This window comes from Kitasatospora sp. NPDC093102 (assembly GCF_040683915.1).
GTDB lineage: Bacteria > Actinomycetota > Actinomycetes > Streptomycetales > Streptomycetaceae > Kitasatospora.
The window spans coordinates 1-57671 of sequence record NZ_JBFBFA010000006.1 but is presented as its reverse complement, the minus strand read 5'-3'; the positions used below and the strand labels follow the sequence as shown (position 1 = coordinate 57671).

General features: G+C 74.6%; 46 protein-coding genes, 1 pseudogene and 1 riboswitch (1 of these 48 running past the window's edge). Of the genes and pseudogenes, 19 read left to right on the top strand and 28 right to left on the bottom strand.

What is annotated here, in order from left to right; genetic code table 11:
- The 4 genes from AB0O11_RS10945 to AB0O11_RS10930 all read right to left on the bottom strand — a co-directional run.
- A protein-coding gene (locus AB0O11_RS10945) for a hypothetical protein (protein ID WP_363384082.1) crosses the window boundary here: on the bottom strand, positions 1–5075 show its 5' portion. 25 nt of this gene lie to the left of the window's left edge; only the first 5075 of its 5100 coding nucleotides appear in the window; its start codon is at positions 5073–5075; the stop codon falls past the left edge of the window.
- Positions 5072–5920, bottom strand: coding sequence for a DUF4132 domain-containing protein (locus tag AB0O11_RS10940; RefSeq protein WP_363384692.1), 849 nt, complete (start codon positions 5918–5920; stop codon positions 5072–5074). Before AB0O11_RS10940 ends, AB0O11_RS10945 begins: the two co-directional genes overlap by 4 nt.
- Before the next feature lie 201 nt (positions 5921–6121).
- Positions 6122–6904, bottom strand: coding sequence for an ABC transporter ATP-binding protein (locus AB0O11_RS10935; protein ID WP_363384080.1), 783 nt, complete (start codon positions 6902–6904; stop codon positions 6122–6124).
- 26 nt (positions 6905–6930) lie between these two features.
- On the bottom strand, positions 6931–7950 hold the full coding sequence (locus AB0O11_RS10930; protein ID WP_363384077.1) for an ABC transporter substrate-binding protein: 1020 nt from the start codon (positions 7948–7950) through the stop codon (positions 6931–6933).
- A gap of 106 nt (positions 7951–8056) precedes the next feature.
- On the opposite strand from AB0O11_RS10930, the gene fhuB reads away from it, so the two are divergent.
- The 4 genes from fhuB to AB0O11_RS10910 all read left to right on the top strand — a co-directional run bounded on the left by fhuB (position 8057) and on the right by AB0O11_RS10910 (position 12624).
- Positions 8057–10225 (top strand): Fe(3+)-hydroxamate ABC transporter permease FhuB, encoded by a 2169-nt coding sequence (fhuB, locus tag AB0O11_RS10925; RefSeq protein WP_363384075.1) that lies wholly within the window; start codon positions 8057–8059, stop codon positions 10223–10225.
- Positions 10222–11403 (top strand): enterochelin esterase, encoded by a 1182-nt coding sequence (gene fes / locus AB0O11_RS10920; protein WP_363384073.1) that lies wholly within the window; start codon positions 10222–10224, stop codon positions 11401–11403. The genes fhuB and fes overlap by 4 nt, the downstream gene beginning before the upstream one ends.
- A 51-nt stretch (positions 11404–11454) precedes the next feature.
- Positions 11455–11652 (top strand): DUF397 domain-containing protein, encoded by a 198-nt coding sequence (locus tag AB0O11_RS10915; protein WP_363384072.1) that lies wholly within the window; start codon positions 11455–11457, stop codon positions 11650–11652.
- 29 nt (positions 11653–11681) lie between these two features.
- Positions 11682–11749, top strand: a riboswitch (guanidine-III (ykkC-III) riboswitch).
- An 11-nt stretch (positions 11750–11760) separates the two neighbouring features.
- Entirely contained in the window at positions 11761–12624 is an 864-nt protein-coding gene (locus AB0O11_RS10910; RefSeq protein ID WP_363384071.1) for an MBL fold metallo-hydrolase, read from the top strand.
- Positions 12625–12646: 22 nt separating this feature from the next.
- On the opposite strand, the gene AB0O11_RS10905 is transcribed toward AB0O11_RS10910, so the two are convergent.
- Positions 12647–12841 (bottom strand): hypothetical protein, encoded by a 195-nt coding sequence (locus AB0O11_RS10905; protein ID WP_363384070.1) that lies wholly within the window; start codon positions 12839–12841, stop codon positions 12647–12649.
- Positions 12842–12958: 117 nt separating this feature from the next.
- Here AB0O11_RS10905 and AB0O11_RS10900 point away from each other — a divergent pair, with 117 nt between their 5' ends.
- Both AB0O11_RS10900 and AB0O11_RS10895 read left to right on the top strand, forming a co-directional pair.
- Complete coding sequence (locus AB0O11_RS10900; RefSeq protein ID WP_363384068.1) at positions 12959–13882, top strand: NAD(P)-dependent oxidoreductase; 924 nt, start codon at positions 12959–12961, stop codon at positions 13880–13882.
- Positions 13872–14429 carry a hypothetical protein gene (locus AB0O11_RS10895; RefSeq protein ID WP_363384066.1) on the top strand — a complete coding sequence of 186 codons (558 nt, stop codon included), beginning with the start codon at positions 13872–13874 and terminating at the stop codon, positions 14427–14429. The genes AB0O11_RS10900 and AB0O11_RS10895 overlap by 11 nt, the downstream gene beginning before the upstream one ends.
- 4 nt (positions 14430–14433) lie before the next feature.
- Here the strand turns inward: AB0O11_RS10895 and AB0O11_RS10890 are convergent, their stop codons facing one another.
- The 3 genes from AB0O11_RS10890 to AB0O11_RS10880 are packed head-to-tail and all read right to left on the bottom strand — an operon-like array spanning position 14434 to position 23268.
- A complete protein-coding gene (locus tag AB0O11_RS10890) occupies positions 14434–15828 on the bottom strand; it encodes a DHA2 family efflux MFS transporter permease subunit (RefSeq protein ID WP_363384065.1) in 1395 nt (464 codons plus the stop codon).
- Complete coding sequence (locus tag AB0O11_RS10885; RefSeq protein WP_363384064.1) at positions 15825–16010, bottom strand: MbtH family protein; 186 nt, start codon at positions 16008–16010, stop codon at positions 15825–15827. Before AB0O11_RS10885 ends, AB0O11_RS10890 begins: the two co-directional genes overlap by 4 nt.
- A complete protein-coding gene (locus AB0O11_RS10880) occupies positions 16003–23268 on the bottom strand; it encodes an amino acid adenylation domain-containing protein (protein WP_363384063.1) in 7266 nt (2421 codons plus the stop codon). Before AB0O11_RS10880 ends, AB0O11_RS10885 begins: the two co-directional genes overlap by 8 nt.
- 167 nt (positions 23269–23435) lie before the next feature.
- Here AB0O11_RS10880 and AB0O11_RS10875 point away from each other — a divergent pair, with 167 nt between their 5' ends.
- Entirely contained in the window at positions 23436–24611 is a 1176-nt protein-coding gene (locus AB0O11_RS10875) for an amidohydrolase (protein ID WP_363384689.1), read from the top strand.
- A 129-nt stretch (positions 24612–24740) separates the two neighbouring features.
- Here AB0O11_RS10875 and AB0O11_RS10870 read toward each other — a convergent pair whose 3' ends face one another.
- From AB0O11_RS10870 to AB0O11_RS10840, 7 genes are all read right to left on the bottom strand, one after another.
- Entirely contained in the window at positions 24741–25520 is a 780-nt protein-coding gene (locus AB0O11_RS10870) for an AMP-binding protein (protein WP_363384061.1), read from the bottom strand.
- Positions 25521–25621: 101 nt separating this feature from the next.
- Positions 25622–25855, bottom strand: a complete 234-nt coding sequence (locus tag AB0O11_RS10865; RefSeq protein WP_363384060.1) for a phosphopantetheine-binding protein — start codon at positions 25853–25855, stop codon at positions 25622–25624.
- On the bottom strand, positions 25852–26562 hold the full coding sequence (locus AB0O11_RS10860) for an isochorismatase family protein (protein ID WP_363384058.1): 711 nt from the start codon (positions 26560–26562) through the stop codon (positions 25852–25854). The genes AB0O11_RS10865 and AB0O11_RS10860 overlap by 4 nt, the downstream gene beginning before the upstream one ends.
- 50 nt (positions 26563–26612) lie before the next feature.
- Positions 26613–28268: a (2,3-dihydroxybenzoyl)adenylate synthase gene (locus tag AB0O11_RS10855; RefSeq protein WP_363384057.1), complete on the bottom strand. Its 1656-nt coding sequence runs from the start codon at positions 28266–28268 to the stop codon at positions 26613–26615.
- A gap of 20 nt (positions 28269–28288) precedes the next feature.
- Positions 28289–29440 carry an isochorismate synthase DhbC gene (gene dhbC / locus AB0O11_RS10850; RefSeq protein ID WP_363384686.1) on the bottom strand — a complete coding sequence of 384 codons (1152 nt, stop codon included), beginning with the start codon at positions 29438–29440 and terminating at the stop codon, positions 28289–28291.
- A 168-nt stretch (positions 29441–29608) separates the two neighbouring features.
- A complete protein-coding gene (locus AB0O11_RS10845; RefSeq protein ID WP_363384056.1) occupies positions 29609–30391 on the bottom strand; it encodes a 2,3-dihydro-2,3-dihydroxybenzoate dehydrogenase in 783 nt (260 codons plus the stop codon).
- Positions 30392–30919: 528 nt separating this feature from the next.
- Entirely contained in the window at positions 30920–32179 is a 1260-nt protein-coding gene (locus AB0O11_RS10840; RefSeq protein WP_363384055.1) for a CapA family protein, read from the bottom strand.
- A gap of 274 nt (positions 32180–32453) precedes the next feature.
- Here AB0O11_RS10840 and AB0O11_RS10835 point away from each other — a divergent pair, with 274 nt between their 5' ends.
- The 4 genes from AB0O11_RS10835 to AB0O11_RS10820 all read left to right on the top strand — a co-directional run bounded on the left by AB0O11_RS10835 (position 32454) and on the right by AB0O11_RS10820 (position 36386).
- Entirely contained in the window at positions 32454–33254 is an 801-nt protein-coding gene (locus AB0O11_RS10835) for a universal stress protein (protein WP_363384054.1), read from the top strand.
- A 101-nt stretch (positions 33255–33355) separates the two neighbouring features.
- Positions 33356–34633, top strand: coding sequence for a M48 family metalloprotease (locus AB0O11_RS10830; protein WP_363384053.1), 1278 nt, complete (start codon positions 33356–33358; stop codon positions 34631–34633).
- Positions 34634–34663: 30 nt separating this feature from the next.
- A complete protein-coding gene (locus AB0O11_RS10825) occupies positions 34664–35086 on the top strand; it encodes a MarR family transcriptional regulator (RefSeq protein WP_049651037.1) in 423 nt (140 codons plus the stop codon).
- Positions 35087–35249: 163 nt separating this feature from the next.
- The gene (locus AB0O11_RS10820; protein ID WP_363384051.1) at positions 35250–36386 is read left to right on the top strand and encodes a PP2C family protein-serine/threonine phosphatase; all 1137 of its coding nucleotides are present in this window, start codon (positions 35250–35252) and stop codon (positions 36384–36386) included.
- 614 nt (positions 36387–37000) lie between these two features.
- On the opposite strand, the gene AB0O11_RS10815 is transcribed toward AB0O11_RS10820, so the two are convergent.
- Positions 37001–37777: a GNAT family N-acetyltransferase gene (locus AB0O11_RS10815; RefSeq protein ID WP_363384049.1), complete on the bottom strand. Its 777-nt coding sequence runs from the start codon at positions 37775–37777 to the stop codon at positions 37001–37003.
- A gap of 196 nt (positions 37778–37973) precedes the next feature.
- Positions 37974–38327, bottom strand: a pseudogene (locus AB0O11_RS10810) (MerR family transcriptional regulator); the annotation flags it as partial.
- 82 nt (positions 38328–38409) lie between these two features.
- Between AB0O11_RS10810 and AB0O11_RS10805 the strand changes: the two are divergent.
- Positions 38410–39303: an NAD(P)-binding domain-containing protein gene (locus AB0O11_RS10805; RefSeq protein ID WP_363384048.1), complete on the top strand. Its 894-nt coding sequence runs from the start codon at positions 38410–38412 to the stop codon at positions 39301–39303.
- Between the two features lie 17 nt (positions 39304–39320).
- On the opposite strand, the gene AB0O11_RS10800 is transcribed toward AB0O11_RS10805, so the two are convergent.
- Positions 39321–40103 (bottom strand): SDR family NAD(P)-dependent oxidoreductase, encoded by a 783-nt coding sequence (locus tag AB0O11_RS10800; RefSeq protein WP_363384046.1) that lies wholly within the window; start codon positions 40101–40103, stop codon positions 39321–39323.
- Positions 40104–40414: 311 nt separating this feature from the next.
- On the opposite strand from AB0O11_RS10800, the gene AB0O11_RS10795 reads away from it, so the two are divergent.
- From AB0O11_RS10795 to AB0O11_RS10785, 3 genes are read left to right on the top strand one after another with little or no spacing between them, the layout of a single operon-like run.
- On the top strand, positions 40415–40729 hold the full coding sequence (locus tag AB0O11_RS10795; protein WP_363384044.1) for a hypothetical protein: 315 nt from the start codon (positions 40415–40417) through the stop codon (positions 40727–40729).
- 2 nt (positions 40730–40731) lie between these two features.
- On the top strand, positions 40732–42867 hold the full coding sequence (locus tag AB0O11_RS10790; protein WP_363384042.1) for a DUF6571 family protein: 2136 nt from the start codon (positions 40732–40734) through the stop codon (positions 42865–42867).
- Positions 42867–43874 carry a hypothetical protein gene (locus AB0O11_RS10785; protein WP_363384040.1) on the top strand — a complete coding sequence of 336 codons (1008 nt, stop codon included), beginning with the start codon at positions 42867–42869 and terminating at the stop codon, positions 43872–43874. Before AB0O11_RS10790 ends, AB0O11_RS10785 begins: the two co-directional genes overlap by 1 nt.
- 212 nt (positions 43875–44086) lie before the next feature.
- Here the strand turns inward: AB0O11_RS10785 and AB0O11_RS10780 are convergent, their stop codons facing one another.
- The gene (locus tag AB0O11_RS10780) at positions 44087–45019 is read right to left on the bottom strand and encodes an NADP-dependent oxidoreductase (protein WP_363384039.1); all 933 of its coding nucleotides are present in this window, start codon (positions 45017–45019) and stop codon (positions 44087–44089) included.
- 149 nt (positions 45020–45168) lie between these two features.
- On the opposite strand from AB0O11_RS10780, the gene AB0O11_RS10775 reads away from it, so the two are divergent.
- The 3 genes from AB0O11_RS10775 (at position 45169) to AB0O11_RS10765 (ending at position 47354) form a co-directional block, all read left to right on the top strand.
- Complete coding sequence (locus AB0O11_RS10775) at positions 45169–46551, top strand: response regulator transcription factor (RefSeq protein ID WP_363384038.1); 1383 nt, start codon at positions 45169–45171, stop codon at positions 46549–46551.
- A 29-nt stretch (positions 46552–46580) separates the two neighbouring features.
- Entirely contained in the window at positions 46581–47012 is a 432-nt protein-coding gene (locus AB0O11_RS10770) for a protein phosphatase (protein ID WP_363384036.1), read from the top strand.
- A 126-nt stretch (positions 47013–47138) separates the two neighbouring features.
- On the top strand, positions 47139–47354 hold the full coding sequence (locus tag AB0O11_RS10765; RefSeq protein ID WP_363384034.1) for a hypothetical protein: 216 nt from the start codon (positions 47139–47141) through the stop codon (positions 47352–47354).
- A gap of 121 nt (positions 47355–47475) precedes the next feature.
- Here AB0O11_RS10765 and AB0O11_RS10760 read toward each other — a convergent pair whose 3' ends face one another.
- The 9 genes from AB0O11_RS10760 to AB0O11_RS10720 all read right to left on the bottom strand — a co-directional run bounded on the left by AB0O11_RS10760 (position 47476) and on the right by AB0O11_RS10720 (position 55291).
- Positions 47476–48426, bottom strand: coding sequence for an urease accessory protein UreD (locus AB0O11_RS10760; protein WP_363384683.1), 951 nt, complete (start codon positions 48424–48426; stop codon positions 47476–47478).
- A 38-nt stretch (positions 48427–48464) separates the two neighbouring features.
- Entirely contained in the window at positions 48465–49085 is a 621-nt protein-coding gene (gene ureG / locus AB0O11_RS10755; protein ID WP_363384032.1) for an urease accessory protein UreG, read from the bottom strand.
- Between the two features lie 39 nt (positions 49086–49124).
- Complete coding sequence (locus AB0O11_RS10750; protein ID WP_363384681.1) at positions 49125–49805, bottom strand: urease accessory UreF family protein; 681 nt, start codon at positions 49803–49805, stop codon at positions 49125–49127.
- Positions 49806–49882: 77 nt separating this feature from the next.
- Positions 49883–51607: an urease subunit alpha gene (ureC, locus tag AB0O11_RS10745; protein ID WP_363384030.1), complete on the bottom strand. Its 1725-nt coding sequence runs from the start codon at positions 51605–51607 to the stop codon at positions 49883–49885.
- Positions 51607–52044 carry an urease subunit beta gene (locus AB0O11_RS10740; protein ID WP_363384028.1) on the bottom strand — a complete coding sequence of 146 codons (438 nt, stop codon included), beginning with the start codon at positions 52042–52044 and terminating at the stop codon, positions 51607–51609. The genes ureC and AB0O11_RS10740 overlap by 1 nt, the downstream gene beginning before the upstream one ends.
- Positions 52045–52067: 23 nt before the next feature.
- Positions 52068–52940 (bottom strand): cobalamin biosynthesis protein CbiX, encoded by an 873-nt coding sequence (locus AB0O11_RS10735; RefSeq protein WP_363384026.1) that lies wholly within the window; start codon positions 52938–52940, stop codon positions 52068–52070.
- Positions 52941–52943: 3 nt separating this feature from the next.
- Positions 52944–53249: an urease subunit gamma gene (locus AB0O11_RS10730; protein ID WP_224284926.1), complete on the bottom strand. Its 306-nt coding sequence runs from the start codon at positions 53247–53249 to the stop codon at positions 52944–52946.
- Positions 53250–53330: 81 nt separating this feature from the next.
- The gene (locus AB0O11_RS10725) at positions 53331–54218 is read right to left on the bottom strand and encodes an urea transporter (protein WP_363384024.1); all 888 of its coding nucleotides are present in this window, start codon (positions 54216–54218) and stop codon (positions 53331–53333) included.
- Positions 54219–54550: 332 nt separating this feature from the next.
- Positions 54551–55291 carry an alpha/beta hydrolase gene (locus AB0O11_RS10720; protein ID WP_363384022.1) on the bottom strand — a complete coding sequence of 247 codons (741 nt, stop codon included), beginning with the start codon at positions 55289–55291 and terminating at the stop codon, positions 54551–54553.
- Positions 55292–55394: 103 nt separating this feature from the next.
- On the opposite strand from AB0O11_RS10720, the gene AB0O11_RS10715 reads away from it, so the two are divergent.
- Complete coding sequence (locus AB0O11_RS10715; RefSeq protein WP_363384020.1) at positions 55395–57512, top strand: HEAT repeat domain-containing protein; 2118 nt, start codon at positions 55395–55397, stop codon at positions 57510–57512.
- Positions 57513–57671 lie beyond the last annotated feature (159 nt).

Genomic DNA, 57671 nt, shown 5'->3' with positions numbered 1-57671 from the left:
CTGGTCTGGAGCTCTTCGTAGCCGGGGGTGTCGCCCTCGACGGTCCGCTGCCAGGCCCGGGCGAACAGCTCGGGGACGGGCAGCGGAACCACCGCGGGCCGGTGGGTGGGCAGTTCGTACAGGGCGGCCTTCCAGGTCTCGGCCGGCAGGGCGGGCGACTTGGCCTCCTGCCAGCCGCCGGGCAGGAAGAGGCTGCGGCCGGCCCGGGCGCGCTTGGCCTCCAGCACCAGGCCGGTGGCGACGAGTTCGGCGCGGGCCTTCTTCAGCCGGGCGGGCTTCCAACCCGTCCAGCGGGCGGCGTTGCGGTCGGTCGGGTCGGGCAGGGCGAGCAGCTGGAGGTAGAGCGCGGCCGAGTCCTCGCCCAGGCCGTGGGTGCGGGACACCTCGGCGACCAGCTCGGGGACGGACAGCTGCGGGTTCTGCAGCCAGGCGGGGCCGTCGCCGGTGGCCGGCACCTCAGCGGCGGAGGCGGCCAGCCGCTCCGGCTCGCCGCGCAGCACGGACTCGATGGCGCCCCGCTCGGTGGAGAACCAGTAGCTGCCGGAGAGCCCGTCAAGGAGTTCGAGCAGCGGGTCGTCCGGGCCGGTGAGGGCGGCCGGGCGCAGCCAGATCCGCTCGAAGTCCTCGTGGTACGGCGTCAGGACGAGCGCCGGGCCGCAGCGGACCAGGCCGTCCGGGTCGGCGCCGCCCTCGGCGGGCAGGCCGAAGTGGGTGCGCAGGACGGCGGCCAGCGAGGCGCCCTTGACGGTGCGGATCAGGTCGAGGTCGAGCAGCAGCTCCTGGTCGGTCAGGCGGTCGCGCAGCGCGGTGGCGGCGGTGGGCAGCAGCGGGCGCAGCGGGCTGTCGGCGGGCAGGTGGTAGGCGAGCCAGCGCAGCGCGCCGATGGTGGAGCTGAGCGCGCCGCTGTCGGGGACGGCGGAGGCGTCCTCGGGGACCAGCCGCGGGACGGCCCCGCCCTCGTCGGTGAGCCGGAAGCCGGTGCGGCGGGTCAGCCACGGGGTGTGGGCGGGGTTGAGCACCGCCTCGACGGTGTCGATGGACACGCCCTGGACGGTGGACAGCGCCTCCTCGGGGAGGGTGACGAGCCGTCCGAAGCGCCGGATCCACTCCTCGGCCCCGGCGGCGAGGTCGGGGCCGTCCGTCCACAGGGTCTTCGGGTCGGCGGGCAGCAGGGCTCCCCAGACGGCGGCGAGGCCGGTGTCGTCGTGGCCGCGCAGCCAGGCCCGGGCGGCCTTGAACTCGCCGGACTTGAGGCCGAACTCGGCGGGCATGGGGTCGCCGTTCCAGTGCAGCAGCCTGGCCGGCGGGCTGAGCAGCAGGGCGGAGCGGGCGGTGCCGATGCCGGTGAGCGCGCTGAAGGCTTCGGCCCTGGCCTGGTCCCACGGGACGGTGCCGCGCAGCGCGGCGACCCGCCAGAACTTGGCGACCCAGGCCGCGGAGACCAGTTCCTCGGTGCCGCGCTCCTCGACGGTGGTGAAGTGCGCGACGGGCCCGAACTCCCCGCTCGGGTCGTGGTCGACGGCGAGCCAGTGCACCGTGCCGTCGGTGAACTGCCGCTGGTGGCCGAGGATGACGACGGTGCGCTCGCCGTGCCGCAGCACCTCGCCCTGGCGGTGGGCGTCCGGTCGGCCGCTGGTGGCGTCGGCGCCCGCCGGGGCCTGCTCGGCGAGGACGATCTCGCGCAGGGTGGCGCCCCGGTCGGCCAGTGGACCCTTGGTCAGTTCACCGAGCAGCAGGACCAGCGAGGAGCGGTGGGCGGGCCGGGTGAACGGCGCGGCCACCGCGTAGGCCAGGGCGTGGACCTGGCCGAGCAGGTGCAGCCAGCCGTGGTGGGCGTCGCCGCCGCGCAGGGTGACGTTGGCGGGGGTGGTCCAGCCCTCGCCGTTCACAGCGGGCGGGGCGGCCAGCACGGCGCTGACGGTGCGCAGGTTGTTGAGCACCCAGCAGTTCCCGGACGAGCCCCAACCGCCGAAGCCGCCGATCTCGGGCAGCACGGCCTGGACGGCTTCGCGCAGTTCGTCGTCGCGGCCGTGGTCGGGCCGCCACTCGGTGTTCTTCGCCTTCTCGGGGCGCTCGGCCTCGGACTGCGGGACGAACCGGGCGACCTGGCCCAGCAGGTCGGCGGCGGCGCGGGCGAGCCCGGCGACGCCGGCCAGCAGCTGCGGGTGGGCGATGCCGGGCAGGACGGCGCCGACCGCCTGCACGGGCAGGGAGCGGAGGGCCTCGCCGTGCCGGGCGAGCGGGCGGCGCACGCCCTGGACGGTGAGCCAGCGCTGCTCGTCCTCCGGGCCCGGCTCGGTGTCGACCGGCCAGGCGGCGTCGATCAGCCGGGCGGCCTGCTCGGCGGCGACGGCGCGCAGCACCTCGGAGCCGGCCTCGTCGCGCGGGCGCAGGGCGTGCCAGTGCGGGTACGGCGGGATGAGCGGGGTGCCCGCGGCGGAGAGTTCGCCGGAGCGGCCGGGGCGCAGATCGACGGTGCGGTCGGCGCGGCCGGTGAGGTCGGGCAGGTTGAGCGAGAAGTGGTCGCTGGACGTGTGGCTGACCACCGGGGCGGCCGCGCCGGGCAGGGCGAGCCGGCCGACCGGTACGGTGCCCGCCCGGTGCCCGTCCAGTGGCAGCACGATGCGCTGCCCGTCGGCGGTGAAGGTGGTGACGGCCTTGCCGGGCTCGACCCGGGCCCAGCTGCCGAGCACGGTGCCGTCGGTGCCGAGCGGGGTCCGCTCCAGGCCGGGCTGGAGCGGCAGCAGCCAGGTGCTGCCCTGGACCAGTCGGCCGGCCTGGGCGGTGGCGGCGATCACCGGCGGTTCGGCGGTGCGGCCCAGGGTGCCGGTGGCCGGGTCGAGTTCACGCAGGACGGGGCTGCCGTCGGAGGCGTGGCGCAGCGTCCAGTACCCGGTGCCGTCGCCGAGGACGCGGTACTCGTGGGGCATCCGGGTGTCGCCGGCGTGCAGCGGCCGCTCGCCGGTGGTGCGGCCGCCGCCGGGCAGCTGGAGGGACGGCGCCTCGGGCTCGCGGTCGCCGTAGTAGTAGCCGGCGATGGTCTGGCCCTCCAGCTCGAACTGCTCGTCCGGGCGGCTGGACCAGTACGCGAGCTGCTTGCCCTCGTGGGACCGGACGACCAGCAGCTCGCCGTCGACCAGGCGCAGCCTGGTCCGGTCGCGCCGGTGCAGCGGTTCGGGCAGGCGCAGGGTGTGCTCCAGCACGATGCCCTCCGGGCCGACCACGATGGCCCGGTCGAGGCGGGCGAGGATCAGGTACGGCCAGGCGTCCTCGATGATCAGGCCGGTCAGGCCGGTGACGCCCAGGCTGGGAACGGGGTGTTGCGGGGCGTCGGCGGCGGGCGGGTCGGCGAGTTTGCCGAGCGCCTCCTCCAGGGCGGGCCAGCCGAGTTCGTCCAGGATGCCGGCGTTGAGGGCGTCGGTGAGCAGCGCGGTGACGTCGAGGGCGGCGATCCGCTCGGCGACGGCCGGTGAGACCGTCCGGATGGCAGTGCGGTACTGGCTGAGCGAACGGACCAGGTCGGCGGCGCCGGCCAGGCCGCGGGCGGCGGACAGCTCCTCGGCGCGGTCCTCGGCCCACTCCGCGAACAGCTCGTTCAGCAGTGGCAGGACGGGCGCCTGGCGCTTGACGGCCGTCTCCCAGGCGGACGGGGTGGCGCGGCGCAGCAGCGGCCGGAAGCGGTCGTCGGCGCCGACGGCGGCGAGGGCGGGGCTGTCGGCGCCGCACTGCGCGGCCCACTCGCGCAGGTCGAAGCCGAGCCCGTCCGGTGGGTCGGCCACCGGCACGCCCGCGCTCAGCAGCAGGTCCAGCAGGTCGATCCGGGTGTGGCTGGCGCGGATGCCGGTGAAGAGGTCGACCGGGACGGCGTCGGCCCGCAGCCGCTCGACCATCCGGCCGGCCAGGGCGAGGGTGGCCGGGCAGCTGGGCCGGGTACGCCAGCCGCGGCCGTGGTGGTGGCACCAGCGCTGGAGCCAGGCGGCGGCCGGTTCGACGCCCTCGGGGCGGGGGCCGGTGAGCAGTTGCTCGGCGCCGGTCTCGGCGAGGAGTGACAGCCAGGCGGCCTCGTGCGGGGCCGGGTCGGAGGAGGCCGGGTCGGGCAGCAGTTCCAGCAGTCGGGTGCGGACTGCCGCGTCGCCGCGGCCGAGCTCGACCAGAGCGCCGTGCCAGGACTTCCAGAACGCGGCGGGTGCGCGGTTGACCGCCGGGGAGTCCAGCAGTTCGGCGAGCAGCGCCCGTTCGTGCTCGGCGCGGTCCAGCCCGGCGGCCTTGATCAGGGCGCGGGCGTCCTCGGCGACCCCGGCGTACGGGGCCATGCCGGCCGCGGAGCGCTCGGTGCACAGCTGGCGGAAGCGCTGCCAGGCGGTCAGCGGGTCGAGCCGCTGGGCGAGCTCCTTGACGTACTGGCGCAGCGACTTGACGGTGAGCGCGCCGGCCAGGGCGAACTCCAGGAAGACGGAGCGCAGCCGCTCCTCGTCCACGGTCAGGCCGTGGGTGCGTTCGGCCTCGCGGGCCTTGCCGAACCAGGCGGCGGCGTAGGTCTGGTTGCCGTGGCCGAGGAAGATCCGGCCGACCTCCTCGCAGAAGGTCGGCAGGAAGTGCGGGACGGCCCGGCCGAGGCGGACGGCGAGCTCGTCGAAGCCGTCCTTGGCGGCGCCGGGCTTGGAGGTGGCCTGGCGGGCGAGCCGCTCCATCTCCTTGACCAGGGCGAGCGCGTGGTGGCCGTTGGCCGGGTCGTGGACCAGTGCCCAGGCGGGGAAGCCGAGCGCTTCCTGGCGGACCTGGCCGACCTCGGCGGGCGCGGGCTGCGGCGCCAGGCCGAGGAAGTCGAGGGCGAGGTCCTCGGCCTGGCCGAGCGCGCCGGGGACCAGCCGGACGATCCGGCGGCCGTCGAGCGCGGGGTGGGTGTAGGTGCGGGCGGTGAGCACGTCGGCGGCGCTGTCGGGGCGGCCGGCGCCGGGCAGGGTGCCGGACGGAAGCACGGCCCCGGCGTCGAGCAGCTCCTCGGGCGTCGCGGTGCGGTCGGCGCCGGTGCTGCCCGGGCCGGTGGTGGTCGTGGTCAGGCCGGTGGTGGTCATTCGGCTTCCTCCCCCTGGATCGTGCGGCCGGCGTACAGGGCGGCGGCCATCCGCATGCCCTCGGACCAGGCGACCGGTCCGATCTCGGTGAGCGGCAGGGCCCGGCCGTCGGGGCCGGCCCAGCTGAGCGCGCCGGTCTCGCACGCGTCGTACTCGTAGTAGTCGCCGACCCAGACCCGGGCCTCGACGGTGCGGCCGCCCTCGGTGACCGACTGGACGGCGGAGCCTCCGCGGACCCGGCAGCCGAGCCGGTTGCAGCGCCCGACCAGCTCGCGCAGCTCCCGGTAGCGGCCGCCGGCGTAGGTGGTGACCTCGGTGCCGGCCGGCGGCTCCGCGGGCCGGTGCCAGACCTCGCGGTAGAGCTGCTGGACGCGCTGGGAGACGCCGAGCTCGACGGCGAACTCGCGCAGCTCGTCGAGGTCCTGGAGCAGGACGGGGTGCGGTATCAGGACCGCGCCGTCGGTGAGGCGCACGGTGTCGCCGTCGAGGTCGACCAGGCCGAGGCCGCGCTCGGCGTCGGCGCCGCGCAGGAAGCCGGCGACGGAGCCGTCCGTGGCGGTGACCACGAGGTCCTTCAGGACGCCCTGCCAGGCCTCGTCCGGCCAGACGGCGGTGAGCACGGCGGCGGGCACCGGCAGCGAGCGGACCATCCAGCGCTCGACGTCCTCCAGGCAGCCGCGCTCGTGCGCGGCCAGCCACTCGGCGAGCTGCTTGAGCTGGGTGACCACCGGGTCGTCACCGAGCTTCGACGGTACGGACTTGAGGTCGCGGCCCGCCGCGTTGCGGCACACCACCCTGCCCTCCCCGTCGAGCGCGACGCGGTACCCTCCCGCGCCCGTTTCCACCCATGCCACGGCCGTACTCCTCCCACCTGGGAAAAACCTGTCGATCGCCTGCTGACCAGCGATGTGAGGAACGTAGCGAGGCCCACTGACAACGCGACGGGCGGGGTGAATTTGGGTCGTGACATGCAGAGTTCAAACCACTCGAACGAGTGATCGAAGAGGAGAAGAGAACGGGGCGGCCGCCGGAAGGCAGCCGCCCCGTCAGCCCAGCGGCGCCCGGGGAACGATGACCGGAGCGCCGTCGCCCGGCGCCGCGAGCACATGGCTGTCGATGTCGTACAGCGCGCGCACCAGCGGCGCGTCCACCACCTCGCGCGGCGGCCCGCAGGCCACCACCGCACCGCCCCGCAGCGCGACCAGCAGGTCCGCGTAGCGGGCGGCCGCCGCGAGGTCGTGCAGCACCATGACCACCGTCCTCCCGCCCGCCGCGACCCGGCGGACCAGCTCCAGCACCTCCACCGCGTGCCCGAGGTCGAGCGCGCTGGTCGGCTCGTCGAGCAGGACCACCGGGGTGTCCTGGGCGAGCACCATGGCCAGCCAGCAGCGCTGGCGCTGCCCCCCGGAGAGCCGGTCGAGGCGGCGGTCGGCGAGGTCCTCGACGCCGGTGGCGCGCAGGGCCTCGGCGGTCAGCCGCTCGTCCTCCGCCGACCACTGGCGGAACAGCCCCTGGTGCGGGTGGCGGCCGTAGCGGACGAGTCCGGTGACGGTGACGGCCTCCGGGGCCTGCGGGCTCTGCGGCAGCAGCGCGACCCGGTGGGCGGCCTGGCGCGGACGCAACCGCCACACGTCCTCGCCGCCGACCAGGACCCGTCCGGCGTCCGGCCGGTGCAGCCTCGCGACGGACCGCAGCAGGGTGGACTTTCCGCAGCCGTTCGGGCCGACCACCGCCACCACCCGCCCGGCCGGGACGGTGAGGTCGACGCCGCTGAGCACCGGTCGCCCCGGCCCGTAGCCGGCACCGAGCCCCTGGACCGTCAACTCCATGGCATTTCCCCCTGACCGGTGCGGGCTCAGCTGGCGCCGAGCGCCTTGACGATGTCGCCGATGACCACGTCGGCGGCGAGCGGGCCGCCCCGGGTGGACCAGACCGAGCCGTCCACCGTGACGGTGCGGTTGTTCTTCACCGCGCCCAGCTCCTGGTAGGCGGGCTTGGACTGGACCTCCTTGAGCGCGGCCTTGCCGTCGTCGGTGAGGGTGGACAGGAACAGCCAGTCGCCGTCGATCTCGTTGAGCTTCTCCAGGCTGAGCGCCGGGCTGTGCGCGTTGCCGTCCTTGTCCTGCGCGGCCGGGCGGGTCAGGCCCATGTCGAGGGCCACGCCACTGGCGAACTGCTTCTTCTCCATCCAGCTCGGGCCGGTGGGGTTCCAGCGCACGATGGAGACCGCGGCGCCCTTGTTCCCGGCGAGTTCGCCGCCTGCCTTGGCGGCCTTGGCCTCGTAGTCGCCGATCACCTTGTTGGCCTGGTCGAGCTTGTTGACGGCGTTGCCGATGCCCCGGAAGGCGAGCTTCCAGTCGTCGGCGGGCGCCATGGTGACCAGCGTGGCGGGGGTGATCTCGCGCAGCTGCCTGAGCACCTGCTCGTCCTGCATGTCGCCGGCCAGGATCAGGTCGGGCTTGGCGGCGATCACCTTGTCCATCACGGGCTGGAGCAGGTTCCCGACCACCGGGACGCCCTGCACCTTGTCCTTGAGGTACGCGGGCGGCTCGGCCAGCCCCTGGCCGTTGGTGATGCCGACCGGCTTGACGCCGAGGGCGAGCACCGCGTCCAGGTCCTCCTGGGTGAGGGTGAGGATCCGCTTGGGCTCGGCGGGGACCTCGACGGCCTTGCCGGTGGCGTCCTTGACGGTCCGCTTGCCGCCGCCGTCACCGCCGCCCGCCGGGCCCGCCGCCGGGGAGGCGGCCGCAGGCGAGCCCGAGGAGGAGCCGGAGGAGCCGCAGCCGGTGAGCAGGAGCGCGGCCGCCCCGGTGACGGCCAGCGCCTGGGCCGCACGGCGGCGGACGGGGCTGAGCGGGCGACGGGCGAACGGCATGGGTGCCTCCGGGCAACGGTGGTACGGGAGTTGAGCGACGTCCGGGCAGCTCGGCACGGCGGAGGTGCCTCTCGAGGCGGCTCGGTCATTAGGTTAGCCTTACCTTATGACATTGTCGCAAGCCGGCGTCCCCGAAGCGCCCCCCGCCGCCACGCCGGAGCCCCGACGACCCGGGGACCGCACGGAGGGCGCCCGCCCGGCCTGGCCGGCCGTCACGGCGGCGGCGGTGCTCCTGCTCGCCCTGGCCGCGCTCTCCCTGTCGGTCGGCGCCGGCGAGGTCGGACCCGGGCGGGTGCTGGACTACCTGCTGAACCGCGACGGAGCCCGCGCCGACGGCCGGCTCGCCCTGGTCGTCGGCGACCTGCGGCTGCCGCGCACCCTCACCGCCCTGCTGGTCGGCGCCGCGCTCGGCGTCGCCGGGGCGCAGCTGCAGTCCGTCACGCGCAATCCGCTGGCCGAGACCGGCCTGCTCGGCGTCAACGCCGGCGCCTCGCTGGGCGTCGTGCTCGGCATAGCCGTGCTCGGCGTGCAGACCTCCTTCGGTTACCTCGCCTTCGCCTTCGGCGGCGCGGTGCTCGCCAGCACCGTGGTGCTGCTGGTCGCGAGCAGCCGCGGCGGCGGCTCCCCGATGCGGCTGGTGCTCGCCGGCTCCGCCGTCGCCGCGATCTTCCGCGGGCTCACCGACGTGCTGATCGTCAACTCCCCCGAGGCGTACGAGCGGTACCGGGTGTGGGTGCTCGGCTCGCTGGCCGGGGTGGAGGGCTGGACGACCCTGCGCCAACTCGCCCCGATGCTCGGCGCCGGGTTCCTGCTCGCCGCGCTCACCACCCGGCCGCTGACCGCGCTCGCCCTCGGCGACGACCTCGCCCGCGGCCTGGGCCACCGGCCCGGCGCCACCCGGGCCGCCGTCGGCTTCGCGGTCACCCTGCTGACCGCCTCGGCGGTCGCGCTGGCCGGGCCGGTCGCCTTCCTCGGGCTGCTCTCCGGCTTCCTCGCCCGCACCGTCGCCGGCCCGCGGGTCGGCCGGCTCACCCTGCTCGCCGCGCTGTTCGGCGCCACCGTGCTGACCGGTGCGGACGTGCTCGCCCGGGTGGTGGCCCGGCCCTTCGAGGCGCCGGTGTCGGTGATCGTCGCGCTGGTCGGCGCCCCGGCCCTGATCGCGATCGTCCGCTCCCGGCACTCCGCCGCCCTGGCCATGGCCGATCCCGCCGAGTCCGCGCCGTCCGCACGGCGGGGCGAACCCGCACCGCCCAAACCGGACTTGGCACTGCGCTACGGCGCGTGGTCACTGCTGCTGCCGCGCCGGGCGCTGCTGGCCTCGCTCGGCCTGGCCACCGCGCTGCTGGCCGCCGTGGTGGTCTCGGCACACGCCGGGCAGAGCGAACTCGACCTCGCCCGCACCTTCCGGGCGGTGTTCGGCTACGGCGACCGGCTGGACGTGCTGCTGGTGCAGAAGTTCCGGCTCGGCCGGATCGTCGCCGGGCTCGCCGCCGGGGCCGCCCTCGGCCTGGCCGGCTGCCTCACCCAGACCCTCGCCCGCAACCGCCTGGCCACGCCCGAACTGCTCGGCGTCAACGACGGCGCGACCGCCGCCGTGCTGGTCTCCGCCGGCGTCGCGGGCACCTTCGGCGCCTGGTGGGCGGGACCGCTCGGCGCGCTGGTCGCCGTCCTGGTCGTCACCCTGGCTTCCGGCGGGCTCGGCGCGCGCGGCTATCGGGTGCTGGTGGTCGGACTCGCCATGTCGGCGCTCGCCTCTGCCGTCATCCAGGTCGCGATGGCCCGGCGCTCGCTCAACTCGGCCGGCTCGCTGTACATCTGGACCAACGGCAGCCTCAACGGGCGGGACCTCTCCGTCGCCACGCCCGTGCTGATCGGGCTGGCGGTGCTGGTGCCGCTCGCACTGGTGGCGGCCCGGCGGCTGGCGGTGCTGCGCTTCGACGACAGCGTCGCCTCCGCGCTGGGTGTCGACCCGGGCCGGGTCCGGCTCGCCTGCCTGCTGCTGGCCGTCGCGCTGGCCGGGCTGGCGGTCGGCGTCTGCGGGCCGGTCGGCTTCGTGGCGCTGGCCGCACCGGTGATCGCCGGGCGGCTGGCCGGACCCGCGCGGGTGCCGGTGCTCGGCTCGGCGCTGACCGGCGCCCTGCTCGTCGTGCTCGCGGACGCCCTGGGACGGGTGCTGTTCGCCGGGGTGGAGATCCCCGTCGGCATCGTCACCACCGTCCTCGGCGGCCCATTCCTGCTCTGGGTGCTGCTCGGCCGCAAGGGCAGCCCCGCGTGACCACTTCTGGAGACCTCACGGTGAAGACCCCGCTCGTCGTCGCCCCCGACCCCGACGACCCCGCCTACCGCCTGGTCACCTTCGCCCACCGGGACGACGGCTGCGACGGCGTGCTCGCGCTGCTGCACACCGTCACCGACAAGGACCGCCACGCCGGCGACCTGACGCCGCATCTGATGAAGCGTCAGGCCGATGGAACCTGGTCGATCACCTACCGGTTGCGCGCGGACCACCGCGCCTCGTACCAGCTGTACCCGTTCCGCGGCGAGGCCCCCGGCACCACTCGCCCCGACTGGCTGCGCGTCCTCGACCACGCCCGCCCCGACCCGTACGACACCGAGCCCCGGCTGCCCGCCCGCGACGGCCGTCACCCCTCCTCGGTGCTCAGCCTGCCCGCCGCGCCCGCGCAGCCGTACGTGCGGCGGCGCGACGGCGTGCCGCGCGGGCGGACACTCGCCCGTACGGTGGCCGGCCGGCGGGTGGACGTCCACCTCCCGGCCGGGCACCGCGCGGACGGCGGCCCGTACCCGGGCGCGGTACTGCTGGACGGCGAGATGTGGGGTGAGGTGCTGTCCGTCGGCAACAGCCTCGACAACCTGACGGCGGACGGCGCGATCCCGCCCACCGTCGCGCTGCTGGTGCACACCATGGGCCCACAGCGCCCGGACGACCTCAGCTGCAACCCGGCCTTCGTCGACCTCCTCGCCGACCGTCTCCTCCCGTGGGCCGGCGCGGAGTTCGGCGTGAGCGACGACCCGGCCGCCACCGTGATCGCCGGCCAGAGCGCGGGCGGCCTCACCGCCGCCTACGCCGCCTACCGCCGCCCGGAGCGCTTCGGCAACGCGCTGTCCCAGTCCGGTTCCTTCTGGTGGCCCGACGGGACCGAGTTCGACGCGGGCAGCGAATGGCTGACCCGCCGCTTCGCCGCCGAGGAACGGCGTCCGGCCCGCTTCTGGATCGAGGTCGGCCTCCAGGAGTGGATGCTCCTCGCCCAGAACCGCCACCTGCGCGACGTCCTGACGGCCCGCGGCTACGACCTGGCCTACCGCGAGTTCAACGGCGGCCACGACTACGCCTGCTGGCGCGGCGGCCTCGCCGACGGGCTCGCTCACCTGCTCGGATCACCCGTGGGGATGGTTTCGACCGATTCGCACACCCCCGAACCTTCGGGCGCCTGACGTCGGGAGTCCATACCGGATGACCACGGGGGGTCGGCCATGAACGCGTCCATGAGCACCGCACCGGCCTGGTTCAAGTCCAGCCACAGCGGCACCGAAGGCGGCAACTGTGTCGAGGTCGCCCTCACCCCGGGCACCGTCCGCGTGCGGGACTCCAAGGACAAGACCGGCCCCCGGCTCGCCTTCGCTCCCCGGGCTTGGGCCGACTTCGTCGAGTTCGCCCGGAACGCTTCTCCTACAACCGGCTGAGTCCGCCGCCGGCCCGTGCTAGCGTCCCCGGGGCGGCGCAGCGGCGCCGGCCCCGGACGAGACGTGCGCCGTACCCGGCCTGCCAAGACGACGCACCCTGGAGGCGTCATGTCCGCTGCCGGTACTCCCATCACCCGTCCGCTGGACGTGCGATGGATCCACGGCTCCCCGTCCGCGAAGCACAACACCGACCCGGACATCCAGGTCCACGAGTACGACGAGCACACCGTCATCCTGCGCCAGAACAAGGCGGTCCACTACGAGGCGCCGTTCCTGTTCCTGCTGTTCGGGACGGAGCGGGCAGTACTGATCGACACCGGGGCGACCGCCGAGGCCGTGTACTTCCCGCTGCGCGCGACGGTCGACGAGCTGGTGGAGAAGTGGCTCGCCCGCAACCCCCGGCCCGGTGGCGACTATCCGCTGCTGGTCCTGCACACCCACCCGCACGGCGATCACGTCGCCGGCGACGGCCAGTTCGCCGACCGGCCGGCGACCACCCTGGTCGGCGGGGAACTCGCCGCGGCCTGGCCGTACTTCGGCTTCGACCGGGACGAGGAGGCGGTGGCCCCGGTCGACCTCGGCGGCGGGCGGGTGCTGAAGTGCCTGGCCACCCCGGGACACCACGAGGCGTCGGTCACCTACTACGACCCGTGGACCGGCTTCCTGCTCACCGGCGACACGGTCTACCCGGGGCGGCTGTACATCAACGACTGGCCGGCCTTCGGGCGGAGCATCGAGCGGCTGGTCGCCTTCGCCGAGAGCCACCCGGTGACGCACGTGCTCGGCTGCCACATCGAGATGACCCGCGAGCCGGGCGTCGACTACCCGATCCGCACCACCCACCAGCCCGAGGAGCCGCCGCTCCAGCTCACCTCGGCCCACCTGCACCGGATCCGGGCCGCCGTCGCCGAACTCGGCGACCGTCCGCGCCGGTACCCGCTGGACGACCTGATCCTCTGGCCGCACGAGTGAGCGCCCGGGGCCCCGGGGCCGGTCAATCCCGGTAGGGCACCAGCCGGGTCAGGTCCAGCTCGAAGCCGAACGGCTCCGGGATGCCGATCTTCTCGCCGAACTCCCGCTCCGTCCGGGTGTGGTAGCGGTCACGGTTGGGCTCGGAGAACAGCGCTGATGGATCGACGGCGGTGACGCCTGCATGACGATGATGTCGCCCGACAGTTCGACCTTGCAACCATCCGGCAGGCTGCGGCGGGCCTCTTCGAGCAGGCGGTAGTGCTCAGGGTTCATGCGCTCTCCTCCGGTGCTTCCGGCACAGTACCGCGCCCGGCGCCGTAGGCTCGGCGGATCGGTGACGCGTGTGGGAGGGGTGGCCCGGGTGGGGCGTGTGGTGGTGACGGGGTCGGCCGGGTTGGTGGGGTCGGCGGTGGTGCGGCTGCTGCGGGAGTCGGGCCGCACGGTGGTCGGGGTGGACCTGGTGGGGTCCCCCGACACCGACGTGGTGGCGGACCTACGGGACGGCGTGGCATGGCGCGGGGCGCTCGCCGGGGCGGAGGCGGTCGTCCACGCGGCCGCGCTGCACGCGCCGCACGTCGGGGTGCGGCCGGATGCGGAGTTCCACGCCGTGAACGTCGGGGCGACCGGGGAGCTGCTTTCCGCCGCCGAGGCGGCCGGGGTGCGGCGGTTCGTCCTCACGAGCTCGACCTCGGTGTACGGGCACGCGCTGGTGCCGTCCGACGGCGCGGCGGTCTGGGTGACCGAGGACTTGATCGCCCGGCCGCGCGACGTCTACGACGAGACGAAGCTGGCCGCCGAGCGTCTGGTGCTCGAAGCGACCGGCATGACCACGGCGTGCCTGCGGATCGCCCGCTGCTTCCCGGAGCCGCCGCCCCTGCTGGCCCGGCACCGCCTCTACCGGGGCGTGGACCTGGCCGATGTGGCGCGGGCGCACCTGCTGGCCGTCGAGAGCGCCACGGCTGCCGGGGTGGTGAACATCGCCGGCCCGTACCCCTGGCGGACCGACGACCTCGCACGTCTTCACCGGGCCCCGGCAGCCCTGATCGCGGAGCGCATGCCGGAGGCGGCGGCCGGGTTCGACCGGCTCGGGTGGGATCTCCCCCGCTCGATCGACCGCGTCTACGTGTCCGAGCGGGCCGCCAGGGTGCTCGGCTATCGACCTCGTCGCACCGTGGCCGACGTGCTGGCCGAAGCGGCCGGACAGCGCGGCTGGTCCGATGGTCGGATCGGCCGTCAGAATGGCGAGCATGTCGACTGACCGAACCGCCCGGATCCTCGGAGCCGTTCTCGGGCTCGTGTTCATCCAGACCGGCGCGAGCACGCTGCCTGCCGCCGTCGAGGTGGGGCTGCGGGTGGTGTCGCTGGCCGCGTTCATCGCGCTGGTCGGGGCCTGGAACCGGTGGGGTGGCCGGGAGGCTCCGCTGGACCGGACCGGGGGCAGGCCGAAGAACGCCGTCGGACGGAACTATCAGTTCATCCCGGCTGCCGGGGGAGCCGCGATCGTCGTCGGCATCCTGGTGGTCAACCGGCTGCTGCACACCCCACTGGCGACCGGACCCTGGATCGCCACCGTGGTGAGCGCGCACTTCTTCGTCCTGGCGGCTCTCTGGCAGCGGCCCTCGGTGCACGTCCTCGGCGCCGCGATGACGCTGTGCGCGGTGGCCGGGCTGGCCCTGGCCTTCGGCGGCGCCTCGACGGCCGCCGTCGGCGCGGTCGCCGGGGTCGTCCCGGGGGCGCTGCTCCTGGGCTCGCTGTGGCGGTGGTCCGTCCGGGCGCGCGCCGTTCCCGAACGGACCACCATCTGAGGGTTCAGTCCTCCGGGGGCGGGCCCGGGGCCTCCGTCGGGAGCCGGGCGGCCAGGAGGGCGCCGACGGCCACCAGGCCGGCGGTGAGCAGGAGGGCGAGGCGGTAGGGCGTCGGGCCCGCGCCGTCGCCGACCTCGCCGAGCAGCGCGGCGGTGGCGGCGATGCCGAGGGCACCGCCGAGGGTGCGCAGGATGGTGAACAGGCCCATCGCGCGGCCCATGGCGGGAGGCGGGACGTCGGCGAAGCCGGCGATCTGGACGGTGAGCACGGCGGTGCCCAGGATCAGGCCGACGCCGAACATCAACGCCCGCACCGCCCAAGGGTTTTCCGCGAAGCCGAGGGAGCCGACGACCACCGCCGCGAGCACCAGCGCGGGCAGGACGAGGCGGCGCGGACCGAGCCTCGGCAGCAGCCGGTCGACCACCTGCGAGGCGGCCATCAGGCCGATCGCCTCCGGGAAGACGCTCAGCCCGGCGTCCAGGGCCGAGGCGCCGCGCGCCGCCTGGTAGAGCAGCGGCAGTACGAACAGCGCGCCCATCAGCCCGGCCGAGGTCAGCAGGGCCAGCCGGCTCGCCGCGCCGAAGGTGCGGTCGGCGAGCAGCCGCAGGTCCACCAGCGGCTCGGCGTACCGGAGTTGATGACGAACCGCCGCGCCCAGCAGCGCCAGACCGAACAGTCCGCCGAGAGCCACGCCCGGGGAGGTCCAGCCGTGCGCCGGGCCGAAGCCGAGGGCGTAGGTCAGCAGCCCGAGGCCTGGGGTGGCGAGCAGGAAGCCGGTGGTGTCGAAGCGGCCGGCCGGGGGCTCCTGCTCGCCGCGCAGGCCGATCAGCCCGATGAGCACGGCCGCCGCCCCGACCGGCACGTTGACCAGGAACAGCCAGTGCCAGGAGAGGTGTTCGGTGAGGTAGCCGCCGAGCGGTGGCCCGAGGGCGGGCATCAGCGCGGTCGGGACGATCAGGATGCGGCCCAGGCCGGCCCGCTCGTGCGGGGCGAAGGCCCGGAACAGCAGGGTCATCCCGACCGGCGTGAGCAGCCCGCCGGCCACGCCCTGGACGGCCCGGGCGACCGACAGCGCGCCCAGGCCGGGCGCCGCCGCGCAGAGCGCGGAGGCGAGCGTGAAGACGGCGAGCGAGCCGAGGAAGACCCGCTTGACGCCGTACCGGTCGCCGAGCCAGCCGGCCACCGGCAGGCCGAGGGCGAGGCCGACCAGGAAGGCGGTCTCCACGGCGTTGGCCGCCTCGACGGGCCGGCCGAAGTCCTCGGCGATGCTGAACAGCGCCGGGTTGACGATGGTCGAGTCCAGGCCGTTCATGCACATCGCGGCCGTGTAGACGACCACCACCGCGGCGCGCCCCGCGAGCAGGGGGCGCGCCGGGGCCTGGACCGCCGGAGGGGTCACAGGGCGATCCAGTTCGCGGTGATCCACTCCAGTGCGGCCGCTCGCTCGCACGGGCCGTGCGCGATGCCCCAGCCGGCCGGGACGGCGGCGAAGGCGGGCCACAGGGAGTGCTGTCCCTCGGAGTTCACGAGGGCCAGGAACTTGCCGTCGGCGTCGAAGGGGCTGGCGGGGGCGTCACTCATGGGAGGACCTCTCCAGGTGGTCGGCGATCACGCTCGCGATGTGCGCGATCGGGGCGGGCAGGGTCATGTCCTTGTGGGAGCAGGCCACGTCGGTGTCGGCGATCCGGCCGGACACGTACGGCGTCCAGAGCTCGGGCACCAGGGTGTCGTCGATGGTGTCGACGGTGGCGCGGAAGAACAGCACGTCGCCGTCGAAGCGGCGGTGGTCGTAGCCGCGCACCAGGTGGTTGGTGTTGAGGTAGATCCGGTTCAGCGCGGCCACCGTGGCCTCGTCGAGCCCGGCGAGCGGGCTGCCCTCGGCACGCAACAGCTCGGTGACGGCGCCGAGTTCGAGCGGGCGGCCGTCGAGGTCCGCGGGCCCGAAGCCGCCCATGGTGAGCAGCGCCTCCAGCGCCTCGGCCTGGTCGGGAACGGGCAGTTCACGGAAGCCCTCGGCGGGGTAGGCGTCCAGGATCGCCAGCAACTCGACACTCTGGCCCAGCTCCTGGAGCCGGACGGCCACCGCATGCGCGATGATCCCGCCGGTGGACCAGCCGAGCAGTCGGTACGGCCCCTCGGGCTGGACCCCGCGCAGCCGGTCGACGTAGTGCGCGGCCAGCTCCTCCAGCGTTGCCGGCAAGGGGAGTTCGGCTGTTGCGGCGCCGACGCCCTGGGCCTGGAGGCCGTAGATCGGCACCTCGCCGGGCAGGTTGCGGATCAGGCCGGTGTAGCACCAGCTGAGGCCGCCGGCCGGGTGGACGGCGAACAGCGGGCGCTGGCGGCCGGGAGCGACGGGCCGCAGCGGGAGCAGCACGTCCAGGGCGTCGGTGTCCGGCGCGCCCGCCGCGAGGGCGGCGTCCAGGGCGGCCACCGTGGACGCCTGGAACAGTGCGCCGATGCCGACCTCCAGTCCGAGCACCTCGCGGATCCGCCCGGCGAGGCGCACGACCAGCAGCGAGTGCCCGCCGAGCGCGAAGAAGTCGTCCTCGACGCCGACCGCGGCCACGCCCAGCACCTCGGCGAACAGTTCGCACAGCTGCTGCTCGCGCGGGGTGCGCGGCGGGCGGCCGGCGCCCGCCGTGGGGGCCTCGGGGGCGGGCAGGGCCCGCCGGTCGAGCTTGCCGTTGGCGGTCAGCGGGAGGCGATCGAGCAGCACCACGGCGGAGGGCACCATGTGCGCGGGCAGTTCGGCGGCGGCGCGGGTGCGCAGCTCGTCCGGCACGGCGCCGTCGGCCACCGCGTAGCCCACCAGCCGCCTGTCCCCCGGCACGTCCTCCCGGACCACCACCGCGGCGTCGGCGACGGCCGGGTGGGCGGCCAGCACGGCCTCGATCTCGCCGAGCTCGATCCGGAAGCCGCGCAGCTTGACCTGCTGGTCGGCGCGGCCGAAGTACTCCAGCACGCCGTCGGTGCGGCGCCGGGCGAGGTCCCCGGAGCGGTACATCCGGGTGCCGCGCTCGCCGAACAGCTCGGCGTACGGGTCGGCGACGAAGCGGGTGGCGGTCAGTTCGGGACGGCCGAGGTAGCCGCGGGCCAGACCGGCCCCGGCCACGTACATCTCGCCGGTGACGCCGGGCGGGACGGGCTGGAGGTTCTGGTCGAGGACGTAGACCCGCAGGTCGGGGATGTTGACGCCGATGGTGCTGCTGCTCCCGGCGGCGGCGCTCGCCCGGTCGAGGGCGATGTACGAGACGTGCACGGTGGTCTCGGTGATGCCGTACATGTTGACCAGTGTGGGCGCGTCCTCGGCGTGCCGGTCGTACCAGTCGTCCAGCCGGGCGAGTTCGAGCGCCTCGCCGCCGAACACCACGTAACGCAGGGCGAGTTCACTGCCGGGGCGGTCCCGGTCGGCGGCGCTGAGCTGGTAGAAGGCGGACGGCGTCTGGTTGAGCACGGTGACCCGCTCGCGGGCGAGCAGGTCGAGGAAGGCCGCCGGGTCGCGGCTGACCAGGTGCGGGACGACGACCAGCCGGCCGCCGTGCAGCAGGGCGCCCCACAGCTCCCAGACCGAGAAGTCGAAGGCGTAGGAGTGGAACAGCGTCCACACGTCCTCGGCGCCGAAGCCGAACCAGTGGTCGGTCGCGCTGAACAGCCGGACCACGTTGTGGTGGGTGACGGGCACGCCCTTGGGCCGGCCGGTGGAGCCGGAGGTGTAGATGACGTACGCGGTGTCCTCGGCGCTCAGCGGGCGGGTGCGCTCGTGCTGGGCCAGCGGGACGGCGGGGTGGCGCTCGGACTCCGGACCGTCGACCAGGAGTCGGCGCACCTCGTGGGCGGGCAGCCGGGGCGCGGTGGCGCGGTCGGTGAGCAGGGCGGCGGGGGCGGCGTCGGCCAGCATGTAGGCGAGGCGGTCGGCCGGGTAGTCGGGATCGAGCGGCAGGTACGCGGCGCCGGACTTGGCCACCGCCAGCAGGGCGACGACGAGTTCGAGCGAACGCGGCAGCGCGAGCGCGACGACGGTGCCGGGGCCGATGCCCTCGGCGGCCAGCAGCCGGGCCAGCCGGTCGGACCGGGCGGCGAGTTCGGTGTAGTCGAGTTGCTCGTCCTGGTAGCTGACCGCGACGGCGTGCGGGTTGGCGGCGGCGGCCGCCTCGAACAGCTCGGGCAGCGTCACGCTCGGGGCGGAGGCGACGGGGGCGCCGTTCCACTCCACCAGGGCGCGCAGCCGCTCCTCCTCACCGACCAGCGGCAGCCGGCCGATCGGGGTGTCGGGGGCGCTCGCGGCGGCGGTGAGCAGCCGGGTCAGGCGTTCCCCGAGGGCGGCCACGGTGGCGGCGTCGAACAGGTCGGTGCGGTACTCCAGGAAGCCGCCGATGCCGCCGCCGGGCAGTTCGCCGGCGTTGAGGGTGAGGTCGAACTTGGCGGTTCCGCTGGGGATCGCGGTGATCTCGGCGGTGAGGCCGCCGCCCAGGGCGATCCGCTCGTCCGGGCGGCTCTGCCAGGCGAGCATCACCTGGAACAGCGGGTGACGGGCGAGCGAGCGGGCCGGGTTGAGTTCCTCGACCAGGCGGTCGAAGGGCAGGTCGGCGTGCTCGTGCGCGTCGAGCACGGTGTCGCGGACCCGGGCCAGCAGTTCGCGGAAGGTCGGGTCGCCGGACGTGTCGGTGCGCAGCACCACCGAGTTGACGAAGTAGCCGACCAGTGCGGCGGTTTCCTCGTCCTCGCGGCCGGCCACCGGGGTGCCGACGGGGATGTCGGTGCCGGCGCCGTGCCGGGTGAGCAGGGCGGCGAGCCCGGCCTGGACGGCCATGAAGACGGTGCTGTCGGCGGCCCGGGCGAGCCCGGCCAGGGCGGTGTGCGCCTCGGTGCCGAGGGCGAAGGGCACGGTGGCGCCCTGGTGGCCCGCGACGGCCGGGCGGGGGCGGTCGAGGGGCAGCTCCAGCTGGTCGGGCAGTCCGGCGAGCGCGGCGCGCCAGTGCTCCGCCTGCCGGACGGCGAGCGGGCTGGGCGCGTCGGCGGTGCCGAGCCGCTCCCGCTGCCAGGCCGCGTGGTCGGCGAACTGGACGGCATGCTGCGGCAGTTCGGGTTCCCGTCCGGCGGTCCTGGCGGTGTGGGCGGCGGCCAGGTCGCGCAGCAGCGGGGTGGTGGAGGCGCCGTCGCTCGCGATGTGGTGGAGCAGCAGGAGCAGGGTGTGCTGCTCCGCGCCGCCGGCGGGCCCGGTGGAGGATACGGCGGGCCCGGCGATCCCGGTGAACAGTGTGGCGCGCAGCGGCGGTTCGGCGGTCAGGTCGAAGGCGTACCGGACGGCCTCGGCCAAGTCGACGGTTCCGTCGTGCAGTTCGACGGCCGATGGCGCCAGGATGCGCTGGTACGGAGTACCGTCCGGCTCCTCCCCGTAGACGGTGCGCAGGACTTCGTGCCGGGCGACGAGGTCGCCGAGCGCGAGGGTGAGGGCGCGCCGGTCGAGCGGGCCGGTGAGGCTGAGCGCCAGAGGGATGTTGTAGGTGGGGCTGGGGCCTTCGAGGCGGTGCAGGAACCAGAGGCCGCGCTGGGCGGGCGAGAGCGGCATCCGCTCGGTGCGCGGCACCGGCACCGGGGCCGAGCGGCGCTCCTCGGCCTCCGCGGCCTCACCGCGGACCGCGCCGAGCAGGGCGGCGAGGCCCGCCGGGGTCGGCTGCCGGAACACGTCGGCGAAGCCGACCGGGGCGGCGAAGGTGTCGCGCAGCCGGGCGGCCAGGCGGCCGGCGAGCAGCGAGTGGCCGCCGAGGTCGAAGAAGGAGGCGTCCCGGCCGGGTGCCTGGGGCAGGCCGAGGACCTCAGCGAACAGGCCGCACACCAGCTCCTCCCGGGGCGTGGCCGCCGCCGTGTCTCCGGCGGCGACGGCCGGCTCGGGCAGGGCGCGGTGGTCGAGCTTGTCGTGGGCGGTGCGCGGCAGTTCGCCCAGCAGCAGGACGGCCGCCGGGACCATGTGCGCGGGCAGCCGGGCGGCGAGCGCGGCGCGCAGCCCGTCCGGGTCCGGCGCACTGCCGCTCTCCGTGACGGCGTAGCCGAGCAGGCGCTTGCCCTGCGGGCCGGGGCGGGCGATCACCACGGCCTGGGCGACGCCGGGCAGTTCGGCGAGGACGGCGGCGATCTCGCCGGGTTCGACCCGGAAGCCGCGGATCTTCACCTGGTCGTCGGCCCGGCCGAGGAACTCCAGGGTGCTGTCGGGGCGGCGCCGGGCGAGGTCGCCGGTGCGGTACATCCGGTCGCCGGGTGGGCCGAAGGGGTCGGCGAGGAAGCGTTCGGCGGTGAGGTCGGGGCGGCCGAGGTAGCCGCGGGCCAGGCAGGCGCCGGCCACGTACAGTTCGCCGGTGACGCCGTCGGGCGCGGGGCGCAGCGAGCCGTCCAGGACGTAGGCGCGGGAGCCGCGCACCACCCGGCCGTGCGGGGTGCCGTCGGGGCCCGGGGTCCAGGCGTAGGCGTCGACGGTGGTCTCGGTCGGGCCGTAGAGGTCGACGGGGTGCAGGCCGGGAACGGCGGTCAGGCGCTGCCAGAGTGCGGGCGGGGTGGCCTCGCCGCCGACCACGAGGACGGACGGGCGGTGCCGGCCCTCGTCCAGGATGCCTTCGGCGAGCAGGACTTCGAGGTAGGAGGGGGTGAGGTCGAGGTAGTCGATGCGCTCGCGGTCGAGGTGGGCGGCGAGGGCGGCCGGGTCGCGGTAGGTGGCGTCGTCCAGCAGGTGGAGCTCGTGGCCGTGGACCATCCAGAGCACCGGGTCCCAGGAGGCGTCGAAGGCGAACGAGGCACTGTGGGCGACGCGCAGCCGGTCCCGTCCGGTGCGGCGCACGGCGGGGGCGATGTGGTCCTCGCCGAGGCCGGCGTGCAGGTTGGCCAGTGAGGCGTGGGTGACCACCACGCCCTTGGGCCGGCCGGTGGAGCCCGAGGTGTGCAACACGTAGGCGGGCTGGTGCAGTTGGGGTGCGGGCGGGGCGCTGCGGGGCTCACCGGCGGCTTCGGGCGGGCCGTCGGCCTGCTCCGGCCGGACGGTGGGCAGGCCGGCGGGCAGGCCGATCCCGGCGAGGGCCTCGGCGGTGCCGATCGCGCAGACCGGGCGGGCGTCGGCGAGCACGGCGGCCAGGCGCCGCGCGGGGTGAGCGAGGTCGAGGGAGACGCAGGCGCCGCCCGCCTTGAGGACGGCGAGCATCGCGACCAGGGTGTCGGTGCCGCGCGGCAGGGCGATCGCGACCGGTGCGCCGGCCCGGACGCCGAGGGCGGTCAGCCGGTGGGCGAGCCGGTTGGCGGCGGCGTCGAGCTGCCGGTAGGTCAGCGCGGCCGAGCCGCAGCGAACGGCGACGGTGTCCGGGGTGCGGGCGGCCTGGGCGGCGAACAGCTCGGGCACGGTCCGCTCGACCGGGGGCTCGGTACGGCCTTCGGTGGCGTGGCGCAGGCCGTCCGGGTCGAGCAGGTCGATCCGGGCGATCGGCGTCCGCGCGTCGGTGAGCAGCAGGTCGGCCATGGCGTCGAGGTAGCGCAGCAGGCCGTCGCGGTGGGCGGCGAGAGAGGCGGTGCCGTGGCGGGCCGGGTCGGCGTCGACGACCAGGCGCAGCGCGCCGTCCGGGCCGGGCGAGACGTTCAGGGCCAGGTCGTCGACCGGGCCGGCGGCGAGGTTGCGGACGGTGCCGGGCAGGCCGGCCAGGTCGAGGTCGCTCTCGAAGGCCTTGATGTTGACCATCGGGCCGAACAGGGCGCGGCGGTCGCCGGTGCGGGCGAGGTCGCGGCGCAGGTCCTCCAGCGGGTAGCGCTGGTGGCGGCGGACGGCGCGCAGCTCGCGGACCACGGCGCGCAGCAGCTCCTCGGCGCTGTCGGCGGGGCGGACGGCGAGGCGCAGCGGGAGCACGTTGGCGGCGGCGACGGGGGTCCGCAGGGCAGCCGGGCCGCGGCGGTTGGCGAGCGGCAGGCCGAGGACGACGTCCTGGGTTCCGGTCAGGCGGTGCAGGTAGCCGGCCGCGGCGGCGAGGAGCACCTCGGCCCAGGTGGCGCGGACGGCGCCGGCGGCGCGCTCCAGGCGGTCGCGGGTGCCGGCGGGCAGGTCCGCGGTGAGGCGGATCGATTCGCCGGACGCGGCGCCGTTGTCGCCGGTGGCGGCGTTGTCGCCGGTGGCGCCGTTGTCGCCGGCGACGGGCTCGGGGGTGCCCGGGAGGGTCGCCGGGGTGTCGGCGCCGGCCATCCGGGCCGACCAGTGGGCGCGGTCGGCCTCGTACTCCGCGCTCCCGCGGTACGCGGCCTCCTCGGCGGCGGCCTCGGCGAGTCCGGCGAAGGGGCTCGGGGCGGGTTCGGCGCCGGTGGTACGGGCGGCATAGAGGGCCGCGACCCGATCGCCGAGGAGGGTCAACGCGTAGGCGTCGACGGCGAGGTGGTGGATGCGGCGGTACCAGAGCCGGCGGTCCTCGGTGAGCCGGATGAGCGCGTGGGTGAACAGCGGGCCCTCGGCGAGGTCGGCCGGGCGGGCGAGGTCGGCGCGCATCCAGGCCTCGGCCTCGGCGGCCGGGTCTGCGGCGGCGCGCAGGTCGAGGCGGTGCAGCGGCCGGCTGCGGCCGGGGCGCAGCCGCTGGCGGGGCGTGCCGTCCGGGCCGGCGACGACGACGGCGCTCAGCGCCTGTGCCTCGTCCACCGTCTGCCGCAGTGCCTGCTCGAACCGGTCCTCGTCGAGCGGGCCGGTGATCTCGACGGCGTCGCCGGTGTTGTAGACCGGGCTCGCGGGGTCGAGGGCCTGGGCGTACCAGATGGCGGCCTGGGCGGCGAGCAGGGGGATGTCGGCGGTCTGGCTGTCGGCGATCTGGGTTTCGACGGCAGGCATGGGGTGGAGAGCTCCTCGGGGATCCGGAACGCCTTACTTAGGTTAGCCTAATCTAACTTCATATGATCTGGTCAACGGCCCCTCAGGGCCGGGTCCCTGACAATCCGGAGACGCCACCCATGCCCCTGACCGAATCCCCGACCGAGCACCCGGCCGAACCGCCGACCATGCCCTTCGCCGACGCCAAGCAGGCCCTGCGGGACCGTGTCCACGCGCACCGGTCCGAGCTGCTCGCGCTCAGCCGCCGGATCCACGCCCACCCCGAGACCGCCTTCGAGGAGCACCGCGCGGCCGCCTGGTGCGCCGAACTGCTGCGCGCGCACGGGTACGCGGTCACCGCGCCGGCCCACGGCCTGGCCACCGCGTTCGACGCGCGCCTCGGCAGCGGGCCGGCCACCGTCGCGCTGGTCTGCGAGTACGACGCGCTGCCCGGGCTCGGCCACGCCTGCGGGCACAACCTGATCGCGGCCGCCGGGATCGGCGCGGCGCTCGGGCTCGCCCCGTTCGCGGACCGACTCGGGCTCACCGTCCGGGTGATCGGCGCGCCCGCCGAGGAGCGCGGGGCGGGCAAGGCGCTGCTGCTGGAGGCCGGGGCGTTCGACGGGGTGGACGCGGCGATGATGGTCCACCCCTGCCCCGTCGAGGTCGCCGACTTCCGCTCCTTCGCGCTCGGCACGCTGTCCGTCCGCTACACCGGGCGCGCCGCCCACCCGAGCCTCGACCCGCACCGGGGGCGCAACGCCGCCGACGCGCTCACCGTCGCCCAGGTCGCGATCGGGCTGCTGCGCCAGCAACTCCCGCCGCAGTGGCGGGTGCACGGCATCACCACGGCGGCCGGGACGGCGCCGAACCTGATCCCGGACAGCGCGAGCGCCGAGTACGAGATCCGGGCCTCGGTGGCCGAGGACCTCGCCGAACTGCGCTCCCGGGTCGAGGACTGCTTCCGCGCCGGGGCGCTCGCCACCGGTTGCGAGGTGGAGCTCACCCGGCCCGAGCCGGACTACCTGGACATGCGCTCCGACCCCCGGCTGCTGGCGCTGTGGCGGGCCAACGCGGCGGCGCTCGGCCGGCCGGAGCCGGTCGAGAGCGGGCCCTTCGCCTGTACGGACATGGGGAACGTGTCGCACGCGGTGCCGTCGATCCATCCGGTGCTGGACATCACCGGCGGCGTCTGCGCCCCGCACGAGGCGGCGTTCGCCGAGGCGGCGCTGGGCGCGGAGGCGGAGCGGGCGGTGCTGGACGGTGCGGTGGCGATGGCCTGGACGGCGGCGGACCTGGCGGCGAGTCGGGTGGCCGAGCCGACACCCGAGCCGGCGGCCGAGCCGGCGGCCGAGCCGCGCTGACCGACGGGTGACAGACGACAACTTTCAGCGAACAGATAACGAAATCTGTCATCTGACATCTGTTCGCTGAAAGTTGTCATCCGAAAGCCGTCCGTCGGCCCGTCCTCGCGCCCGCCTGTCCGCCCGCCCTCACCCGTCGAACAGCACCCCCGGCGCCACCCGCACCGCCGTCACGCCCAGCTCTCGCACCAGCGCCCCGGCGTCGGCCTCCTGCCACGGGTCGGCGAGCACCACGGCGGCGCCCGTCCGCAGCGGCCACAGGTACTCCCACAGCGGCAGGCCCAGGTGCAGCACCCGGTCGCCCGGCCCGAGCGGGTGGGCCGCCTGGAGCTCGCGCACCCGGCGGTCCGCCTCGGCGTGGGTGAGCCGGACGGCGGTCGGGCGCCCGCCCGGGCCGCACCCGACGCAGAGCAGGTGCTGCGGGGTGAGCGCCCGGGGCGGGTCGGTGGGCAGTTCGCCGCCCGTGTCCAACCCGGCCAGCGCCCCGGGCACCCCCTCCCCCAGCACGCAGACCGGAGCGTGCTCCGCGAGCAGCCGTTCCCGCCGCCCGGGGGTGTCCGCCGGATCCAGCGGCAGGTACGCCGCACCCGACTTCGCCACCGCCAGAAGCACCGTCAGCAGCTCCGCCGGACGCCGGACGGTCCCCAGGCCGACCACCGCGCCCGGACGGGCCCCACGGGCGGCCAGGGCGCGCGCCAGCCGGTTGGCCGAGACGTTCAACTCCCGGTAGCTGACGGTCTCCCCGTCCGCGAGCACCAGCGCCGACGCATCCGGCGTCCGGGCAGCCTGCGCCTCGACCGGCCCCACCACGGTGGTCGCCGGGTACCGCACCGCGCGACGAGGCAGCGGAGGCAGCTCGGACACCGAGGGCATCGACGGCATCGAGGACATCGAGGACGTCGAGGGCATCGGCGGCACGGAAGGCACCGAGGGCGGCACCGCGGTCGGCACCGCTCCGCGAGCCGCGTCCCGGACCGCGTCCCGAACCGCCCCGCCCATCCCCGCCGCCATCACGCCGCGCCCAGCAGCTCGGCCCAGGCCCGGATCGCCGGGCGCTCCGCGAGTTGGACGAACGCCACCTCGGCGCCGTCCTCCTGCCAACGCGCGGCGAGGGTCATCAGCCGGATGGAGTCCAGCCCCCAGTCGACCAGGTTCTCGTCCAGCGGGATCTCCGCCGGGTCCTCGCCGAGCAGATCGGCGACCTCGGCCAGGATCCGCTCCACCGTGAAGCCCGCGCCCGTCACTTCCCGCCCACCCCTTCGAGTTCCACGAGGTCCAAAACCCCCGGGACGCCCGAGGCGGCCGGCTCCGCGACCGGCCCCAGCGCCCCGAGCACGGCCTGCGCCGTGGTGACCATCCCGCAGCGTCCGGCCACCCAGGCCAGCGCGCCGCGGTGCTCGGCCGGGCCGAAGTCGGCGACCGCGTCGGCCACCACGAAGGCCTGCACGTCCCGCATCCAGGCGTCGCAGGCGGTGGCCTGCACCCCGATGTGCGCGTACACGCCGGTGATCACCAGCTGGTCCCGGCCCTGCTCGCGCAGCAGCTGTTCCAACTCGGTGCGCACGAAGGCGCTGTACTTCCACTTGGTGAGCACCGTGTCGCCCGGTGCCGGGGCGACGGCCTCGGCGATCGCGGTGGCCCGCGGGTCGTCCGGGATGCCCGGGCCCCAGAAGTCCTGCTGCAGCCCGCGCTCGGCCGGGCTCTGCCCGCCGAGCTGCGCCGAGTACACGACGGGGACGCCGACGGAGCCCGCGGCCCTTGCCAACTCCGCGACGTTGCCGAGGAGTTCGGGCACCGGAGCGGCCTCGGCGTCGAAGGCGTCCAGGAAGTGGTTCTGCAGGTCGTGCACCAGCAGGACGGCACGCGCCGGGTCCACCGTCCAGGCGACCCGGTTGGCGGGCAGCTCCCCGGCGGCGGGCATGGGATAGCGGGGAATGCGGGGCAGGCCCACGGTGGTGTTCCTTAAACTCGGTCCGGAAGACGGATGCGGACGGGAAGGGATCAGCCGGCGGTCAGCGAGGCTGCGATCGCGGCGCGCAGGTCCTTCTTGCTGACCTTCCCGATCCCGGTGGCCGGGAAGGCCGCGACGAACTCGACCCGGTCCGGCACCTTGTACTCGGCGAGTCCGCGCTGCCGCACGAACCGCTTCAACTCGACGCCCTTCGGTGGCCTTTCACGGTGATCGGCGCGCAGCACCACGTACGCGCAGGTGCGCTCTCCCAGGTACGGGTCGGGCATCGACACCACCGCCGCGTCGTGCACCGCGGGGTGCGCGAGCAGGTGGTTCTCGATCTCCTCGGCGGCGACCTTCTCGCCGCCCCGGTTGATCTGGTCCTTGGCCCGCCCCTCGACCACCAGGTGGCCGGTCGGGGTGCGCCGGACCAGGTCCCCGGTGCGGTAGAACCCGTCAGCGGTGAAGGAGCCGGCGTTGTGCGCGGGCGCGTTCCAGTAGCCGCGGATGGTGTACGGGCCGCGCGTGAGCAGGTGGCCGGTGGTGCCGTCGGGCAGGTCGCGGTCCTGGTCGTCCACCACCCGGACCTCGTCGTCCGGCGAGATCGGCCGGCCCTGGGTGGTGGTGACCAGATCCTCCGGGTCGTCCAGCCGGGTGTAGTTGACCAGTCCCTCGGCCATCCCGAACACCTGCTGGAGGGTGCAGCCGAGCACCGGCCGCACTCTCCGGGCCGCCTCCTCGCTGAACTTGGCGCCGCCGACGAGCAACACCTCCAGGCTCCCGTAGCCGCGGGCGCCGCGCTCGGCTGCGTCCAGCCAGAGCAGTGCGAGCGGCGGCACCAGCCCGGTGATGGTCACGCCCTCGCGCTCGATCAGCGGGAAGGCCGTTTCCGGGGCGGGCTTCGGGCAGAGCACCACCCGGCCGCCGGCGTACAGCGTGCCGAGCGAACCCGGCGAGCTGAGCGGGAAGTTGTGGGCGGCGGGCAGCACGCACAGGTAGACGCTGTCCGGGTCCTGCCCGCACAGCTCGACCGAGCCGCGCAGCGAGTAGATGTAGTCGTCGTGGGTGCGCGGGATCAGCTTCGGCACACCGGTGCTGCCGCCGGAGAGCTGGAGGAAGGCGACGTCCCCGGGGCCGGGCTCGCCGCCGAAGGCCTCCGGGCCGGGCCCGTCGCAGGGCACGTCCGCGAGCCGGACGTGCTCGCCCGGGTCCTCGCCGGCCACCAGCACCAGCCGCAGCCCGGGGTTCTCCGCCCTTACCCGGGCGGCGAGTTCGCGGTAGTCGTAGCCGCCCTCGACGGCCGGCACCACGTACGCCGCCGCCTCGGTGAAGGAGCAGAAGTACCCGATCTCGGCGTACCGGTGGGCGGGCAGCGCGAAGACCGGCAGCGCGCCGATCCGGAACAGCCCGAAGACGACCTCGAAGAACTCGGCGGCGTTGGGCAGTTGGACCACCACCCGGTCCCCGGGCCGGATGCCCCGGGCGAGCAGTCCGGCGGCCATCCGGTCGGCCCGGCGGTCGAGTTCGGCGTACGTCCAGCGCCGCTCCGTCGCCGCCACCGAGTGGCCGCCCGGGTCGACGACGGCGATCCGCTCGCCGTGCGCGGCGGCGCGCTCGCGCAGCATCCGCCCGAAGGTCTCGCCGCGCCAGTAACCGGCGGCCCGGTAGCGCTCGGCGAACTCGGCGGGGTACGGGGTGAAACCCACCCGAACGGTCTCCAGCGGCGTCACCGGGACACCCCCGCGGCGTCCAGGAAGGTGCGGAACTTGGCGCTGGTCTCGGCGAGTTCGGCCTCCGGCCGGGACTGCTCGACCACACCCGCCCCGGCGTACACCCGCAGCGTCCGCTCCTGCGCCTCGGCGCAGCGGATGGTGACCACCCACTCGCCGTCGCCGGTCGCGTCCTGCCAACCGACCATGCCGGTGTAGAGGCCGCGGTCGAAGGGCTCGACCTCGCCGATCACCCGGCGCGCGACGTCCGTCGGCGTGCCGCAGACCGCCGGGGTGGGGTGCAGCGCGCAGGCCAGTTCCAGGGCGGAGACCGCGGGGTCGGCCAGCTCGCCGCGGATCGTGGTGGCCAGGTGCCACATCGCGGCCGTCCGGACCAGGGTGGGCCGTTCGGGCACCTCCAGGGTGCGGCAGTACGGTGCCAGCGCCTCGCGGATGGCGTCCACCACGACGGCGTGCTCGTGCAGGTCCTTGGGCGACTCCAGCAGCGCGGCGGCGCGCCGGACGTCCTCGCCGAGGTCCTCGCTGCGCGGCACCGAGCCGGCCAGCGGGTTGGCCAGCACGGCCGTTCCCCGCTGGGAGAGCAGGAGTTCGGGGCTGGCACCGATCAGGGTGCGGCCGCCGCCTGCCGGGACGGCGAAGGTGTAGCCGCCCGGGTCGCGCCGGGCCAGCCGCTGCAGGACCGCGGGCAGGTCGAGCGGCTCGGTGGCGCTCAGCTCCAGCGTCCGGGCCAGCACCACCTTGCTCAACTCCCCGCCGCGCAGCCGCTTGACGGCCGCCGCTACGCCCGCACCGTACGTCTCCGGCGCGGGCACCGGGTCGATCCGCCAGTCGATCCGCTCGGCCGACGGCGCGGGCAGGGCGATCAGCGGGTCGTCGCGCAGCGCGCCGGCGGTGCGGACCCGGGCGGGGACGGAGAGTTCGACCCGGCTGTCCCGGTCGAACCCCACCGCGCCGACCACCAGTGGCCGGTCGACCCCGGCCCGGCCCGCCTCGGCCAGCGCCTCGGTGACCCGCACCGGCAGCGGCCGCCCGTCCTGCGGCACCCGGGCGTGCACACCGGAGCCGAGCAGGGTGCGGGTCGGCGAGGCGAAGAACGCCTCGTCGGAGCCGGCCCGGTACTGGCCGAGCAGTCCGCTGGCCGCGCCGATGACGGCGTCGTCCGGACCGTCGGCGAGGGAGGTCGCCGGGGCGTCGGGCCCGGCGGGTATCGGCCCGGCAGGGGCGTGGTGCACCGTGGTCACGGCGGTTTCTCCAGTCTGGGACGGTTCTACGGGAGGGCGAGGAGGAGGGGCGGGCGGAGCACCGCTCGGCTCCGCTCAGGCGCGCAGGGTCGCGCCGCCGTCGACGTACAGGTCGTGCATGGTGATGTGCCGCGCCCGGTCGGAGGCCAGGAACAGCACCGCCTCCGCGATGTCGGCGGGCGCGGCGATCCGCCCGAGCGGGATGCCGACCCGCCAGGCGCCCGGGTCACCCTCGATCACCCGGCGCTCGGCCGCCTCGGCGTCCTCGCCCCACAGCGCGCGCTGCATCTCGGTGTCGGTCGAGCCGGGCGACACCACGTTGCACCGCACCCCGGACCGGGCGAGTTCCAGCCCCAGACAGCGGGTGAACATGGTGGCCGCCGCCTTGGACGCCGCGTAGGCGGCCATCCCGGCCCGCGGTACCCCGGCGGCGTTGGACCCGACGGTCACGATCGCCCCGCGCCCGCGGGCCGCCATCCGACGGCCGGCGGCGCGGCTGGTGTGGAAGACGCCGGTGGTGTTGACGGCGAAGGTGTCCGCCCAGTCCCCGTCGGTGAGTTCGACGACCGGAGCGGTGCGCAGGATCCCCGCGACGTTCACCAGCGTGCCGATCGGCCCGAGCCGGCTTTCGACCGACTCCACGGCTCCGTCCACGGCCTGGGCGTCGGAGACGTCCAGCACGTACGGACGCACGGACGGCACCTCGGCCACCAGAGCGTCGAGCCTGCCGGCATCGCGGTCCACCGCCGCGACGACGGCTCCCTCGGCCACCAGCGCCCGTACCACGGCCGCGCCGATGCCCTGCCCGGCCCCGGTGACCATCGCGACGACACCGGCGAATTCGGACTGTTGCTGCACAGGACATCCCCTCCGACCAGCAAGATTAGGCAAGCCTAACCTAACATAACCGTTCGCCCGCGCCGAGAGCCTGTGCGAACGTCAACTCGGCCCGGCCGCCCCGCCTCGGACGCCCCGCCACCGGAAGCGCCCCCGGACACGACGAGGCCGCCCGGCCCCGGGTGTGGGGCGGGCGGCCTCGGTCGCCGGGCCTCGGCCCCAAGCTGCGGGGGGGGCGAGGCGGTGGAACAGGTCGAGGATCGGCAGGCCCGCCGGTTCCGTCGGCTTGACGCCACAGAATCCCGGCACGGACCGGGAGTTGTGCGCGTGGACGGTCCGGTGGCCGTAGCCGTCGCGCTCCCGGAGGGCGTTCCAGCGGCCGGACGGTTCCTCGGCCTCCACGCGGGTGGCGAGCACATCCGGGGGGGTGTGGCCACAGGGGGCCGGGTCGTGGTGGATGGCGAGGACGGCGTCGATGCCGGCCTCGGCGGGGCGCTGCGGGGAGAGCCGGTCGGCCGTCAGCCCTCGCGCCCGTCCGTGACGAGCGCCCTAGCGTGGTGCGGCGGGGGCCGTCGAAGCCTTCGCGGGCGCCGTCGGCGCCTTGGCGGGAGGCGTGGAAGCGGGAGTGGTGGAAGCGGGAGCGGCGGGGGCAGCCGGAGCCGAGGCAGGGGCCGCCGCGCCGGGGGCGGCCGGTGCCGGGGAGAGGCCGGTGCAGCCGCGCAGCCCGTCGCGGCGCTTGAGGGCGGCCTCGGCGGTGGCACCGGTGACCGGCTCCGGGATGCCCTTGTCGTCGATGGTGGCCGGGGTGAAGGCCTCGCCGGCCACCTTGCCGTCGGCGGTGAGGGTGAGGGTGGTGACGCCGGTCTCGTTGGAGTTGGCGTAGTTGGAGGTGCCGTACCAGAGAAAGTTGCCGAAGCCGTACCCGATGTACGTGTTGCCGAGCATGCCCGAGCCGACCATGGTGTGCGCGTGGGTGCCGACCACGGCGGTGGCGCCGGCGGCGGCGAGCTTCTTGGCGATGGTGGTCTGCGGACCGGTCGGACAGGCCTTGCCCTCGTCGCCCCAGTGCAGGTAGACGAGCACCACCGGGGCCTGCTGCTTCGCCGTCTCCACCGCTTTGACCAGCGCCGGGACGTCCAGTGCCGAGGCGATGCCCGGCTTGTTGGCGCCGGCCCGCCACTTCTGGTTGGTGATGTCCTCGACCTGGCTGGCGGCGACCACGGCGACCTTCACCCCGCGCACGGTGGTGACGTACGGGGCGTACGCCTCCTTGGCGTTGCGCCCGACGCCGACCACCGGGATCGGCGAGGAGTCCTTGGCGGCGAGGGTGTCGGTGAGGCCGTCGGCGCCGAAGTCCACGGCGTGGTTGTTGGCCATCGAGACGACGTCGACGCCGGAGTCCTTGAGCACCGACAGCGCCTTGGGCGAGGTGCGGAAGGTGTACGTCTTCGGCTCCGGGGCACCGCGCCCGGTGATCGCGGTCTCCAGGTTGAGGACGGACAGGTCGGCGTCGGCGAGGGCGTGGGAGATCGGGCCGAGCGCCGGCTCGGGCGGCTGGACGGCCAGCCGGGCCTCGGTGCGGCCCTCGAAGTGGACGTCCCCGGCGAAGGCGACGGTGATGGTGCCGTCGGGCCGGGGCGGGGCACTCTTGCCCGGGGCCGTGCCGGAGGGCGAGCCGTCCGGCGCCGAGGACGCGCTCGGCGGGACGGGGGCGGCGGAGGCCGGGGCCGGGTCGGGGTCGTCCGGCCCGCAGGCGGCGACGGCGGTCATCCCGACGAACAGTGCGACGGCGGCCGCGAAACGGCGCATGAGTGGATCCCCCCGAGGATGATGCAAGCGCGGTCAGCCTACGCCACCGAATCACCACCACCTGGACCCGAGCCCGCAACATTCCGGCCACAAAGGGAATCGGCGGGCCCCGCCCGGGCGGCGGCGGCCGCTCCCCGGAGGGGCCCCTTGGCCCACCCGTCCCAATCGCCCCGCCCGACCCGGCCACCGCGTCCCTGGCGCGCAGGCGGGCGGGGCGCGCAGCGTGGTGTCAGGGGGCGAGTTCCGCGCCGTAGGCCGGGAGGTGTGAGACGTGATGGGCAGCAATCAGCCCTCCCCCGTGGGCGGCGATCAGGCCTCCCCGGTGGGCGGCAGTCAGCCCTCCCCGACCCGGGCACGCCGGATCGTGGTCGGCATCGACGGTTCCGAGCCGTCGAAGGCGGCCCTGCACTGGGCGGTCGGCCAGGCCGTGCTGACCGGGGCGGCGGTGCACGCGGTGGCGGCCTGGGAGTACCCCTCGCTGTACGGGTGGTTCGCACCGATGGTGGACGACGGCTTCGAGCAGGCCGCCCGCCGCACGCTGAGCGCCGAGATCAACGAGATCCTCGGCCCGGACCACCCGGTGGAGGTCCGGCAGAGCCTGGTGCTCGGCCACGCCGCCGAGGTGCTGCTGGAGGCGGCCGAGGGGGCCGACCTGCTGGTGCTGGGCAGCCGGGGCCGGGGCACCTTCGCCCGGGCGCTGCTCGGCTCGGTGTCCACCCGCTGCGCGGTGCACGGGGTCTGCCCGGTGGTGATCGTCCGCGCCGACGGGACGGTCGGCGCCCCGTCGCAGGCCGTGGCCGTCGGCGTCGAACAGCAGGCCCGCGGCGCCGTGCGCACCAAGGACTGGCAGCTCAGCCTGCACGTGGTCGAGGACGAGGACACCACCCGGGTGCACGCCGTGCTGGACGCCGACGGCAACGTGCTGCACAGCGACACCCGCTCCCGCCGCAACCCCCGCGACGCACCGGCTCCGGAGGTCGGCGACGATTTCGCGGTCGGCCGTGCCCTGGTGGACCTCGGCCACCAGTTGCTGCGCGCCGGCGTCCACGGCGCCACCGGGCCCATCGAGGAGTGAGTGACCACCCACCCGCGGGTGAGCACCGGGCCTCGGCGTGCGCACCGACCGGTCGGGTACGCCATGCTGGATCACCACCGAACCGCCGTACCGCCCCTCCCGTGCCCCGACCGGAAGAACCGCACCCCGCCATGGACACCGACCCGGCCCCCGAACGCATCCCGGCCCCGGACTTCACCGCCGCTCCCGAACGCACCCGGACCGCGGACTTCACCCCCGCCGAGCGCGCCCGGGGCCGTGCGCTGCGCCGCGCCCAGCTGCCGTGGGCGCTGGGCGGCCGACTGGCGGGCCTGGCGCTGGCCCTGCTGCTCGGCCTCACCCCGGCCGGTGCCGCCCTGGTGACCGTCACCGGCGGCTGGTTCGGCGGCTCCCGGCCGGCCGGGGTGCTGGCCGGCGCGACGGCCCTGGTGTTGCTCGGCCAGGCGCTGCAACTGCCGTTCGGCGCCGGGGCGCGGGCGGTCCGGGCCCGGTACGGGCTGGTGACCCAGGGGTGGGCCGGCTGGGCGCTGGACGCCGTACGCGGCCTTGCGCTCACCCTCGTCCTCGTCCTCCCGCTCGTGCTCGGGCTGTTCGCACTGACCGCGTGGTCGCCGCGGCACTGGTGGCTGCCGGCGGCGGGCGCGGCGGCGCTGCTGACGGCCGCGCTCTCCTTCCTCCATCCGCTGCTGATCGAGCCGGTGTTCAACCGCTTCTCCCCGATGCCCCCGGGCGCGCTGCGCACCGCGCTGCTGGCGCTGGCCGAGCGGGACGGCGTCCAGGTGCGGGACGTCCTGGTGGCGGACGCCTCCCGCCGCACCACCGCGCTCAACGCGTACGTCTCCGGGTTCGGGGCGACCCGCCGGATCGTCGCGTACGACACGCTGCTGACCACCGCCGAACCGCGCGAGGTGGAGCTGGTGGTCGCACACGAGCTGGGGCACGTCAAGCACCGGGACGTGCCGGTCGGCACCGCGCTGGGCGCGGTCGGTGCGGCCGTCGCGGTGGTCGTCCTCGGCCTGCTCGCCGCCTGGCGGCCGCTGCTGGACGCCGCCGGGGCGACCGGCCCGGCGGACCCTCGGGCGCTGCCGCTGCTGGCGGCGCTCGCGGCGCTGCTGGGCGCGCTGTCGGGGCCGCCGCAGTGCGCGGTGAGCCGCCGGATCGAGGCCAGGGCGGACCGGCACGCGCTCGAACTGACCGGGGACGTCGAGCAGTTCGTGGCGATGCAGCGCAGACTGGCCGTGGCGAACGTCTCCGATGTCGACCCGCCGAGGGCGCTTGAGCTACTGTTCGCCACTCACCCGAGCGCGACCAGCCGGATCGCCGCTGCCCGTGCCTGGCAGGCCGCACCGGAGCAGCGGTCGCCGGAGCGGCGCGCAACCCCGGGCGAATCCGTTGTATAGTGCAACAAATATCGAGGAGATAGGAACGCCGTGCCCGGCCGCCAGTCGTCCATCGAGACCATCCAGCGCGAGCTGACCGCCTTCGCCCGCCGTGCCCGGCACAAGGCCTCCCAGCTGCACCCCGACCTGTCCCTGGTCACCTACAGCATCCTCGACCTGATCACCGAGCGCGGCGGCTGCCGGGCCGCCGACGTGGCCGCGTACTTCATGCTCGACAAGTCCACCGTCAGCCGACAGGTCACCGCCCTGGAGAAGCTCGGCCTGCTGGCCCGCGAGACCGACCCGGACGACCAGCGCGGCCAGATCCTGCGCGCCACCGAGGCCGGGCTCACCCTGCTGCGGGACGCCAACGAGCAGCGCCGGCTCTCCTTCACCGCGCGCTTCACCGACTGGTCGGACGAGGACGTCGCCCGCTTCGCCGACTACCTGGCCCGCTACGGCCAGGAGGGCTGACGGCGGCCCGCAGGACAGCCCGGCGCAGCGCCTCCGGGTGCGCTCCGCCACCTTCACGGTGTACAGAGGAGGAGTGCCCCTCCGGCAGCGTTCCGATGCGCCGCACCCACCGCCCGCGTCGCGTCCCCCCGATCGCCGCCGCGCCTGGCGGCCGGACCGCCGGGTGCTGACGGCGCTCGCGCTCGCGCTGATCGTGCTGATCACCGTGGTCGACATCCTCTCCCCACCGAATGTCCACCTCGGCCCGCTGCTGATCGTCGCCCCCGCCCTCACCGCCTCCTTCGCCGGCCCCCGGGCCACCGCCGCGGTCGCCGCGCTCGCGTTCGCCGCACTGAGCGTCATCGGCACCGTCCGCGAAGGTCTGACCAGCACCAACATCGAGACCCAGCTGGGCGCACAACTGGTCGTCTCGGTGCTGATCGTCGGCCTGCGGGTGCTGCGCGAGCGGCACGAGCTTGAGCTGGCCCGGGTGCGCTCGGTGTCCGAGGCTGCCCAGCGGGTGCTGCTGCGCCCACTGCCGGAGCGGATCGGACCGCTGCACCTGGCCTCCGTCTACCTGGCCGCCGAGGCCGAGGCGCAGGTCGGCGGCGACCTGTACGCGGCCGCCCGCACCACCACCGGCACCCGGTTGCTGGTCGGCGACGTGCGCGGCAAGGGCCTGTCCTCGCTCGGCGACGCGGCCCTGCTGCTCGGCGCCTTCCGCGCCGCCGCCCACCTGCACGCCGAGCTGCCCGACCTGGCGGCCTACCTGGACGGCAGCGTCAGCTGGGACCTCGCCCAGCTCGCCGAACAGTCCCGGCGGGACCGGCGCGACCGGCAGCACCGGCAGGCGCTGTCCGCGCTGCCCCGCCCCGCGCCGGAGGAGCTCCCCGAGGAGAGCAGCGAGTCCGGCGAGTCCTTCATCACCGCCGTTCTGCTCGACATCCCCGACGACGGCTCCCCGGTCCGCCTGATCGACTGCGGTCACCCGCCCCCGCTGTTGCTGCGCCCCGACGGCATCACCACCATCGCCGCCCGTCGCCCCGCCCCGCCGCTGGGCCTCGGCGAACTCGCGCCGGTGCGGTACGAGGCGGAGACCTTCCAGCTCCGGCCCGGCGACCGGCTGCTGATCTACACCGACGGCGTGATCGAGGCCCGCGACGCCCAGCGGCGCTTCTACCCGCTCACCGAACGCGTCACCGCCTGGCACGCCGAGCGCCCCACCGCCCTGCTCCAGCACCTGCGCCGCGACCTGCTCGCCCACGTCGGCGGCCGGCTGGACGACGATGCGGCCATGGTCGTGGTCGAGCGGCTGTCGTGAGGGCGAAGAACCCCGCGGGCAGACCGGCCCCCGCCCCTCGTCACGAGCCGAGCACACGACGGCCGATACGGCGGATGCGGCACGTCGAAGCAGCTCGTGGTCATCGACGGCGCCTGGGTCGCCCCAGCCGCCCTGCCCGCCCGGGCCGCGTCCTGCCGGCGGGCGGCGTTCAGGCGGGCCCGGGTCGGGTCGATGGGCGGCGGCTGCGGGACGACGGAGGCCGGCAGGACCAGGCCGCGCGCGTCGTACGGCTCGACTCGGTTCATGAACGCCTCGACGCAGGAGCGGGCCGGCGCGGCGCCACAGGACTCCAGGGCGCCGGTCAGCCACCTGCGCGCCCGCCCAGCCCTCCAGCTCCGAGCCCGAGGAGGGTGGCGGGCGCGACAACCGTCGCGTGGAGGACGCCGGGTGGCAGAGTCGGGCGAGAACATGCTGAGGCTCCTTTCCCTGGGGCCGGACGGCCCGGCTCGTGGTGCCTCAACGATGACCCCCACCGCTCCTCCCGCACCTGTACCGAACGGCACGACCTGAGCTGCGACACAGCGGTGCCCCCTGCCGATCGGCAGGGGGCACCGTCGTGTCGGCCGCAGCCCGCCCCGGCAGGGGTCAGGCCGTCACCCCAGGCCCCGTACGTACGGAGTCGTCGTGCTCAGCCAGGCGAAGCCGAGGCGCTGGAGGATGGGGCGGCTCTGGTCGCTCGCGTCGACCTGGAGGTACTGGTAGCCGAGCTCGGCCGCGAGGCGGGCACGGTGGGCGACGAGGGCGCGGTAGATGCCCCGGCCGCGCCAGTCGGGTGCGGTGCCGCCTCCCCAGAGCCCGGCGAACCCGGTGCCCGGGATCAGTTCCATCCGGGCGCCGCTGACCGGGCGGTCGCCGGCCATCGCGACGACCATGCTGACCGTCTCGGTGCCGTCGCGCAGGTGGTCGAGTATCCGCTCGCGAAGAGCGGGCTTCTCGGTGCCGAAGGCCTGTTCGTGGGCCTCCATCAGCAGGTCCACCCCGGCCGGGTCGGTCACCGGGAGCAACCGGACGCCCTCGGGCAGGGCGGCTCCGGTGGGCAGGTCCGCGATCCGGGCGATCATCAGTGCCTCGTCCGGCTCCGGGGTGAAACCGGCCGCCAGCAGTCGGGCGCCGAGGTCGGCGGGGAGGTCGTGGGAGTAGGCTTTCCACTCGAACTCCCGCCCGAGCTCGGCGAAGTGGTGCACCTGCGCGGCGATCGCCGCGTCCGCCCCGGCCTCGTCCAGGCCGGACCAGACCACGCCGTTCCAGCTGTGCTCCGGTCCCACCTGTCGGACCACCGCGCCGTCGCGTTCGACACGGCAGCCGGGGTCGGGCGGCGCGTTGCGCCGGAGCCGGTCGTCGAACAGTGCGAGCACCTCGTCATGGTTCATCCGCTCACTCCAACACGGCCCGGGAGCGCACGCCATCGAGTTTCCGTGCCACCGGCTGCGGGCGGCGCTCCCCAGCCGGCGTACGCTCCCCAGCCGGCGTGCGCTCCCCCGTCGGCTCGCGCTCCCCAGCCGCCCCACGGCCCCCGACGGGCTTGCGGTCCGCCACCCGCAGTCGGCCGGACCGGATCACCTCGCTCGGCGCCTCCGCCGCCACGATGGCGTCCAACAGGGACCGGGCTTCGGCGAGTTCGTCCATCTGCCGGGTGATCCGGGCGCGTTCCCTGGCCAGGCCGGCGAGCAGCTCGGGGCAGGTCGGGCCGGGAGGGCGCTGCCCCGGGAGCGGCAGGCCGTGGAGGATCCCGGCGATCACGGCGCTGTTGAGGCCGGCCGCGAGGAGGGTGCGGATGCCGCGGACGGTGTCCACGTCCGGCTCGCCGTACTCGCGGTAGCCGCTGGGGCGGCGTTCGGGGGTGAGCAGCCCCTGCTCTTCGTAGTACCGCAGGGCGCGCGGGGTGACGCCGGTACGCCGGGCGAGTTCTCCGATCCGCATCGCGGACACCTCCTCGGTGGATCCTCCACCATGACTCTCCGCCTTGACTCTGCCGTCGGCGTGAAGGTCTAGCGTAACTGCCGTGCCGAACGAACGATCTACCTCAACCACCCCTGCCCGTACCGCCGTTGCCGTACTCGGCCTGGGCCCTATGGGCCGGGTGCTGGCCGGGGCGCTGCTGGCCGCCGGCCATCCGGTCGCCGTGTGGAACCGCACGCCGGGCCGGGACTCCGAACCGCTCGCCCTCGGCGCGCGGTCGGCCGCGAGCGCCGCCGAGGCGGTGGCGGGCGCCCCGCTCGTCCTGCTCTGCGTCCGCGACCAGCCGGCCGCCCAGGCCGTACTGGAGGCCGCCGGGACGGCGCTGGGCGGCCGGACCGTCGTCAACGCCACCTCGATCGCGCCGGGCGACGCGCGGGCGAACGCCGCCGACGCCGAGGCCCGGGGCTTCCGTCTGCTGAACGCCGCGATCCTCACCCCCACCCCGACCATCGGCCGCCCGGAGGGCACCGTCCTGCTGAGCGGCGACGCCGAGGCCTTCGCCGCCCACGAGGAGACGCTGCGGGCGCTGGGCACCGTACGCCACGTGGGCACGGACCCGGGCCGGGCGGCGGCCTTCGACGCGGCCCTGCTCGACCTGTTCTGGACCACCGTGCACGGCTACCTGCACGCCCTGGCGCTGGCCCGCGCCGAGGGCATCACCGGCGCCGAACTCGCGCCGTACGCCCAGGGGTTGCCACGCATGCTGCCGCCGCTGATCGACCGTTTCGCCCAGCGCGCGGACGACCGCCGGCATCCGGGCGACCACAGCAGCCTCGCCTCCGCCGAGGCCGGGCTGGCACACGTCGCGCACACCGCCCGGGCGCACGGCCTGGACACCTCCCTACTGGACGCGGCGCTCGCGGTCACCAGGCGGGCGGTCGGGGCCGGGCACGGCTCGGACGGGGTGTCCGCCCTGGTCGAGCTGCTCGCCACATAGCCGGAGCACCAGGCGGCCTACTGCGCCAGGTACCCGCCGTCCACCGGCAGCACGGCCCCGGTGACGAAGGACGCGTCGTCGGAGGCGAGGAAGAGGACGGCCGCCGCCACCTCCGCCGGGTCGCCGAGCCGGCCCATCGGGTGCAGCTTCTCGATCGCCGCGAGGTACTCGGGACCGCCGGGCTCGTCGTGCAGCCGGGCGACGCGCTCGGTGGTGATGGTGCCGGGGGCGACGGCGTTGACCCGGATGCCGCGATCGGCCCATTCGACGGCGAGGTGCTTGGTGAGACCGGAGGCGACGAACTTGGCGGGCCCGTACACCGCCTGGCCGCGCTGGCCGGCCTCGCCGGAGATGGAGGAGAGGCAGACGATCGAGCCGCCGGGCCGCTCCTGTGCGGTCATCGCCTCGATCGCGTACTTGCAGGTGAGGAACATGCCGCGACCGTCCACCGCCATCACGCGGTCCCAGTCCTCGGCGGTGGCCTCGGTGATCTCCATCAGCGGGATGACCCCGGCGTTGGCCACCAGGACGTCCAGCCGCCCGTGCCGCTCGACGGCGGCCGCCACCATCCGGCGGGCGTCCTCGCCCCGGGCCACGTCGCCGACCACCGTGCTGAGGGCGCCCGGGAGTTGATCGGCCAGCCGGTCCAGCCCGGCCGCGTCCACATCGGTGGCGACCACCGACGCGCCCTCCCTGAGGAAGCGTTCGGCGACGGCCCGCCCAATGCCGCTGGCCGCGCCCGTCACCACGCAGGATCGGCCCGCCAGCCGCCCGCCACCCACCGCGCTCTCGCTCGCCATGCGACGGACTCTACCGACCGCGGAGCCATCGCCCCATCCGCCGACCGGACGATCGTCGGGGCACGACCGTCCATCGGCCACTGGACATGACTCGCTGTTGCCGAACCGTTGCGATACCGGAGGTGGCGACGATGCCCGTTCCCATACGATCGTGTGAACGCTGCGCCAACGGGGGGCACCTGTCGTGCGGCCGGTCCGAACGCCCGTAGCACGACACGCGGGCCGGGCAAGGCGCGGCGGCACCGCCCACCGTCCGCGCCCGGGGTGGGCATCGAAGTCGACGACCACGGCGAGAACTGGGGGGTTCACGCATGAGTACACCTGCGGCCAACGGCCACTTCACCGTCGATATCGGGGCACTGCGCAACGCGGAGACGGCGGTGAACGGCATGGCCCTGAACAGCACCACCACCGGCAAGACGGCGGACGAGGCGACCAACGCCGCCGCGTCGGCCCACCAGAGCTGGGACACCGCCGGAGCGCTGCGCGACGCGCTCTCCGAATGGCACCACCAGATGGACCAGTTGATCGGCCGGCTGCGCCAGGACAGCGTCGCGATGGAACAGACCGTCTCGAACTACAGCAGCACCGACCTGTCCATCGCCGACGCCATGAAGCAGAAGTGACCATGCTCGGATACGAAGACGTGCTCAACGCCGACCACGCCTCCCTCGGCACGGCGGCGGCCAAGTGGCGCGAGATGACCCAGAAGCTCCACACGTTGGAGACCGACTACGACCGGGACGTGCTCTCGGTCACCCGCAACGGCCAGTGGACCGGCGGCACAGCCGCCATGGCCAGGTTCCAGATGACCGGCACCAAGGGCCAGATCAAGGACGCCCAGGTCGAGGCGAACGCCATGGCCTCGCTGCTCGACGACGCGAAGGCGGACTTCGAGGCGGCGGCGAAGCAGCTCCGCGACACTGCCGCCGGTGCGGTCAAGGACGGCTACAAGGTCACCGGCACCGGGGTCGCCGTCCTGGACACCAGCAAGCTCGACAAGGCGACCCTGGACGACCTGCGCCACGACAAGGGCACCATGGACGCCTACAACGCGGCCGCCGAGAAGTGGACCAAGGCGATCGCGGCCGCCGTCAAGGCCGCCACCGACGCCGACCGGCGGGCCGCCGTCGCGCTGCGCAAGGCCTCGAAGGCCGGCGACCCGGACTACAGCTTCAACGGAAAGGCACTGGGCGGCGGAGACGCCGTCGACGCGCAGCGCGCCGCCGACCTGGCCAGCCGACTCGACAGCCTCACCTCCGACGAGCGTGACCTGCTGGCGAACCTGATGCGGGCCAACGCCGACAGCCCCGAGTTCTCCCGGACCCTGCTCGACAGGGTCGGGCCCGACGGCATGCTGCACCTCGCACAGCAACTGGAAGCCCCCGGCGGGGACGCCGGCAAGAAAGCCGTCTACCCGGGACTCCAGACCGACCTCGCCCGGGCCCTCGCCTCCGCCACCCAGGACCCGAACACCGACTTCTACCGCAACTGGCGGGAGCAGACGAAGAAGCTCGGGGAGAAGAACTACGGCTCCAACACCGAGCCGGTGTACGGCTACCAGCTCCTCACCACCCTGATGGCCAAGGGCGACGCCAAGTACTCCGCGCCCTTCCTGAGCAACCTCGCCGACGACATCACCGCCAGCGAGAAGGCACACCCCGGCCGGTGGAGCTACCGGGCGAACCACTTCGGCGACGCGCTCGGCGCCGACCCGCTGGACACCGTGCTCTCCATCATGAGCCGCCACCCCGACACGGCCACCGCCTACCTGGACCCGGCCGCGGACGGTGGCAACGACCGGCTGCACTACCTGCTGAAGGAACGACAGTGGCCGCAGGGCTATCTCGGCGCGGCCCACCTGCCGGATCCGCTCTCGCAGAGCGGCCTGGCCGCGGCGCTCGAAGCCGCCGCAACCGGCGAGCCGCCCGGCACCCCGCACGACGGCAAGCACACCGAGGCGCAGGCCCGGGTCATGCACGGGACCCTCGTCGCCCTGGACGAGGGCATGGGCGGTGAATCGATCAACGAGAGGCTGCGCCGCCCGGTCGCCGCCGCGCTCGCGGACTATGCCTCGGACACGCACGAACTGCTCGGTCTCCGCAACGACTTCTACAACCGCCGCACCGAGCACGATTCTGTGTGGACGGACGGTGACACAGTCCGGATGTCGATCGGCCAGGACCAGTTGGTCCGAGTCATGCGCGGATTGTCCGACGATCCGGCCGCCTACGCCGCATTGCACCGGGCGGAGACCGAGATGATCGCCCGGGACCTGGGAAACCTCGAACCGAACGCCTCGGCCTCGGCCATCAAGGACGCAGCGACCAAGGGCGGGTCCGCATTGGGTGCCTTCGACGCGATCCGCACCGACATAGCCCTGGACGTGCGTGACGACAAGAACGCCGAGGCCGACTGGAAGGCCAAGGCCCTCTACCATCTGATCGGCGCTCCGATCACGCCGGGCATCAAGATCGGGGAGGAGCGCATGTTCGGCGACGTCGCCCAGCGGATCGTCGACACCTGGATCTACGACCTCGACCTTCAGGACAGGTCCCACAACGAGTCCGAAGCCAAGGCCCGTGTGTCCGATCTCAAGCTGAACGGCGCCAAGGAAACCACCGATTTGCTCGGCTACTGGGCCCAGGGCCGGGGTATCAGCCCCGAGGACCCACTCATCAACTCCCTCCAGACCGACGTTCTGAACAGCCAGGTCTCCTCAAGCACGCTGACCGGCCATTACCTCGGCCGGGGGAACGTCTGATGTGGGCGGCACTCAAGCGCCACCGGGTCTTGGCCGGGATCCTCACGCTGGTGGTGGCGATCGCGGTCGGCGTCGGCGGCTGGTGGTTCTTCGTGCGGAACGACCCGGACCGCGACTGCGCCGGGCTGCGCACCGACGCCGGCGTCCGGACGACGCTCGGCCCGGACTGGCGCGCCGACCTGCCGTGCGGCGAACTCGCGGACGGGCTGCGCCGGGCCACCACCGGCGACCGGCCCGGCGTGCACACCGTGGAACAGGCCAACGCGATGCTCACCATAGTCAAGGCGCTCGGCAAGCGTGAGGACCACCACGTCCACCCAGCCGTCCGCCGCCCACTCGCCGAGGCCCTCGCCGACTACGCCGCCGACACCCATGTCATGCTGGCCGGGCCGAACTTCGCCTATGGCGAGCACGAGCGGGGAGGCGACGGGGCAGCCTGGCAGGACGAGAAGGGCGTCCACTTCGTCGTCTATGACCTTCTTCTGCTCCGAGCCATGCGCGGCCTCTCCGAGGACCCGACCGCGTACGCCGTCCTGCGCACTGCCGACCTGCGGAAGGCCGCCGAAGGCTTCGCCGCGATCGGGGCGAACGTCACGGAGAGCGAGGTCCGCTACCGGGCCATCGCCGCCGCCCTGCCCGCCGGGGGGTTCGACGCCATTGCCGACGATGTGCTGCACAGGCGCGACACCGGCTCCGGCCGCACCTGGCTGACCACCGCGCGCGCCCGCCTTCAGGCCGAGAAGGCGAGCCCCGCACCGGACTTCGCCACCGACCGGGCCGGGGCGCTGACGGCCGGCTCGCTCGCCAAACTCTCCGCGGCGGCCCCGGACGGGTACGACGGTCTTCTCCCCTGGTCGTCCCAGACCCAGGATCTGCTGACCGCTTGGGCCGAGGCCTCCCACGCGAGCCTCAGCCCGTCCTTCCTGGAATCGCTCCGGACCGAGGCTTCTGCCAGCACCCAAACCGGGCGGACGAAGCCAACGGTCAACCACCCGAGGCCGTGGTAGTTCCATCCGTCACCACCCCACGCTGCACGCACTTCCGTTGCCAACAGCCGAGCGGCGGCCGGGACCGTACTGACGGTCCCGGCCGCCGCTCGGCCGTTGTGCGGGAGCTACACCCGCGCGTCGGTGGCCGGCGCCTGCGCCACCGGAAGGTCCGGCTGCGGGTGAAAACGGAGGTAGAACGGGCAGGCGTGGACAGGACGGGCGCCGAACGGCTATCGGACCGTCAGCACGATCTTCCCGCGCAGGTGCCCGTCCTCACTGACCCGCTGCGCCTCGGCCGCCTCGGCCAGCGGGAACACCCGGTGCAGCGGCAGCCGCAGGGCGCCCGCCTCGTGCAGGGCGAGCGCGGCCGCGTAGGCGCGCTGGTGGTAGGAGTCGACCCCCTCGGCACCGCCGTTGAACCGGACGCCGTGCTCCTGCGCTCCCTGGATGTCGGCGATCGTCAGCACCCGGTCCGCACTGCCCGTCAGCTCGATCGACAGCGGCAGCACCCCGCCCCGCCCGGCCGCGTCCAGCGCCCGGTCCACGCCGCCCGGGGCGGCGGCCCGTACCCGCTCGGACAGGCCCTCGCCGTACGTCACCGGGATCGCGCCCAGCTCCCGCAGGTAGGCGTGGTTCGGCTCGCTCGCGGTGCCGACCACGGTGATCCCGCGCGCCCGGGCGAACTGGAGCAGCAGGGTGCCCACCCCGCCGGCGGCGCCGTGCACCAGCAGCGTCTCACCCGGCCGCACGCCGAGGACGTCGAGGACCCGCTCGGAGGTCTCGGCGGCCGTCGGGAGCGCGGCGGCCTCCTCCCAACCCAGCGTGGCGGGCTTGTGGGCCAGCACCGCCGCGTCCACCAGCGCGTGCTCGGCGTAGGCGCCGCCCATCATGCTGCCGAACACCTCGTCGCCGGGCGCGAAGCCGCTCACCTCCGCGCCGACGGCCTCGACCGTGCCGGACACCTCGACGCCCGGCACGTAGGGGAAGACGACCGGGAACAGCGCGGCCAGTTCGCCGGAGCGCAGCCTGCGGTCCACCGGGTTGACACCCACCGCGCGGACCGCGACCAGCACCTGGCCGGGACCGGGGGCGGGCAGTTCGATGTCGGTCGGGCGCAGCACGTCCGCGCCGCCGAACTCGGAGAAGGCGATCGCCTTGGTCATGGAAGGTCCTTCGGTTTCAGGGGAGTTGGTTCGCTCCGACGCCTTCCATCCTGTGACCGGGACGGCGGCTGCCCGACCGGTCCTTCGGACGGTTCGACCTGTCCGAACGGCCAGGTGGGAACGGCGGCACCCGAACTAGGCTGGACCTCATGGACCACACGAGGGGCACGGCGGGCACAACGGCGGGTACGGGCGGCGCGGACCGGGCCTGGCGCGCCCACTGGGGCCGCCCCGAGGACGCGCTGGCACGGGCCGTCGAAGTGCTGCGCGCTCCCCGGCCGGACGTCCTGCTACGGCTGTCCGAGGTGCTCGGCACCCTCGTCCCGCACACGGCGCTCGCGCAGCTCAGCGGCGTCTGCACGTTCAGCCCCACGCACAGCTACGGCCCGCCCGGGCTCACCGGCGCCATCAGCGCGCTGGACCTGTCCCGGCTGGCCGAACGCACGGCCGGGACCACCTCGGCAGGCCGGCCCTGGCAGGGCGAGGCCGAGCTCGCCGGCCGCTCCCGGCCGGTGGTGGTCGTCGCGACCACGCCGGGCAACGACAGCGGCGCCGTCCTGGTCCTCGTCCGAACGGGCACCGAGCCGGTGGCACCCGGGGCGCTCGCCGTCCTGCAACAGCTGTGGGACCTGGTGATCGCCCACTCCGACCACCGCGCCACCGACGCCGCCCCCACCCAGACGGCCGCCTCCCGCGCCTCCGCCAACGCCCGTGCCCGGGCCATCGCCGAGTTCACCGGCACCCACAGCGCCGCGCTCACCGCGATCCTGGCGCCGCTGCGCGCGCCCGGCCTGGACGACGCCACGGCCCGCCGCAGCGCCACCGAGCTGGCCGTCACCGCTCTGCTCGACCTGCGCCAGGGCGCCGAACTGGACCGTACCCTCAGCGAGGAGCCCGCCGACGCCGCCTTCGCCCGGCTGGTGCGCGAGCTGCGCCCGCTGCTGCGGCACACCCGGGTCCACCTCGACGTCGCGCACCCGGCGCAGGCCGACCGGTCCGTCCCGGCGGACGCCGCGCACACCGCACGCGACGCCGTCCGGGTCGCCGTGCTGCTGATGCTGGAACAGGAGAAGCCGACCCGGCTGCACGTGAGCTGGCAGCTCACGACGGACGGCCTGCTGCGCGCCGTGGTGCGCGGCGACGGCCTCGGCCTGCTCACCGCCGACGCCCTCACCGTCCACCGCACCGCCGACCGCATCACCGCCCTCGGTGGACACCACGGCGTCGAGGCCGTCCCGGGCTGGGGCACCACGGTGACCGTCGACCTCCCGCTCGCCCTGCCCGAGCCCGCCCTCGCCACCGACCCGCTGGACGGCCTCCAGCCGCGCGAGCTGGAGGTCCTCGACCAGCTGGCGCGCGGCCGCCGCAACCGGGACATCGCGGCGGCGCTGCACATCAGCGAGTCGACGGTGAAGTTCCACGTGGCCAACATCCTCGCCAAACTCGACGTCTCCTCGCGCGGCGAGGCCGCCGCCCTGGCCCACCGCGCCGGACTGCCGCGCGGGCCGGTCGGGCTGCACGCGGCGTCCTGAGCCCCTCCACCCCCCGAAGGAAGACCTCCGTGACCAACCTCACCACCTGGAACCCGACCACCCCCGGCATCCTGCGCCTGCCCTCCGGCCGTCTGCTGCGCGGCCGCGGCCTCAGCCGCCCGATGCCGCCCGGACCCCGACCGGACTTCGGCCTCTACCTGTTGGGCCGCCCACCCCACCTCGACTGGCCGAGCCGCTGGGTGCGCTGGCCCGACTTCCGCCTCCCCGCCGACCGCACGGACGCCGCCGACGCCTTCCGCGAGGCCTGGGAACGCTCCGCCACCGAACGCGTCGAACTCGCCTGCGCCGGCGGCCACGGCCGCACCGGCACCGCCCTCGCCTGCATCGCCGTCCTGGACGGCGTCCCGCCCGCCGAGGCGGTGGCCTACGTGCGCGAGAACTACGACCGGCACGCGGTCGAAACGCCGTGGCAGCGCAAGTTCGTGGAGCGGCTCGCCTAGGCCGGGTGGGCAACGATCCAGAGTCCTCGGTGGCCAATGAGGTCACCGGCGGGACGGTCAACGGCGACGTGTACCAGGCCGGAACGATCAACCTGACCAAGGCCACCGGCCCCGAGGTCACCGCCGATGCTGGTCGCGGTCCGCCCCGAGGCGCTGGAGCGCTTCGGGGCGGTGTGGCGTGAGCTGTCCACCGACTGGGTGGCCGTTTTCGCCGAGGACACCGAGGCCGAACTCGCCTTCCTCCTGCGGCACATGAACCGCACGGTCGAGCTCGGCCACCGGCAGGTCGCCCGGCTCGCGGCCATGGGGTCCGGCGAGTCGGGCGAGTCGGGCGAGTCCTGAGCCGGGTCAGGCCGACGACAGCGGCGGCAGGGTACCGAGCGTGAAGACGCCGGCGCGGCGTCCGGCACGAGGACGACCTCCGGTCCGGGCCTCCGGCACGTCATCCGGGACGGGGGCGTCACTACGTCTTCCGCAGCTCCGGCGCCGGCACCCCGATCAGCAGCCGCCGCACCGCGTCCCAGGCCGCGCGCAGGGCAGCCGCGACGGCGCGGGTGTCGGAACCGAGCAGCCGCAGCCAGGCTCCGCTGTCCTGCGGCAGCACACTGACCCCGTACAGCAGGCCACCGGACGACCTGCCGCAGCCGGCCACGGCCTCGTGCAGGACGTCCGCGATCCGGCCCGGCGGGGCGAGCGGGCTGAGGACGTACAGGCTGGACATCACGTCGTGCCCGGCCAGCACGGCCGGCCCGGTGACCCCGCCGCCCCCGGTCGGCGAGGGCTCCAGCCGTACGGTGTCCAGTGCCACCAACTCGCCGTCCGGACGCCGCACTTCGAGATCGGACGCGAACACCCGGTAGGCGTTGCGCTCGCCCCGGGCGAGCCGGCCGGCCAGGACGGTCTCGCCGGCCAGCACCGTCGCGTCCGGGTCGACGGTGAGGACGGTCCGCTGGTAGAGGCGCGAGTCGACGAAGGGGATCACCGGCTCGGGCAGGTACTCGACGTAGGCGCGTGGGCCGGCCGTCAGGTTGACCAGCTGCGTCGCGTAGTCGTGCTCCATCCGGTAGACCTTGGTGGCCGCCTGGGTGGTCAGGTGGACGGCCGTGTCGGCGCCGCAGCGCAGGTCGGTGCGGAGCCGGTCGGCCTGGAGGATGCCACCACCGGTGGACATCAGGAAGGTGACGGCGAGGTCGGGGCGGGCCGGGTCGAAGTACAGCGGGCGCATGATCTGCAACGGCGACTTCTGGTAGTGGCCGGTGAGTTCGGTGCGCCCGGCGATCTTCTCGAAGGCCAGCTCCAGCAGCCCGACCTTGCCGGGACGCCCGACCGCGAGGGTGTCGGGCGTCCCGGCGTGCCGCCGGACCTCGTACGGGACGCGGGCCGGCTCGTAGTGCCGGGGGTCGAGCCGGGGCACCTCCGCGGCCGCGGACGAAGACGCAGTCGTCGCAACCGTCACGCCGGGACCTTGCGGAACGTCTCCAGGAAGGCCGCGATCTCCTCCAGCCCCTCCCCCGTCAGACAGTTGGTGAGCACCACCGGGCCGCCCTCGCGCACCCGGTGGGCGTCGGACTCCATCACCCCGAGGTCGGCGCGGACGTACTGGGCGATGTCGATCTTGTTGATGACCAGCAGGTCAGACTCGGTGATGCCCGGGCCGCGCTTGCGGGGCATCTTCTCGCCCTCGGCGGTGTCGAGGACGAAGAGGAAGAGGTCGACCAGCACCGGGCTGAAGGTCAGCGTGAGGTTGTCGCCGCCGGACTCGAACAGCAGGGTGTCGACGTCCGGGAAGCGCTCCAGCATCTCGGCACCGGCCGCGAGGTTCATCGTCGGGTCGTCGCGGACGGCGGTGTGCGGGCAGGCGCCGGTCTCCACGCCGACCACCCGCTCGGGGTCGAGCACCCCGGCCAGGGTGCGCCGCACGTGCTGGGCGTCCTCCTGGGTGTAGATGTCGTTGGTGATGACCGCCGGGCGGTGGCCGCGGGCGATCAGCACCGGGACGAGCGCCTCGATCAGCGCCGTCTTTCCGGAGCCCACCGGCCCGCCGATGCCCACGCGGAGCACGTTCTCGGTCAACTCTTCTCCTCTGGTCGTACAGTGTGCGGAACAACGGATTCAGCTCATGAACAGCCGGGCCTCCGCCCGTTCGTGCCGCCCGGACATGGCGTCCGCGACCGGCACGCAGCCGCCGAGGTCCACCAAGTCCCTTTCCAGCGCGGCGGAGACGACCTCCCGGATCACCGGGGAAGCCGCCCGCAGCACCACCTGCGCCTTGCGGTGGTCGGTGAGCCGCAGCCGCAGCGCCGCGCCGACGAAGCTGGTGCAGAACGCGAACAGGTCGCTGGTGACGGCCTGTTCGACCGGAACGCCGGCCGAGGCGTACGCCACCCCGGCCGCCACCGCCTGGCAGCCGGGGGCCCGCTTCTCCGCGACCAGCGCGGCGTATCGCTCCAGAGCCTCGCCGCCCACCGACTCCCGGGCGATGTCCAGGAGTTGGCGTCCGGTCCGGGTGGCGGCCAGGCGCAGCTCGCGGTTGAGCCTGGTGGCGTGCAGCCGCTGGTCGGTCTCGGCGAGCAGTGCCCAGTCGCCCGCCGTGGCCGCCCGGTGGGCCAGGACCAGCGCCGTGGCGTCGGACGGTCCGACTCCGTGCCGCAGCAGGTCGGCGAGCAGCGCGGGCAGGGTGTCCGGGGTGACGGCCTTGGCCTGGGCGTAGCCCTCCAGCCCGTGCGAAAGGGTGTAGAAGCCGCTGGGGAAGGCCGAGTCGGTCAGCTGGAGGCAGACCAGCAGGGCGTCCAGCCCGGTGCCGGCGGTTCCGGCGGTGCCGCCGACGCCGGCGGCATCATCGGCATCGACGGCGCCGGCGCCGACGCCGCTCACGCGAGGTAGAACAGGTGGTTGAGCGGCAGCTCGCGGGCCGGCTCGATGGTGGCGGGCTCGCCGTCCAGGGTGACCTTGTACGTCTCCGGGTCGACCGCGATCTTCGGCAGCGCGTCGTTGCGCACCATGTGCTGCTTGCCGATCGAACGGCACCGCCGCACCGGCAACACCCTGCTCTCCAGGCCGAGTTCGGCCGGAACGCCGAGGTCCACGGCGGCCTGCGACATGAAGGACACCCGGGTGGCCTGCCTGGCCCGCCCGTACTGGCCGAACATCGGCCGGTAGTAGACCGGCTGCGGGGTGGGCAGCGACGCGTTCGGGTCGCCCATCAGCGCCCAGTTGATCACGCCGCCCTTGATGACCATCTTCGGCTTGGCGGCGAAGGAGTTGATCGGCCAGAGCACGATGTCCGCGAGCTTGCCGGGCTCCAGCGACCCGATGTGGTCGGCGGTACCGGAGGCGATGGCGGGGTTGATGGTGAGCTTGGCGAGGTAGCGCAGGACGCGGACGTTGTCGTTGCGCTCGCTGTCGCCGGCCAGCTTGCCGCGCTGCTCCTTGCAGTGGTGGGCGGTCTGGAAGGCCCGGGTGAAGGACTCCCCGATCCGTCCCATCGCCTGCGAGTCGGAGGAGAAGATCGAGATGACGCCCTCGTCGTGCAGCACGGTCTCGGCGGCGATGGTCTCGGCGCGGACCCGGGAGTCGGCGAAGGAGACGTCCTCGGGGATGTTGTGGCTGAGGTGGTGGCAGACCATCACCATGTCCAGCAGCTCGTCCACCGAGTTGACGGTGTAGGGCAGCGTCGGGTTGGTGGAGGACGGCAGCACGTTGGGCTCGCCGGCGATCCGCATGATGTCGGGGGCGTGGCCGCCGCCCGCACCCTCGGTGTGGAAGGTGTGGATGGTGCGGCCGTCGATCGCGGACAGGGTGTCCTCGAAGTAGCCGGACTCGTTGAGGGTGTCGGTGTGGATCGCCACCTGCACGTCGTACTCGTCGGCCACGCTCAGCGCGCTGTCGATCGCGGCCGGGGTGCTGCCCCAGTCCTCGTGCACCTTGAGGCCGCACACGCCCGCCTCGACCTGCTCGCGCAGCGCGCCGGGCAGCGAGCCGTTGCCCTTGCCCAGCAGGCCGACGTTGACCGGCAGGTCCTCCACCGCCTGGTACATCCGGTGGATGTTCCACGGGCCGGGGGTGCAGGTGGTGCCGTTGGTGCCGTCGGAGGGACCGGTGCCGCCGCCGATCAGCGTGGTGATGCCGTTGCTCAGCGCCTCCTGCACCTGCTGCGGGGCGATGAAGTGGATATGGGTGTCGATGCCGCCGGCGGTGGCGATCAGGTGCTCGCCGGAGATCACCTCGGTGCCGGGGCCGATCACCAGCCGCGGGTGCACGCCGCTCTGGGTGTGCGGGTTGCCGGCCTTGCCGACGTCGACGATGAAGCCGTCCTTGACGCCGATGTCGCCCTTGACCACGCCGAGCACCGGGTCCAGCACCACCACGTTGGTGATCACCAGGTCGAGCGCGCCCTGCACGGAGGTCGCGGCCGGGTCCTGGGCCATCCCGTCGCGGATGCCCTTGCCGCCGCCGTAGACGGCCTCGTCGCCGTAGTGGCCCTGGTTGCAGTCCCGTTCGACCTCGACCACGAGGTTGGTGTCGGCGAGGTGGAAGCGGTCGCCGACGGTGGGGCCGAAGAGGTCGGTGTACTGCTTGCGGGGGAGGATGGCCATCAGTGGTCGCCTTCCTGGTGGAGCTCCGGGTGGAAGTCCCGTGGCCGGTCTTCCTTGTGGTCGAGGTTGGTGCCCTTGAAGCCGCGGGCGATGGCCCGGTCGACGGCGCGGGCGCGGGTGTCGGGGGCGGTGATGCCGCCGTCCACGAGGTTGGCGAAGCCGACCAGGCGGCGGTGGCCGCCGAACTCGGCGAGCGTGACGTCCTTGGTGTCGCCCGGCTCGAACCGGACGGCGGTGCCGGCCGGGATGTCCAGGTGCTTGCCGAAGGCGGCGTTGCGGTCGAAGTCGAGAGCGCGATTGGCCTCGAAGAAGTGGTAGTGGGAACCGACCTGGATCGCCCGGTCACCGGTGTTGCTGACTGTGACGGTGGCCTTGGCGCGACCGGCGTTGATCTCCACCGGGTCCTCGCCGTACAGGTACGCGGCACTACCGGACATGGCTGGCCTTCCTCTCTGCCGGGTCAGTGGGAGCTGTGTGCGTGGGGGGTGTGTGCGTGTCCGTGGGTGTGGCCGTGGCGGTGCTGGTGGCCCTGCTCGCCCGGCCCGTGGCTGTGGCCCTGCTCGCCCGGCCCGTGGCCGTGGCTCTGCTCGCCCGGCCCGTGGCTGTGCGTGTAGCCGTGCCCGTGCTCGGCGTCGAGGCCGGCCAGGATGCCGTCCTCCCCGTGCCCGAGCAGGTGCAGCGCCGCCGCCGCCCGGGCCGCGACCACCCCGGCGACGGCGGACGGCCGCAGCAGCGGGCCGCCGTCCCGCACGCCGGGCAGCGCGGTGCGCAGGGCCGGCCCGAAGGAGGCCGGAACGGCCGTCACCTCGCGGGCGCCGAGCAGCCGGCAGCGTTCGGCGCCCTCGGCCGGGTCGGGGTCGCCGCCGTCGAAGGCGACCTCGACCCACCGGTGCCGTCCGTACTGGCGGGCGAGGCGGGCGATCCGGAACAGCTCGGCGTCCTCGAACGGGCCGGCCGCCGGGGCGGTGACCAGCACCGCGCCGTCGGGGGCGGTGCCGGCGGCGGCGCGCAACCAGCCGATCAGGTGGTCGGCAGCGCCGAAGGGCGCGGTCAGTGCGAGCCGTCCACGGGCCTCCCCGGCGGCCAGCCAGCGCAGCGCCCGAGCGGTGTCGGCGACCAGTGCGGGGTCGCGGCCGAGCGTCATCGGTACGACGCACACCGGCCCGTCGCCCGCCGCGGCGAGCGCCGACCGCACGGCCTCGGCGAGCGGACGGCCTGCGGGGACGGCGGCGCGCACGGTGGGCTCGCGGGCCACCAGGGCGGCGAGGTCCCGGCCGCCGTCGCTCTCGTGCCCGCCGGCCAGCACCACGGCGACGGCCTGAGGCTGGGTCATCGCTCAGGCACCCACCGGGTCGTGGCAGGAGACCAGCTTGGTCCCGTCCACGAACGCCGCCTCGACCTGGAGCAGCGGGAGCATCTCGCGCACGCCCGGCATGACGTCCTCGCCACCGACGACCTGCTTGCCGATCTCCATGCACTCGGCGACGGTTCGGCCGTCCCGGGCACCCTCCATGATCGCCTCGCTGATCAGCGCGCAGGCCTCGCTGTAGTTCAGCTTGACGCCGCGGTCGCGGCGTTTGCGGGCCAGATCGGCGACGACGTAGATGTACAGCTTGTCCATCTCGCGCGGCGAGAGATTCACGGGTACCACTCTTCCTTTCCGGGAATCCGATGGATGAAATGCAGGAGGTGTGCGGGAAATCCTGGGGCGCCGGATGTGGATTCAGGCCCGGCGCAGGCGTGGGACGGCCGGCACCGCCGCCAGGAACAGCATGGTGGTCAGCACGAACGGCCAGGTGAAGGCGTGGCCGCCGAAGGGCGCGGAGACGGCGCCGAGCGCGGGGGTCAGCACGGTCGCGGCCGCCGCGCCGACCAGGGCGTAGGCCGCGCTCCAGCCGTCGGGCGCCAGGAACACCCCGCACAGCGCGAGGGCGACCAGCACACCGCTGTACCCGAGCAGGCCCTGCCCGACCGTCTCACCGGGAGCGCCGAACACCCAGGCCGTGAGCAGCCCGGTGGCGCTTCCCGCACAGGCCATCAGGCCCGCGAGGCGGCTCGCCGCGAACAGCCCGGCCAGGAACAGCAGGCCGACGTACCACTGCGGCATGAAGAAGATCTGACCGATGTTCGCGAAGAACCCGTGCCAGAGCTGATCCCAGCTCAGCCCGGTCGGACCGTCGGCCGGGACGGGCAGGGCGGCGGGTGCGCCCGCGCCGTGCCACAGCCTCCGGAAGCCGGGGGCGGCCACCGTGACGGCCGTCGCGACCAGGCAGAACGGAGCGGTCAGCGCGGGCAGCCGCCAGGTGGCGAGCAGCGCCCCGAGAGCCGCCGTGACCACCACGGCCACGGCGGCCCCGAGGACCGCCACCGCGACCGTCGCCGGGTGCCCGGCACCCAGGAAGACGGCGCAACCCAGCGCCACCAGGCACCCGTTGTACCCGTGCAGCCCCGCGCCGACGGTCTGCCGGTCCAGCCCGAGCCCGTACGCGACGGCGGTGGAGACGGCGCTGCCGAGCAGTCCGTAGAGGCCGTACCGCCAGCCGGCGGCGAACAGTGCGGCCACGAAGAAGAGCCCGCAGACGACGGACGGCATGAAATCGACTTGCGCCACGCCGCGCAGGACTTCCGCGGCCCACCTTCCGGATATCGGACGAGTCGCCACCGAGGCGCTCTCCCCACCCTTTTGCCAATCCATGCTGCGCACCAATTTCCGGTACGGCCGGCCTGCCCGAAAGTCGGCCCCGGCGATTCCTCCGGAACCGTACTCCTACGGATTGCGAAGTCCAGTGGGAGCGGACCGTTACGCCAAATCCACGAAGGGTGAGCACCGGGCCACTGAGCTGCAACAATCTGTTGAAGTCGATGCCGTCCGCGTTCGTTGCGGGGAGAAATCCTTTGCGAAGTTTTACCGACGGTTGACGTCGGCGGCGCCGCGGCCCGCGCTCACTGTGTCCGGACCAGATGCCGAGCCAGGAACCGCTCGCACGACGCCAGTTCGAGCTCCGGCACGTCCAGGTGCCCACCGGGGTTGGCGTGCAGCGTCTTCTCCCGCGAACCCAGCGCGCCGAACAAGGCCAGCGCCCCCTCGCGCGGGACCAGCCCGTCGTCCCACTGGAGGAGGAACTCCACCGGCACGCCGACCCGCCCCGCCGCCTCCGTCTGCGACGAGTGCCCCGTCAGCCCGAACACCGCGACGGCGATGCGCGGTTCGGCCGCCACCAGCGGGATGCCGATCACGCTCCCCAGCGACAGCCCCCAGTACCCCACCGGCCCGAGACCCTCCACCTGCCCGCCCAGCGCGTCCAGCACGGCCACCCACTCCGGCACCGCCCGCTCCGCGAGCGCCGCCGTGTGCCGCGCCACCCACGCACTGATCGGCCGGCCCGCCGCGATCAGCTCCCCGATCTCGGTGGCGAACCGCTCGTCCTGCGCGCTGCGCGCCCGCTCCCCGTGCCCCGGCGCGTCCAGCGCCACCGCCGCGAACCCGTGCCGCTGCACGCACCGCCGGGCCCGCGCCACCAGCCCCGGCCCCAGCTTGTGCCGGCCGCCACTGTGCCCCAGCAGCACCAACGGCCGCCCGCCGAGGGGCGATCCGTCCGGCTGCCAGAGCACACCGGGCACGCCGTCGAGGGTGAAGCGGCGCTGCGTCACGCCGTCCGCGCTGGATTCCGAGGTGAAGTGCACCCCGCCATCATGGCTCCCGACGCACGTTCGAGTCCCGGCTTTCCCCCGTTGTCGGCGGAACGGGTGACCGCCGTTGTCAGACCGGCCCGGCAGAGTGCCGCTCATGCTCAACGGACTGCACGACATCGACTGGACGCAGCTGCACCACGCGTACGGAACGGCCGAGGAGGTGCCGGAACTGCTCGCGGCCCTGGCTTCCACGGACGAGGAGGAGCGGGGCAAGGCGCTCGACCGCTACTACAGCGCCCTCTTCCACCAGGGCAGCGTCTACCCCGCCACCACGGCCAGCCTGCCGTTCCTGTTCGAGCTGGTGGACGACCCGGCCACGCCCGGGCGGGCCGCGATCGTCGAGCTGCTGACCGGCATCGGCCACGAGTCGGCGGCGTGCGAGGACCACGGGTACACCGACGCGGACCACTCCGACGCGCTGGCCCTCCTGCGCCGACGGAGCGACGTCCTCGTGCGGTTCGCCACCGACGACACCGGGAGCCGGCTGCTGCGGCAGGCGGCGATCCCGGCGCTCGGTCTGCTCGTCGAGGACACCGTCCGGGCCGCGGCGGTGCTGCGCGGGCGGCTGCCCGCCGAGCCCGGAGTGGTCGAACGGCTGCTGCTGGTCGAGACCATGGCGACACTGGCCCTGCGCCGTACCGAAGCGGTGCCAGACGCGGCGGCGTGGCTCACCGCCCTAGCCGGGGACGCCGCCCTGGACCCCACGACCCGGCTCGCCGCGCTCGTCCACCGGGCCCGCTGCACCGAACCGGACCCGCAGGACGTCCCGGCCGCCATCGACCTGCTGCGGCAGGAGCCGGCGCCGGCCGGCGAGTGGTGGGCCTCCCCCGCCCCGGCCGGGCCCAAGCCCCCGATCGAACCGGGCAGCGCACCCGGGTACGTCATCGCCGCGTTCGCGGAGCTGGACCGGCACGCCGCGGTCCACTCGCCGACCACCCGGCTGCTGCGCGCCTTCCACGAAGTCCTGGACTCCCGGGTGCCCGAGCGCACCGCACTGCTCGCCGAACAGCTGTGCAGCCCCGACCCCGGGGCCCGCCTCGACGCGCTGCGGATGACCGCCGAGCTCGTCAAGTCCTGGCGCGGCGAGCACGGTTCGCTGATCGCGCTGGCCGCCGGCCGGCTCGCCGACCCCCACCCCGAGGTGGTCGCCGAGGCCGCCGCCGTCCTCAACGCCTGCCATGTGATCGCCGGACCCGCCCGCGAAGCCCTCGCCGCCCTCGTCGCGGCGCAGCGCGCCGAGCACGGGCCCCAGGTCTGGGCCTCGCCCGAGCCGCACCGGCGCCGGGCACACCAGGAGGCCGTCCTGGCGCTGGCGCAGCTCGGCGACGAGCGGGCGCTGCCGGGCCTGCTGACGGCGCTGGACACAGGGGACGATGCCTGGCGTGCCGTCCAGGTGGCTCGCCACCTTCCCACTGCAACAGTCGAGTTGGCGCCCCGGCTGGCCGGTCTGCTGCGGGGGTTCGACCTGTCCCGGGAGTGGATCGAGAGGGAGGTGCGGTCGGCCGTGGGCGCCCTGGGGGTGCTCGGCGACGCGGCGGTGCTCCCGGCCCTCACGGAGGCCCTCGACGCAGCCGTCCGGGAAGAACAGTGGGGCATCGTCGAATCCGCGCTCCGGGCCCTGCAACGGCTCGGCCCGGCGGCCGTACCCGCGTTGCCGCGGATCCGCGCCCTGGCACACGGACCGGAGGCCAAGGTCCGTCCCGTCGCCCTCGGCGCGCTCCGGGCGGTCGGGGGCGACGCGGCAGAGGTCCTGCCGTCACTGCTCGAACTGCTCGACACCGACAGTCCCTTCGGGCTGTTCGAGGTCGTGGACCTGCTCGGCGGGATCGGCCCGGCAGCCGCGGCCGCCCTGCCCCGGCTGCGTGAACTGCTCACCAACGGCTACGACTGGGTTCGGGTCCACTGCGCCGCCGCACTCTGGGACATCGGCGGCGCCCCCGAGGCCGCGGCGGTCCTCGACGCGCTCCTCCCGGCCTGGGAGAACAACTCCGCCACCGGCGGCCACGTCACGGCCTGCCTGGAGCGGATGGGCGCCGCCGCCGCACCGGCCGTCCCGCTGCTGCGCGCGCAGCTCGAACTGCCGCAGCGGGGAGGCCGGTTCGGGAGCATCGAGGAGGACGAGAAGCTTCAGCGCCAGTGCCGCACGCTCCTCGCCCGCCTCGACCCGGACGGTCAGTCGCCGGTGACGGAGGGCGCCAGGCAGAACGGGTGACCCTGCGGGTCGAGCAGGACCACCCACTGGCCCTCCCCCGGCTGGAACGCGGGCCGGGTGGCCCCTAGGCCGTGTCCTGCCGATCAGTTGAGTCGTTGATACGACTATGGGGAGTAGGGGTGATCTGACTGACGGCCAGTGGGAGCGGCTTCGGCCGCT

Coding starts and splice junctions, on each gene's coding strand:
- AB0O11_RS10935 (WP_363384080.1), bottom strand. CDS start 6,904: ATGGAGTTGACGGTCCAGGGGCTCGGTGCCGGCTACGGGCCGGGGCGA.
- AB0O11_RS10930 (WP_363384077.1), bottom strand. CDS start 7,950: ATGCCGTTCGCCCGTCGCCCGCTCAGCCCCGTCCGCCGCCGTGCGGCC.
- fhuB (WP_363384075.1), top strand. CDS start 8,057: ATGACATTGTCGCAAGCCGGCGTCCCCGAAGCGCCCCCCGCCGCCACG.
- AB0O11_RS10915 (WP_363384072.1), top strand. CDS start 11,455: ATGAGCACCGCACCGGCCTGGTTCAAGTCCAGCCACAGCGGCACCGAA.
- AB0O11_RS10910 (WP_363384071.1), top strand. CDS start 11,761: ATGTCCGCTGCCGGTACTCCCATCACCCGTCCGCTGGACGTGCGATGG.
- AB0O11_RS10895 (WP_363384066.1), top strand. CDS start 13,872: ATGTCGACTGACCGAACCGCCCGGATCCTCGGAGCCGTTCTCGGGCTC.
- AB0O11_RS10885 (WP_363384064.1), bottom strand. CDS start 16,010: ATGAGTGACGCCCCCGCCAGCCCCTTCGACGCCGACGGCAAGTTCCTG.
- AB0O11_RS10880 (WP_363384063.1), bottom strand. CDS start 23,268: ATGCCTGCCGTCGAAACCCAGATCGCCGACAGCCAGACCGCCGACATC.
- AB0O11_RS10875 (WP_363384689.1), top strand. CDS start 23,436: ATGCCCTTCGCCGACGCCAAGCAGGCCCTGCGGGACCGTGTCCACGCG.
- AB0O11_RS10870 (WP_363384061.1), bottom strand. CDS start 25,520: ATGCCCTCGACGTCCTCGATGTCCTCGATGCCGTCGATGCCCTCGGTG.
- AB0O11_RS10840 (WP_363384055.1), bottom strand. CDS start 32,179: ATGCGCCGTTTCGCGGCCGCCGTCGCACTGTTCGTCGGGATGACCGCC.
- AB0O11_RS10835 (WP_363384054.1), top strand. CDS start 32,454: ATGGGCAGCAATCAGCCCTCCCCCGTGGGCGGCGATCAGGCCTCCCCG.
- AB0O11_RS10815 (WP_363384049.1), bottom strand. CDS start 37,777: ATGAACCATGACGAGGTGCTCGCACTGTTCGACGACCGGCTCCGGCGC.
- AB0O11_RS10800 (WP_363384046.1), bottom strand. CDS start 40,103: ATGGCGAGCGAGAGCGCGGTGGGTGGCGGGCGGCTGGCGGGCCGATCC.
- AB0O11_RS10795 (WP_363384044.1), top strand. CDS start 40,415: ATGAGTACACCTGCGGCCAACGGCCACTTCACCGTCGATATCGGGGCA.
- AB0O11_RS10790 (WP_363384042.1), top strand. CDS start 40,732: ATGCTCGGATACGAAGACGTGCTCAACGCCGACCACGCCTCCCTCGGC.
- AB0O11_RS10785 (WP_363384040.1), top strand. CDS start 42,867: ATGTGGGCGGCACTCAAGCGCCACCGGGTCTTGGCCGGGATCCTCACG.
- AB0O11_RS10780 (WP_363384039.1), bottom strand. CDS start 45,019: ATGACCAAGGCGATCGCCTTCTCCGAGTTCGGCGGCGCGGACGTGCTG.
- AB0O11_RS10775 (WP_363384038.1), top strand. CDS start 45,169: ATGGACCACACGAGGGGCACGGCGGGCACAACGGCGGGTACGGGCGGC.
- AB0O11_RS10765 (WP_363384034.1), top strand. CDS start 47,139: ATGCTGGTCGCGGTCCGCCCCGAGGCGCTGGAGCGCTTCGGGGCGGTG.
- ureC (WP_363384030.1), bottom strand. CDS start 51,607: ATGGCCATCCTCCCCCGCAAGCAGTACACCGACCTCTTCGGCCCCACC.
- AB0O11_RS10740 (WP_363384028.1), bottom strand. CDS start 52,044: ATGTCCGGTAGTGCCGCGTACCTGTACGGCGAGGACCCGGTGGAGATC.
- AB0O11_RS10735 (WP_363384026.1), bottom strand. CDS start 52,940: ATGACCCAGCCTCAGGCCGTCGCCGTGGTGCTGGCCGGCGGGCACGAG.
- AB0O11_RS10715 (WP_363384020.1), top strand. CDS start 55,395: ATGCTCAACGGACTGCACGACATCGACTGGACGCAGCTGCACCACGCG.